The sequence below is a fragment of the Streptomyces filipinensis genome (genome assembly GCF_014649495.1).
Taxonomy (GTDB): domain Bacteria; phylum Actinomycetota; class Actinomycetes; order Streptomycetales; family Streptomycetaceae; genus Streptomyces; species Streptomyces filipinensis.
On record NZ_BMTD01000028.1, the window covers coordinates 1 to 56,787 of the forward strand.

Sequence of the window (56,787 nt, forward strand, 5' to 3'; positions counted from 1 at the left end):
CTTGATGCCGCTGCGGCCGAAGGTGTTCTTGTAGAAGTCCCAGGTCTCCTGCGCGCCGTAGTGGGCGTCCGCGCCCGCGGTGGCGGCGTTGGAGTTGGTGCCGTTGCCCCAGGTGTCGTTGCTCTGCGAGAACAGGGTGCCGGTACCCGAGGTGCCGTGGTTCAGGTTGTACGTCTTGTGGTTCCCGCGCGCGCCGTCGGTCAGTGTGTACGTCGACCCCGAGTGGGTCGTGGTCAGGTTCACCTGGCCGCTGTACCGGGTGTTGCCGACGCCGGTCTCGATGCCCTGGTACTCGTAGAGCTTCTTGCCGGTGGCCGCGTCGGTGATGACGTGCAGCTGGTTCGGGGTGCCGTCGTCCTGCAGGCCGCCGACGACCGTCTCGTAGGCCAGGACGGGCTTTCCGCTCGCCGCCCAGATCACCTTGCGGACGGAGTCGGCCGCCGGCCTGCTGCCGCCGAGGGCACGGGCCCGCTGCACGGCCTGCTTCTCGGCCGCGGCCTTCGGCACGGCCGGGGTGAGACCGGCGACCTTCAGCGTGGCGTCGGTGGCCTTGACGACGTCCATGGTCTTGCCCGACCTGGACTCCACGACGAGGTCGCCGCCGAGCACCGGAAGGCCGGCGTAGGTGCGCTCGTAGCGGGTGTGCAGGGTGCCGTCGGCGTCCTTGACGACGTCCTTGACGACCAGCTTCTCCTTGGCGCCGAGGCCGAGGTTCCGGGCGGTGGCGGCCGTCGTCGCGCCGGCGTGGCGTATCAGCTCGACGCGCTGCGAGGGCGTGAGCTTGACCGCGACATGGGCCGGATTCATCCTGCCCGGCTGCGGCTTCGACGGTGCGGCACTGGCGGCGCCGGACTGGACGGCGGCCGCGATCAGGGCGGCGACGCCGGCGAGGGCGACGGTGGCGGTGCGGCGTTGCGCTGCGTGGGAGGTGCGTCTGCGAGAGGAGGAACTGCTGCTCAACACTGACTCCTTCTGCGTGACCGCGGGTCGCGCGGCCAGGGGAGACCGGACGGTGGGTTGGGACGTCCGGGCAGAACAGGGCGTTACGCGGAACCACGTGCAGGCCGATCGTGCACAGCAGGGGTGGCACTGTGGGGTTGCTGTGAGTCGGCCTGGGAAGAGTGACAGGGGATCAGTGCACCTGTCAGGACCGCGTCACAAACTTGGCCGGAAATGGTTCGTTGTCCGGATGTTCATGTTCGTTATGCGAACCGTTGGTTGATCGGTGCGGGCGCCCCTTCGGTGCCCCTTCCGGTCCCTCCGTCTCCTCTGTCCCTTCACCGCCCCGCGGTGTCGCCGTGCCAGGTCCGCCACAGTGCCGCGTAGGCACCGCCGGCGGCCACCAGGTCCTCGTGCGTGCCCAGTTCCGTCAGACGGCCGTCCTCCATGACCGCCACCCGGTCGGCGTCGTGGGCCGTGTGCAGACGGTGCGCGATGGCGATGACCGTACGGCCCTGCAGGACGGCGGCGAGCGCGCGTTCGGCGTGCCGGGCCGTCGCGGGGTCCAGCAGGGCGGTGGCCTCGTCCAGGATCAGGGTGTGCGGGTCGGCCAGCACCACCCGGGCCAGGGCGAGCTGCTGGGCCTGGGAGCCGTCGGTGGAGCGGCCGCCCGCGCCCAGCCGGGTGTCGAGGCCGTCCGGCAGCTCCCGCACCCAGTCGGCGCCGACCGCGGCGAGCGCCGCCCACAGGTCGGCGTCCGAGGCGTCGGGCCCGGCGATCAGGAGGTTGTCGCGGACCGTGCCGAGGAACACGTGGTGCTCCTGCGTCACCAGCACCACCTGGCGGCGCAGCAGCTCCGGTGCCAGGTCGGCGACCGGCACCCCGCCCACCGTCACCGCGCCGGCCCCCGGCCGGTCGACGCCCGCGAGCAGTCGGCTCAGTGTCGTCTTCCCGGCGCCGGACGGACCCACCACCGCGAGCCGTTCCCCGGGCCGTACCGTCAGGTCCACCCCGCGCAGCACCTCGCCGCCGCGCTCGTAGGCGTACCGGACCGCGCGCACGTCGATGCGGTCGTCCGCCGGGACCGGCGAGCCGTCCGCGCCGTCCCCGCGCGGCGGCGCCTGCGCCAGCCCCTCCACCCGGGCGAACGAGGCGCCGCTGCTCTGCAGTTGCTCCACACGCATCAGGATCTGGTCCAGCGGCTCGGTGAACTGCCGCAGATACAGCGCCGCGGCCACCACCGCGCCCACCCCGACCGCACCCCGCTGGTGCAGCCAGCCGCCGAGCAGCAGCACGCCCGCCACGGGCACGGTGTACGTCACCTCGACCGCCGGGAAGAACACCGTCCGCAGGAACAGCGTGTACAGGCGGGTGCGGCGGGACTCCTCCAGCGCGTCCCGGCTCGCCGTGATCCGCCGGTGCCGCAGCCCGAACGCCTCGACGGTCCGGGCCCCGGCCGCCGTGGCGGCGACGATCTCCGCGACCTGGGAGGTGGCCGCGCCCTCGGCGAGATAGCCGTCCCGGGCCCGGCGCAGATACCACCGCAGCGCCAGCCGGATCGGGGTCAGCCCGAGCAGCCCGAACGCCCCGAGCAGCGGGTCCAGCGCGAAGACCGCACCCAGCACGAACAGCGCCTGCACGGTGTTGACCAGCAGCTCCGGGCCCACGTCCCGGAGCGTGGTGCCGACGATCGCCACGTCCGCCGTGCCGCGCGCCGTCAGATCGCCGGTGCCGGCCCGCTCCACCACGGACGCGGGCAGCGCCAGCACCCGGTCGACGTACTCCTCGCGCACCCGGGCCAGTGTCCGCTCCCCGAACCGGTATCCCACATACCGCGCCCAGCGGGCGAGCAGCAGCTGGGCCAGCGCGCACAGCAGGATCCACAGCGCGAGCCGGTCCACCACACCGACCCCGTGCCCGGCCCGCACCTCGTCGACGATCCGCCCGACCAGCCACGGCCCCACCAGCCCAGCCCCCGCCGCCAGTGCGTTCAGCAGCAGCGCGGCGGTGAACGCTCGCGCGTCGGCCCGGATCAGCCGTAGCGCGGCCCGCCGCACCCGGCCACGGTCGGCAACCGGCAAAAGCCCCTCGCCCGCCGTCACCGTCCGCCCCCCGTCCGCCTGTCCGCGGCCGGTGCGGTGCTGAAGGTCCGCTTGTCGGCCCGGGCCGGCCGTAGCGCGGCCCGGCGTGCGGCGACCGGCAGCAGTCCTGCGCTCGCCGTCACCGGCCGGCCCCGGTCCGCCCGGCCGGCCGTGGCCGCCGGCAGCAGCCCCTCGTCCGCCCTCACCGGACGGCCCCTTCCGTGTCCCGGGCCACGAGTGATCGGTAGCCCGGTTCCGTGGTCAGCAGGTGCTGGTGCGTGCCGGTCGCCGCGACCTTGCCGTCGACGAGGAAGACGACCGTGTCCGCCCGGTCCAGCATCAGCGGCGAGGTGGACGTCACCAGCGTCGTACGGCCCTCCCGCGCCTCGCGCAGCCGCCGGGCGACCGTCGCCTCGGTGTGCGCGTCCAGTGCCGAGGTCGGTTCCACCGCGAGCAGCACCTCGGGGTCGGCCGACAACGCCCGGACCAGCCTCATCCGCTGCCGCTGCCCGCCCGAGAGGCTGCGGCCCCCTCCCGCCACCGGTGAGTCCGGCCCGTCGGGCAGTGCGCGCACGACGTCCTCGGCGGCGGCCGCGTACAGCGCGCGCTCCAACTCCGCCTCGGTCACCGGGCGTTCGGTGGCCACGACCTCCCGCAGCGGCCCGGCGAACAGGTCGGCCTCGTTGTCCGCGACCAGGATCCGGCGCCGTACCTCGGCGAGCGGGACCGCGTCGAGCCGTACCCCACCCCAGGTGGCGTCGGTCGCCCCGAAGCGGCCGAGCCGGTCGACCACGGCGGCGGCCTCGGCGGGCCGGGCGGCGGCCAGCGCGGTCAGCCGGCCCGGCGCCACCCGTACCCCGGACGCCGGGTCGTGCAGCTCGGCCGGTTCCCCGGGCGCGGCCAGTGTGCCCTCGTCCGGCTCCGACTCCAGTCGCAGCAGCCGTACGACCCGGCGCGCGGCCACCACGCCCCGGTTGAGGTCGTAGGTCATCTGCACGAGGAAGGCCACCGGCCCGATCAGCACCGCGACATAGCCGTACACGGCCACCAACTGGCCGATACTGAGCTGCCCCTGTGCGGTGAGCCGGGCCGCGAGCCAGGTCACCACGGCCAGGAACAGGGTGGGCAGACCGACCCCGAGCGCCTGCACCCAGCTGGCCACCGCACCCACCCGGTACCCCTGCGCCCGCAGCCGCCGGGAGTCGGCCCGGAAGGCGTCCGAGACCAGTCCCTTCCCGCCCAGCCCGTTGAGCACCCGCAGCCCGCCCGCGAGGTCGCCGATGCGCGCGGTGAGCACGCCCTGCCGTTCCCGGTAGACGCTCTCCGCGCCCTGCATGCGCAGCGTCAGCGGCCCGGTGACCAGCGCGATCACCGGCAGCCCGAGCAGTACGACGGCGGCCAGCGGCGTCGAGACCGTGAGCAGCAGCCCGGCCACCACCGCGTACACCACGGCGGAGCCGACGCCCGGTCCGACCACGGTCAGGGCCTGTGCGACGGTCTGCACGTCGCCGACCCCGATCGTCACCACCTCGCCGGCCCCGGCCCGGCGCCCCAGCGCGGCCCCGAGCCGGACCACATGGCCCACGACCACCTTCACGGTGCGGAAGTTGGCGTCCATCCGGACCCGGGTCATCGTGCGGTGCCGCATGATGCTCAGCCAGGCGTTCACCGCCCCGACCGCGAACATCACCGCGGTCCAGGCGGCCAGCACCCCCAGCCGCCCCGGCACCAGCCCGTCGTCCACGGCCCGCGCCATCAGATACGGCTGCGCGGCCAGCAGCACCATCCACACACTGCCCAGCACCGCCCCGGCCACGGCCCGCCCCGGCTGCCGTCGCACCAGCCACCACAGGTACCACCAGCCACCGCGGGTGTCGGGCCTGCCCGGATCCTCGTACGCGTCGATCATCCATCCCCCGCTCGGCTCGGCGTCGCCGGGAAACCTCGAAGGTATCCAGGGTGGGACGGGTGCTCCAACGAATAAAGGGCCGCTCGGGGGCGGCCGGTTGCGGGGCCGGCGCCCGCCGGAGGAGGGCGGCCGGCCCCGCGGGGGAGTACGGGCTCAGCTCAGGCCGAGGCTGGAGAGGGCCGTCGTCCAGTCGGTCATGATGGCGTCCTGGGCGTCGGCGAGGCTGACGTCACCGGCGCAGACGGCCTTCTTGAGCTTGTTCTCGACGGTGTCCTTGTCCGAGGAGGCCTCGTCGCCGTAGTGCGGCTCGGGCCAGAGGTTCTGCTCGCTCCTCGGGGCGCCCCCGAGTTCGAGCGGGACGAAGTGGTCCTCCTCGTAGTCCGAGAGGCTGGTGTCGGAGTAGCCGTACTCGACGATCTGCTTCTTCTTCAGCGCGGTCGTGTAGGAGCTGGGCGGCCGTACGGTCGCGGTCCAGCCGGAGACACAGATGGTGGAGTCGATGGTGTCCTGGGTGACGTCGGGGTTGAGGGCCCCGGGCGTACAGGCGGAGTCGGGCAGGGGGAGGTAGTCCTGGCTGCAGCTCGCGGCGTGGGCGGTGCCGGTGGTGACGCTGAGGCCCGCGGCGGCGAGGGCGAGGGTGGAGAGGGTGGTCACCAGGGGGCGCGGTATTCGGGACAAGTGGGGTCTCCCGGTGCGGTGCCCGGCAGAGGTTCCGGGCGGTCGTGAGCATGACAGCACCGGGATTGTCTATGCGAGTAGACCCCTTTGCCCGACCGAGGGCTCCTTTGGTTGAACGTTTATTCGCGCGAGTGCGACGGAAGGCGCGGCCTTGGCCTGGCCTTGACGTGAGGGGGCGCGGCGTGGCCGACGGGCCCCGCGAGGGCTCGTGAGCCGGTCCGCCGCAGGACGTGACGGCTCGTCAACTACATGCCGTGGCCCGGGTGAACAGCCGTTGAACCGGCAGTGCCCGGATCAGTTCGGGCCGGACTCGCCCGCCATGCCCTGGGGAGGCCGGCCCAGGATCCCGCGGTCGTACCCCACCGCCACCGCCGCCGCCCGGTCGTTGACGCCGAGCTTGGCGTACAGGTGGGTGAGGTGGGTCTTGACCGTGGCCTCGCTGATGAACAGTTCGCGGGCGATCTCCCGGTTCGAGGTGCCCCTGGCGACCAGGGCCAGGACCTCGCGCTCGCGGGCGGACAGGGGCTCGGCGTCGGGCCGGCGGGGGGTGCGGACGGCCTGGACCAGGCGGGAGGCGACGGCGGGGGAGAGGACCGTACGGCCCTCGGCGGCGGCCCGGACGGCGGTGAACAGCTCGTCGCGCGGGGCGTCCTTGAGGAGATAGCCGGTCGCGCCCGCCTCGATCGCGGGCAGGGTGTCCGAGTCGGTGTCGTAGGTGGTGAGGACCAGGACCTTGGCGCGGGCGCCGCGCCGGGTCAGTTCGCGGATGGCGTCCACCCCGGAGCCGCCGGGCATCCGCAGGTCCATCAGGATCACGTCCGGGTCCAGGGCCGCGGCCCGGGCCACCGCCTCGACGCCGCTCGCGGCCTCGCCGAGCACGGTGAAACCGGCGGCGGAGTCGAACATGCCGCGCAGGCCGTCGCGGACGACCGGGTGGTCGTCGACGATCAGCAGGGAGACGGGAGATTCAGCGGTCATCACCCACCAACGGTACGCGAGCCGACACCGCCGTACCGTGCCCCGGCTCCGACTCCAGCGTGAGGGAGCCCGCGATGCGTTCGGCGCGGGCCCGCATGCCGCCCAGGCCGAAGCCGCCGCCGCGCGTCCGCTCCGGTACGGCGGCTGGGTCGAAGCCGGTGCCGTCGTCGCGGATGTCGAGGGTGACCTCGTCGCCCATGAAGGACAGGGTCACCCCGGCCCGGCTCGCGCGGGCGTGCCGGGCCGTGTTGGACAGGGCCTCCTGGGCGATGCGCAGCAGCGTCGCCGAGACCTCGTCGTGGAGGTGTTCGGTGGTGCCGGTGACCGTGAAGTCGGCCCGTACACCCGTGCGTTCGCCCCACTCGGCGACCGTCTTCTTCAGCGCCTCCGGCAGGCCGTCCGCGGCCAGGGCGACCGGGGCCAGGTTGTGCACCGAGCGACGGGCCTCGCCCAGGCTGTGCCGGGCGAGCGCCGAGGCCCGCTCCAGATGGGTGCGGGCGGTGGTCAGATCGGGGGCGTTCGCCACCACCTGCAGCTGGGCGATGATCCCGGTCAGGCCCTGCGCGATGGTGTCGTGGATCTCGGCGGCGAGCCGGCGGCGCTCGTCGGCCACCCCCGCCTCCCGCGCCTGCACGAGCAGCTGGGCGTGCAGCGCGGCGTTCTCGTCCAGCGCCTGCTGCAACGCGGTGTTGGTGCGCTCCAGTTCTTCGATGGTTTCGGCCTGGACCACGGAACGGGTCTGCTCCTGCAGGGCGTACCGCGTGAACACGCTGACCATGCCCATGTTGACGGCCAGGACCAGGAAGAAGCCGACCCACAGGAACAGCCCGTGCGGCGGCCAGCCGCCGATCTCGCTGCCGGCCATGGTGACGGCGGTCAGGAAGAGACCGGGCAGCACCAGCCGGTTCGGCAGGTCCCGGGTCGCGGTGTAGTAGCCGGTCACGGCGTAGAAGGCGAAGAACGGGTTGGCCCAGGTCAGTACGAAGGCGATGGCCCAACGCAGCAGGTAGAGGAAGACACCGATCCGGCTCGGGTCCGGCCGCTTCCGCCTCACCCGTCCCCAGTACAGCTGCAGCAGGACAGCCGCGGGCACGAGGACGGCGCAGACGACCATACCGGGCCGGTCCATGCGGACCGCGCGGGCGGAGAGCGCTGTCGCGACGGCACCGACGGCCAGCAGCGCCCAGGGCCCCCACGTGTCGAACGAGGCTCGGTACTGCTGGAGCGGGGTGTTCGTCATGCTCCCAGTCTCCGGCATGACTCGCTCACTCCCAGCGGAACCAGCGCGCCGCCCCCGCCGTCAGCAGCACCGTCCAGCCCGCGAGCACGCCCAGGTGCCCCCAGCCGGGCCAGTCACCGGAGGCCGCCTCGCCCAGCGCGCGGGCCGCCGCACCGAACGGGGTGAGCTGCACCACCCGGGCCAGCGTGTGCGGCATCTCCTGGACCGGCAGCCACACGCCCGCGCAGAACATCATCGGGAAGAACACCGCCGAGCCGATCGCGCTCGCCATCTTCGTGGTGCGGGACAGCGCCGAGACGACGGAGCCGAGGGCCAGGGCCGCCCCGGTCGTGAGCAGCAGCGCCAGCAGGTACCCGGCCGGCTGCTCGGGCAGCCGCACGTCGAAGGCCAGCCGGCCGACGACGAGCGCGAGCAGCGCCGAGCCCAGCGCCACCGTGCCCAGCACGACCATCGGCGCGGACAGCAGGGCGGAGGGCCGTACCGGGGTGAGCCGCATCCGGCGCAGGATGCCCCGCTCCCGGTGGCCGGTCAGGACCTGGGGCAGCGACTGCACCCCGGACATGATCAGGGCGACCAGGACGGTGATGGGCACGTAGGCGTCGACCGGCCGCAGGCCGCCCAGGGACTTGTCGGCCTCCCGGAACGACGGGATCGAGCCGAGGATCACCAGCAGCAGCGTCGGGAACAGGAAGATCCAGAACACGGCCGCGGGTTCGCGGCGGAACAGGCGGAACTCGGTGCGCAGGACGGCGGTGTTCATGCCGCGGCCTCCTTCGTCAGGTCCAGGAAAGCGTCGTCGAGGGTGGCGTCGAGGACACGGAGCTGATGGGCGGTGATGTGGTGCCGGGCGAGCAGGGTGATGACCGCGTTGACGGTCTCGTCGGTACCGGAGAGCGTGATCCGGCCGTCCTTGTGCTCGACGGAGGCGATGGCCGGGAGGGCGGCGAGCTCATGCTCGTCCAGCGGCGCGGACGGGGTGAAGCTGATGACGGTGGCGCCCGCCGAGCGGCGGATGAGCCCGGCCGGTGTGTCCAGCGCCGCGACCCGCCCCTTGTCGATGACCGCGATCCGGTCGCACAGCCGCTGCGCCTCCTCCATGAAGTGGGTGACCAGCAGCACGGTGACCCCGCTCGCGCGCACGTCCTCGATGAGCTGCCAGGTGTCGCGGCGGGCGCGCGGGTCCAGGCCGGTGGTCAGCTCGTCCAGTACGACCACCCGCGGACCGCCGACGAGGGCCAGCGCGATGAACAGCCGCTGCTGCTGCCCGCCGGACAGCTTGCCGAACCGGGTGCCCAGCCTCGCCGTCAGTCCCAGGCGTTCGGCGAGCGGCCGCCAGTCGGCCGGGCGCGGGTAGAAGGACGCGTACAGTTCCAGCGCCTCGCGTACGGTCAACTTGGGCTGGAGTTCGCTCTGCTGGAGCTGGGCGCCGAGGATCCTGACGACCTCGTCGTGGTCGGCCACGGGATCCAGGCCCGCGACCCGGACCCGGCCCGCGTCGGGCACCCGCAGCCCCTCGACGCACTCCACGGTGGTCGTCTTGCCGGCGCCGTTGGGGCCGAGGATCCCGAAGATCTCGCCCTCCTCCACGGCGAACGAGACGCCGTCGACCACGGCCCGGCCGCCGTAGGACTTGCGCAGATCGGTGACTTCGATGACGGATGGCATGGCTTGAGCATCCCGGGCGGGCCGGGTCCGGCACATCGGCCGGCCCGCTCGGGACGGCATCGTCCGATCGGTTGACCCCGCCCTACGACCCTCGTTGGCACCGCCCTACGACCCCCCTGTGCGGATGCTCGAACAGGCAGGTCGCGGGACCGGCGGGTGGCCTGGTCCGGCCGAAACTCGGTGGGCGATGTCCGTGCCGGTCCGTACGCTCGCGGTGATGCCCACGACACGTGCAACCACCGAGGACCGCTCCGCCGTCCGCACCCTGCTGCGGCTGTGGCCGTACGTCCGGCCCGTACGGGCGCGGCTGTTCACGGCCGCGTTCGTCGCGATCGTCGCCTCCTGTACCGGGCTGGTGATCCCGCTCGTGCTGAAGTGGATGGTGGACGGGCCGGTCGCCGACCGGGACCCGGCGGGAGTCTGGTTCGGGGCGCTGTGTCTGCTCCTCCTCGGCATCGCCGAGGCCGTCCTGTTCGGCATACGGCGCTGGCTGGTGGCCCGTCCGCTGTCGCACGTCGAAGCGGAGATGCGGGCCGGGCTGTACCGGCATCTGCAGCGGCTGCCCGTCGCCTTCCACGACCGCTGGGCCTCGGGCCAGCTGCTGTCGCGGGGCACGACCGACCTGATGCTGCTGCGGATGTTCCTCGCCTTCCCGCTGACGTTCCTGCTGGTCAACGGGATCACGATCCTCGCCGGCATGGTGATCATGCTGATGCAGGACTGGGTGCTGGGGCTGGTCATCCTCGCTCCCGTCATCCCCGTGATGTGGACCTGCGCGGCCTTCGAGCGGCGGTACGCCCAGGTGGCGCGGCGCGCGCAGGACCAGGTCGGTGATCTGACGACGGTGGTCGAGGAGAGCGTGCTCGGCATCCGCATCATCAAGGGCTTCGGCCGGCACCGCAGCCAGGCCCGGGCGTTCGGCGAGCTCTCGCTCTCCCTGCGTGGCACCGAGCTGCGCAAGGCGCGGCTGCTGGCCGCCATCTGGGGTGTCATCGTGACGCTGCCGGAGCTGGCGATCGGGGCCGCGCTGGTGCTGGGCGCCGTCCGGGTGGCCGACGGCGAGCTGTCGGCGGGCACGCTGGTGGCCTTTCTGAGCACGGCGCTCGCCCTGCGCTGGCCCGTCGACTCGATCGGCTTCCTGCTGGCGATGAGCCAGGAGGCGGCGACGGCCACGGAGCGGTACTTCGAGGTGCTGGACGAGGCGCCGGAATCCGCTGGGGAGGCACCCGCCGGCGCGGCGGGCGGCAGCCCGCGCCCGGCCGGCCGGCCCACCGGGCTCCGCTTCGAGAACGTCCGCTTCCGCTACCCCGACGCACCCCCCGACTCCGCACCCCTCCTCGCCCGGATAGACCTCCACATCCGTCCCGGCGAGTCCATGGCCCTCGTCGGAGCGACCGGCAGCGGCAAGACCACGCTCACCGCCCTCGTCCCCCGCCTGCACGAGGTCACCTCCGGCCGCATCACCCTCAACGGCGTCGACATCGCCGCCATGCCCCGCGAGGAACTGCGCGCCAAGGTCGCCGTCGCCTTCGAGGAACCCACCCTCTTCTCCACGAGCGTCGGCGAGAACGTCCTGATGGGAGCCCCGGACGGCGCCGGAGAGGCGGACCTCGAGCGCGCGCTCGCCGTCGCGCAGGCCGACTTCGCGCACGCCCTCCCCCAGGGCACCGACACCCGCGTCGGCGAGCAGGGCCTCAGCCTCTCCGGCGGCCAGCGCCAACGCCTCGCGCTGGCCCGCGCGGTGGTCGCCCGACCGGAGTTCCTGGTGTTGGACGACCCGCTGTCCGCGCTGGACGTGCACACGGAGGCCGCCGTGGAGGCCGCGCTGCGGCGGGTCCTCGCCGACACCACCGCGCTGATCGTGGCCCACCGCCCGTCCACCGTGCTGCTCGCCGACCGCGTCGCCCTGCTCTCGGGCGGCCGGATCGCTGCCGTCGGCACCCACCAGGAACTCCTGCGCCACAACGCCGAGTACGCGCGTCTGATGTCCGCAGACGCCGGGTACGCCGGGGAAACGGAGGACTCCCGTTGACCACCACGACCGCCTCCACGCCCACCGCGGAGGACGACGAACTCCCCGGCGCACGCCGGGAGGACGGCGGCGGCGACGGCGACGCCTTCGACCGGGACGTGCTGCCCGCCCCGCCCGGCGCCACGGCCGCCCTGCTGCGCTCCCTGCTCGCGCCCCTGAAGGGCAGGGCCGCCGTGACCACCCTCCTGCTGCTGTTCCAGCAGGCGGTGGCGCAGGCGGGCCCGCTGCTGGTGGCGTACACCATCGACAACGCCGTACCGGCCTTCCGGGACCACCGCCACGGCCCGCTGATCGCGGTGGCCGTCGGCTATCTGCTGTGCGCGCTGCTCTCCGGCGCGCTGCAGTTCGCGTTCATCGAGGCCTCCGCCCGGGTCAGCCAGGACGTGCTGCTCGACCTGCGGAGCCGGATCTTCCGGCACGCGCAGGCACTGAGCATCGACTTCCACGAGCGGTACACGTCCGGACGGCTGATCTCCCGCTCCACCACCGACGTCGAGTCGCTGCGCGAACTCCTCAACGAGGGGCTGCAGGAGCTGGTGACCGTCGTGCTGTCCTTCGTCTACATCGCGGCGCTGCTGCTCTGGCTGGACCTCGGCCTGGGCGCCGTCGCGGTGGCCTCCTTCGTGCCGCTGTACCTGCTCGTCCGGCTCTACCAGCGGCGGGCGGGCCGGGTGTACCGGGCGCGCTCGACGGCGATCGCGGCCGTGATCGTGAAGTTCGTGGAGACCATGAACGGCATCCGCCCGGTGCGCGCCTTCCGCCGGGAGGCCGCGAACGACGGCGAGTTCGCCGCTCTCAACCGGCGGCACGAGCGGACGAACGGCGACGCGCTGCTGGAGATGGCCCGCTATGTGGTCGGATCGCGGCTGGTGGCCAACACGGCGGTCGCGGGAATCGTGCTGTGGGGCGCCTACCGGGTGGCGTCCGGCTCGCTGGAGCTGGGCGTGCTGGCGGCGGCGGTGCTGTATCTGCGCCGGCTGTACGACCCGATCGACCGGCTGGGGATGTTCCTGAACTCCTACCAGTCGGCGGCGGCCTCCCTGGAGAAGATCGCCGGGCTGCTGGCGCAGACCCCGTCCGTGCCCGAGCCGTCCGAGCCGCGCGGACTCCCGCCCGCGCGGGGGGACTTCCCCGGCCGCGAGGTCGTCTTCGACGGCGTCCGGTTCGCCTACCGCACCGGCGGTGAGGTGCTGCCCCGCTTCACGCTGACCCTTCCGGCGGGACAGACGGTCGCCGTGGTCGGCTCCACGGGCGCCGGCAAGTCCACCCTCGCCAAGCTCCTCGCCCGCTTCTACGACCCCTCCGACGGCCGCGTCCTGCTGGACGGGGTGGATCTGCGCGAGCTGTCCGTGCCGGAGCTGCGGCGCGGGGTGGTCATGGTGACCCAGGAGGCGTTCCTGTTCTCCGGCACGGTCGCGGACAACATCGCCATCGGCCGGCCCGACGCCACCCGCGAGGAGATCGAGCGCGCGGCGAAGGCGATCGGCGCGCACGAGTTCATCAGCGCGCTGCCCGACGGCTACGACACCGACGTCCGCAAGCGCGGCGGGCGCATCTCCGCGGGGCAGCGCCAACTGGTCGCCTTCGCCCGGGCGCTGCTCGCCGATCCGGCGGTGCTGATCCTGGACGAGGCGACCAGCTCGCTGGACATCCCGGGCGAGCGGGCCGTGCAGCGGGCGATGTCGACGGTCCTGCACGGCCGCACAGCCGTCGTCATCGCCCACCGGCTGTCCACGGTGGAGATCGCGGACCGGGTGCTGGTGATGGAGCACGGCCGGATCGTCGAGGACGGCAGGCCCGCCGAACTCATCGCCGGCACGGGCCGGTTCGCGGACCTCCACAAGGCCTGGCGGGAAAGCCTGGCCTAGCGGATCGCCCTGGGGCCGGGGGGCAGCCGACCGCTCGCGACCGGGATCACGGCACCCCCAGCTCGAAGAGGGCGTAGCCGGCGTACGACCCGGAGGCGAGCGCCGCGATGCCGAGCAGGGTGCACTGCAGGGGCAGGTTCAGCCGGCGCATGGCCACCGCGAGCGGCAGGAACAGCGGGAAGCAGGGCAGCAGGTAGCGGGAGATGTTGGCGACGATCTGCTGGCTGCCGAGGACCAGGGCGAGCGTGAGGACGGTGTACACGACCAGCACCGCCGGCGGGCGCAGCCGCAGCAGCAGCGGCAGCAGTGCGGCGGCGAGCAGGATGACGCCGACCGCGATGACGTCGGCGAAGGGATACGCGAAGAGGTAGTCGAACTTGCCGACCGGCACGGACGTCAGCACGTCCAGGGTCTGTTTCCCGTAGTCGAAGCTGTGCGCCCAGGCGCCCGACTGGAGCTTGAAGTAACCGCCCAGGTCACCCATCCGGTTCCCGACCCAGAGCAGATAGCCGAACAGTCCGAGCGGGGCCACGGCCGCCGCGAGCAGCGGGCGCAGGGCGCCTTCCTCGCGGCGGCGCAGCGCGAGCAGCGCGGCCACACCCAGCCCGGCGATCAGCGCGGCGGCGGTGGGCCGGTTCAGGCCCGCCGCGAAGGCGAGGACTCCGGCGGTCAGCCAGCGCCGGGTCATGACGGCGTAGCAGGTCCAGACGGCCAGCGCCACGTAGAGGGAGTCGGAGTAGACGGCCCACTCCACGCCGGAGCCCGGCCACACCGCCCACAGTCCCGCCGCGGCGAGTCCGGCCCGCCGCCCGCCGAACCGCTCGGCGACCGCGTAGACGCCGAGGGCGGCGGCGAAGGAGGCGAGGACCGACACCACCAGCCCGGCGCCGTACGAGCCGAGGCCGGTGACGGCCATGACCATTCGGATCAGGGCCGGATACAGCGGGAAGAACGCCGCCGAGTTGCCCTCCAGCGTGATCAGTCCGGTGGCGCCGGGGACCGGGACGAGCCGCGGGTCGTAGCCGTGCAGGGCGATCTGCTGGTACCACCAGCCGTCCCAGGTGGCCAGCACGTCCCAGGCGTGCGCCCCGCCGCCGAACCGGGGGTTCTTGGTGCGGTAGTCCCCGGCGGAGGACAGCAGGTACATGAAGGAGCAGAAGCCGGCCAGCTTCAGCGCGCCGAACAGGGCGAGCACGGGGCCGTGCCGGCGGGCGGCGGTCCGCAGCCGGGAGCCGGCCGCGGGCGCTGCGGCGGGGGTCTGGGCGCGGGGCAGCGTCCCGGTCACGGGGTGACCGGCCCGGTGCCGGGGCGGCGGGTGGGCGTGCGCCGCATCCGTACGATCCCGCGCAGGTCGGCCAGTGCGGTGGCGACGATGTCGACACTGCTGTCGGGGTCGTCGACCCAGTCCACCGGGACCTCGTGGATCCGCAGGCCCGCCCGCTCGGCCAGCACCAGCAACTCGGTGTCGAAGAACCACTCCCCGTCGCGCACCAGCGGCAGCAGCCGCTCGGCGACCTCGCGGCGCACCGCCTTGAAGCCGCACTGCGCGTCGGAGAAGCCGACGGCGAGCGTGCAGCGCAGCAGGATGTTGTAGCAGCGGGAGATGACCTCGCGCTTGGCGCCGCGCACCACGCGTGCGCCGGGCGCGAGCCGGGTTCCGATGGCCAGGTCGGAGTGGCCGGATATCAGCGGCGCGACCAGGGGCAGCAGCGCCGCCAGCCCGGTCGACAGGTCCACGTCGAGGTACGCCAGCACGGGTGCCCGCGATCCCGACCAGACCGCCCTGAGCGCCCGGCCGCGGCCCTTCTCCGGCAGCCGCACCGAGACCACCTCGGGCAGCTCCTCGGCGAGCCGGGCGGCGATGCCCGGGGTGCCGTCGGTGCTCGCGTTGTCCGCGATGGTGATCCGGAACGAGTAGGGGAAGGTGTCCCGAAGATGCGCGTGCAGCCGCCGGACGTTCGGCTCCAGGTCCTTCTCCTCGTTGAACACGGGCACGGCCAGGTCCAGGACGGGCTCCCCGGCCTCGGTCGGCAGGGCCGCGTGCCGGGGTGCGGGCGTCAGGGCCGGCAGTCGGCTCGGTCGGAGTTTCATCACGTTGTTCCCCGTTTGTTCGTGTTGGTCGGGCATGCCGAAGGCACGCGGGTGGGATGCGAGCCGGTGATCAGCCGGACGGGCTGACCACCGAGGAGGGGTCGTCGGACGGTCCGGCCGGTGTGTTCTCCGTCGCGGTGACCGGCGGTGTGGTGGTGGCGGTGTCCCGGGCGGTGGCCGTGGCGGACGGCTGTCCGTACGTGGGGGTGGACGAACTCCCGTCCGCCCCGGGCGCGTTTGAGGCCGTCGCGGTCGACTCCGGGGGAGCGGAGTCCGTCGTGAGGGACGACGGCGGCCCGCTCGGCGGCTCCGACGTGCTCGGCGGCGGGCTCGGGGTGGTGGTCGTCGAGGCGCTCGGGACGGGTGCCGGGCTGACGGCGGGGCGGGGGTGCGGTGCGCTGGGCCGGTCGTCGGTGTGGCCGTGCGGCCACAGGAACAGACCGAGGCCCAGCCCGGCCACCGCCAGCACGGAACCGGCCGCCCGGCGCGCCGCGCGCACCCGGCGCCGGGTCCGCACACCCGCGTGCAGCCGGTGCCGGTGCCGGGCGTCGAAGGCCACCTGTTCCTGGGGGCTGTGCATGAGCCGCGTCAGCTGCCGTTCGAAGTGGTCCATGCCGTCCACGCGATCCGTGTGACCCCGCTCCTGCATGTGCTTCATGTGCTCCATGGGTCCCCCTCACCCCACCGGCTCGATGACGTCGGCCAGCAGCCCGCGCAGCCGGGCCACCCCGCGCGCGGCATGGGACCGGGCGGTGCCCACCGGGCAGCCCAGGACCTCCGCGACCTGCCGGTCGGGCAGGTCCTGGTAGTAGCGCAGGACCACGGCGGCCCGCTGCTGCGGGCTCAGGCGCGCGAGCGCCTCCTCCAGCCGGGACCGCTCGGCCACGGTCGCCGACATGTCGCCGGCCGCAGCCACCTCGGGCAGTTCCTCCACGGGCCGCTCGCCCCACCAGCGCCGCCGGGCCGAGCGGGCCGCGGCGCGCGCCAGCACCGTGCGCACATACGCCTCCGGCGCCTCGTCGGCGACCTTCGGCCAGACGAACCACAGCTTGACCAAGGACTCCTGCAACAGGTCCTCGGCCCGGTGCCGATCCCCTCCGGTGAGCAGACGGGCCAGATGGAACAACACCGACCAGCGGGCCGCCACGAACGCGTCGTACTCACCGGCCCGAGTCTGCTCCATCCTCACGGTCCCCGTTCTCGCCGGCTGTCTACACCAGGAGAAAGTCCCTGGACCCCCCGGGACGCTGCACTCGGCGGGCGTGATCCGCGTCACGCACAGCTCTCACACAGGCTCAGAACACCCTCAGCAGCAGCACCGCGCGCTCCGGCACCGTGACCTCCGTGCCCGCCGGATGGACCGTCCCCGGTGCCTGCGCCTGCTCCTCGCGGGAGGTGTCCACGACCACCTCGTAGCGTTCCGCCCACGGCGGTCCCGGCAGGACGAAGCCGGTCGGAGCGTCGCCCGCGTGCAGGACCGCGAGGAAGCTGTCGTCCACGACCGGCGCACCGCGCTCGTCCCGGCCCGGGATGTCCCGGCCGGAGAGGTACATGCCGAGCGTGGCCGCGGGGGCGTACCAGTCGCCCTCGGTCATCTCCGCACCCCGCGCCGTGAACCAGGCCAGGTCGCGCAGCCCGTCCGCCGAGTGGGCGCGGCCGGAGAAGAAGGCGCGGCGGCGCAGCACCGGGTGGCGGTGGCGCAGCGCGATCAGGCGGGAGGTCAGTTCCAGCAGGGGCCGCCAGGCCGGGTCGTCCCGCAGGGACCAGTCCAGCCAGCTGATCTCGTTGTCCTGACAGTAGGCGTTGTTGTTGCCGCGCTGCGTGCGCCCGAGTTCGTCGCCGGCCACCAGCATGGGCACACCGGTGGACAGCAGGAGTGTCGTGAGCAGGTTCCGCAGCTGGCGGCGGCGCAGGGCCCGGACCCGCTCGTCGTCCGTCTCGCCCTCCGCCCCGCAGTTCCAGGAGCGGTTGTCGTCGGTGCCGTCGCGGTTGCCCTCGCCGTTGGCCTCGTTGTGCTTGCGCTCGTACGACACGAGGTCGCGCAGGGTGAACCCGTCGTGCGCGGTGACGAAGTTGACCGAGGCGTACGGGCGGCGGCCACCCCAGGCGTACAGGTCGCTGGAGCCGGACAGCCGGTAGCCGATCTCCCGGACGTCCGGCAGGGCGTGCCGCCAGAAGTCCCGGACCGCGTTGCGGTAGCGGTCGTTCCACTCGGTCCACAGCGGGGGGAAGGCGCCCACCTGGTAGCCGCCGGAGCCGATGTCCCACGGTTCGGCGATCAGCTTGACGCGCCTGAGCACCGGGTCCTGGGCGATCACCGCCAGGAACGGGGAGAGCATGTCGACGTCGTGCATCGAACGGGCCAGCGCCGCCGCGAGGTCGAAGCGGAAGCCGTCCACGCCCATCTCCGTCACCCAGTAGCGCAGCGAGTCGGTGATCAGACGCAGCACCTGGGGCTGGACGACGTGCAGGGTGTTGCCGCAGCCGGTGTAGTCGGCGTAGCGGCGGGCGTCCTCCTGCAGACGGTAGTAGCCGCGGTTGTCGATGCCCTTCAGGGACAGGGTGGGGCCCAGTTCGCCCGCCTCGGCCGTGTGGTTGTAGACCACGTCGAGGATGACCTCGATGCCGGCCGCGTGCAGTGCGCGCACCATGCGCTTGAACTCGCCGACCTGCTGCCCCGTCGTACCGGAGGCCGCGTAGGCGGCGTGCGGGGCGAAGTAGCCGATGGAGTTGTAGCCCCAGTGGTTCCTGAGGTCCCGGCACAGCAGGTGGTCCTCGTGCGCGAACTGGTGGACCGGGAGCAGTTCGACGGCCGTGACACCCAGCCCCACCAGGTGCTCGATCGCCGCCGGGTGCGCCAGGCCGGCGTAGGTGCCGCGCAGGTCCTCGGGTATGCCCGGGTGCAGTTTCGTGAAGCCGCGCACATGCAGCTCGTAGATCACCGAGTCCGCCCAGGGTGTCTTGGGCCGCCGGTCGTCGGACCAGTCGTCGTCATCGTGCACGACGACGCCCTTCGGGACGTACGGCGCCGAGTCCCGGTCGTCGCGCACGGTGTCGGCGATGTACTGCTCGGGCCAGTCCCGTACATGCCCGTACACCTCCGGCGGCAGCGCGAACTCGCCGTCCACCGCCCGCGCGTACGGGTCAAGCAGCAGCTTGGCCGGGTTCCAGCGGGCGCCGGTCCACGGGTCCCAGCGGCCGTCCACGCGGTAGCCGTACCGCTGCCCCGGCATCACGCCGGGCACGAAGCCGTGCCAGATCTCGTGCGTCAGTTCGGTCAGCGGGACCCGGGTCTCCCGGCCCCGCTCGTCGAACAGACAGACCTGGACCGCCTCGGCCCCGCCCGCCCACAGCGCGAAGTTGGTGCCCGCGACCCCGTCCGGGCCGACCCGGAACCGGGCGCCCAGCGGCGTCGGGGCGCCCGGCCACACCGCCGGGGCCGGCACCGCGGCGCGCCGGGCGCCGTTCACCACGGCAGGCTGCTGCCCGGTCCCGGTGGCCGGCTCCCCGGCCGGTGCCCGCTGCTCGGCTGCGCTCGTCACGTGTCGGCCCCTCTTTCAGTGGCTCGCTCCCGGGGCGGCGCGGTCGGCCGGGCCGACGAGCCGAGGGTGCCCCGCGGAACCCTCGGCCGGCCGGTACGGCTGCGCCCCGACGGTAGGGGGCGCCCTCCGGCTCAAGTCGGCGTCGGCCGTCCGGTTCCGTCCCTTCTCGCAGCCGACCTGATCCGGAGGGCGCCCTCTCCGGCGCGGGCGCGGCGGCTCCCCAGCGTGTCGTCCTTCCCTCTGTTCTGCCCAGTGCGTGCGTCGCACTCACGTTTCCCCGGAGCAGGCCCCGTCGTTGAGTCCCGCGTGAGGCACGTACAAGGACGCGCGCGGCGCGCGTGGGTCGCGCTTGCCGCCGTAGTGACATCGGCGGCACTGCTGGCAGGCTGCTCTTTCGGGGGCTCCGGCCCCCTCGGGCTGGGCGGAGCGCTCGGCAGACCCCCGGCACCCGAGGACGTCATCCATGTCACCCCCGACGACGACAGCAAGGCCGTCCGCCCCGATCAGCGGCTGCTGGTCCGGGTGCCCGACGGGCGCCTGGAGAAGGTGACCGTCGTGCGGTCGCAGGACGCCCAGGACTTCCCGGTCCCCGGGCACATCGGCGAGGACGGCATGACCTGGCGGCCGGACCAGGACCGGCTGGCGCTCGCCGCCAAGTACACCGTCGACGTGGTGGCGCGGGACGCGGGCGGCCGCCGCTCGGCCCGGCACACCACCTTCACCACACTCGTCCCGGATGAACGGTTCATCGCCTACGTCACTCCCGAGAACCGCGCCACCGTCGGCACCGGCATGATCGTCTCCCTCACCTTCAGCCGGGAGATCACCGACCGCGCCGCCGTGGAACGCGCCGTCCGGGTCAGCGCCCGCCCGGCCGTGGAGACCCGCCCGCACTGGTTCGGCAGGAACCGCCTGGACTTCCGCCCCGAGCAGTACTGGAAACCCGGCACCGAGGTCACGGTCGACCTGAACCTGCGGGACGTCCAGGGAGCACCCGGCGTCTACGGGCTGCAGGACAAGTCCTTCTCCTTCACCGTCGGCCGCAGCCAGGTCTCGGTGGTGGACGCGGAGGAGCACACCATGCAGGTGCGCCGGGACGGCCGGCTCCTCGCCACCGTGCCGGTCACCGCGGGCGCCCCGAAGCACCCCACCTACAACGGCAAGATGGTGGTGATGGACATGCTGGAGGTCACCCGCATGAACAGCCAGACGGTCGGCCTCGGCGCCGAGTACGACATCCCCGACGTCCCGCACGCCATGCGGCTCACCGACTCCGGCACCTTCCTGCACGGCAACTACTGGAATCCGGACGCTCCCGGCGTCGTCAACGTCAGCCACGGCTGCGTGGGGCTGAGGGACGTCAAGGGCGGCAGTTCGGACACCCCGGCGGGCTGGTTCTTCGACCGCAGCCTCATCGGTGACGTCATCGAAGTCGTCAACAGCAAGGACAAGACGGTCGCTCCCGACAACGGCCTCGGCGGATGGAACCTGTCATGGCAGGAGTGGAAAGCGGGCAGCGCGGTGAAGTAACCAGGTGAGGGGCCGGGTTCGGGCGGCGGTGGCAGGCGGAAGTTGCGACGCAATGGTGACATTCGCCTGACACCCAGCTCAAAACCGGCCGGTTAATATGCGCGCACACCAATGTGGTGGGGGAGCGTGCCGGACCAGGTCCGGCGAGGGGAGAACGCGTTGAACGTGCGGCCTATATCGGGGGCGTCGGTGGCGGGGCGGCGAGGCCGTAGGGGGCCGGCTCTCATAGCCGGCGCCCTGGTGCTCTCCCTCGCGGCGTGCGGCGGGGGCGGCGACAAGGGCTCGGGCAAGGGCCACGACGGCGGGACGCAGCAGGCGAAGCAGCAGTCCACCGCCGCCGTCACCATAGCGCCCAAGTCGGGCGCCACCGACGTCGACACCAGCGGCGCGCTCAAGGTGGACGTCGCCAAGGGCAAGCTGACCGAGGTCACCGTCAAGGACGCCAAGGGCCGGGCGGTCGCCGGCACCGTCGCCGGCGGGGGCGCGTCCTGGACGCCGTCGACGCATCTGGCCGCGTCGACCAAGTACACCGTGCACGCGGTCGCCAAGGACTCCGAGGGCCGCGAGTCCGCCGAGGACTCCTCCTTCACCACCCTGACCCCGAAGAACACCTTCCTCGGCTCCTTCACCCCCGAGGACGGCTCCACCGTCGGCGTCGGCATGCCGTTCTCGGTCAACTTCACCCGGGGCATCACGCACCCGGACGCCGTCGAGAAGGCCATCAGGATCAGGACCGAGCCGGCCGTCGACGTCGAGGGCCACTGGTTCGGCAACGACCGCCTGGACTTCCGGCCGGAGAAGTACTGGAAGGAAGGCACGAAGGTCACCGTCGACCTCGACCTGGACGGCGTCGAGGGCCGCGACGGCGTCTACGGCAAGCAGCACCGGACCGTGAAGTTCACCATCGGCCGCAACCAGGTCTCCGTCGTGGACGCCAAGAAGCACACGATGAAGGTCACCCAGGACGGCAAGGTCATCAAGACCGTCCCGGTCACCACCGGCAAGCCCGGCTACGACACCTGGAACGGCCAGATGGTCATCAGCGAGAAGCTCGCGGTGACCCGGATGAACGGCGAGACCGTCGGCTACGGCGGCGAGTACGACATCAAGGACGTCCCGCACGCCATGCGCCTGACCACCTCCGGCACCTTCCTGCACGGCAACTACTGGGGCGGCGACGCGTTCGGCAACTACAACGCCAGCCACGGCTGCGTCGGCCTGCGCGACGTGCGCGGCGGCTACGACGGATCCACCCCGGCCGCCTGGATGTTCAACCACTCCCTCATCGGCGACGTGGTGATCGTGAAGAACTCCCACGACCGCACGGTGGACCCGGCCAACGGGTTCAACGGGTGGAACCTGTCCTGGGCGGACTGGACGAAGTAGATCCCTGAGCGACGCGGGGCCCGGTGCTGTGAGGTACGGCACCGGGCCCGTCGTCGTTAATCCCCGTTAACCTGCCTCCATGACCGTGAATCTCGAAGTCGCCGAAGGCGTCGGAACCCTGCGCCTGGACCGGCCGCCGATGAACGCGCTGGACGTCGCCACCCAGGACCGGCTGAAGGAGCTCGCCGAGGAGGCCACACGCCGTGACGACGTGCGCGCCGTGGTGATCTACGGCGGCGAGCGGGTGTTCGCGGCGGGCGCGGACATCAAGGAGATGCAGAACATGGACCACACCGCGATGGTCCTGCGCGCCCGAGCCCTGCAGGACTCCTTCACGGCCGTGGCCCGCATCCCCAAGCCCGTCGTCGCCGCCATCACCGGCTACGCCCTCGGCGGTGGCTGCGAACTGGCGCTGTGCGCCGACTACCGCATCGCCGCCGACAACGCCAAGCTCGGCCAGCCCGAGATCCTGCTCGGCCTGATCCCGGGCGCCGGCGGCACCCAGCGGCTGCCCCGGCTGGTCGGCCCCTCCAAGGCCAAGGACCTCATCTTCACCGGCCGTCAGGTGAGGGCCGACGAGGCCCTGGCGATCGGCCTGGTGGACCGCGTCGTCCCGGCCGCCGAGGTGTACGAACAGGCGCACGCCTGGGCCGCGAAGCTCGCCCAGGGCCCGTCGATCGCCCTGCGCGCGGCGAAGGAGTCGGTCGACACCGGCCTGGAGACCGACATCGACACCGGCCTCGCCGTCGAACGGAACTGGTTCGCGGGCCTGTTCGCCACCGAGGACCGCGAGCGGGGCATGCGCAGCTTCGTGGAGGAGGGGCCGGGCAAGGCGAAGTTCCTCTGAGGGCCCCTCGGGCCCTCGCCGGTCCACCGCGGTTTCACCGGTCGTCAGCGGTGTGAACTTTCCCGTAACTCCTGCAAGTCCTCCTGTCCTTGACGCCTCGTCTCATCCGGGTACCTCGATGGGGCGGTTTATGGGAGCCTTAAGGCGGCCTTAAGCCTGCCCTGTCGAGGGAGCCTGTCGATTGCCCGGAAGTGAGCCGTCTTCGCAGGTCAATCGGGATGTACTGGCGAGCAACATGCCGTCGGCATATGTCGGCAGACCGGCGGAGAGCGGGGGCGCACAGAGGGCGTATTCCTCCGGAACGGCCCCCGAGGCGGCTCCGGGCCGCCATGATGGGGGCATGGCGGGGCTGGAGGGCATCGAACAGCCGCGGGGACACAGCCGTGCGGCCGCGGCGCGCTGGTCGCCCGCGGTCGAGGACGAACAGGCGCTCAAGGCGCTCGAACTGTTCGGCAACCCGGCGGAGGCGGAAGTACCGCTGCCGTCCCGCCCCGAGTCCGCGGCCACCGCCCGCCGGCTCGCCCAGGTCGTCGTCCTGCGCACCTGGCGGCTGTCCCCCAGACTGGCGGAAGACGCCGTCTTGCTCGTGTCGGAACTGGTCGGCAACGCCGTACGGCACACCGGGGCCCGGGTCTTCGGCCTCCGGATGCGCCGCCGCACCGGCTGGATCCGCGTCGAGGTCCGCGATCCCTCCCGCGGCCTGCCCTGTCTGATGCCGGTCCAGGAACTGGACGTCAGCGGCCGCGGACTGTTCCTCGTGGACAAGCTCTCCGACCGCTGGGGCGTGGACCTGCTGCCGCGCGGCAAGACCACCTGGTTCGAGATGCGGGTCGCCGACCGGTAGCACCGATCAGGCGACTACGACCCGAAATCGTCCCCCTTTCGGGGCAATCAGACGTTTTCTTACCTACCGCCCCTTAAATGGTGCGGGTGACCACCACCAACCGCCGCGACGTGCTGCGCGCGGGCGCCGGGCTCGCCGCCGGCGGCGCGCTCGCCGCCGGTTGCGGCGCGGGCCACGCCGCCCCGTCCCCCACCCCGGCCGCCCCGTCCCCCTCCGGCCGGCCCGCGGCCAGCGCCAAGGCCGCCCCCGCCCCCCATGCGTACCCCGGACAGCCCGCCCAGATCACCCACGGCCCGCGCACCCGGTCCCAGGTCGCCCTCACCTTCCACGGCCAGGGCGACCCCGTCATCGCCCACTCCCTGCTCACCACGGCGGAGCAGCACGGCGCCCGGCTCACCGTGCTCGCCGTCGGCACCTGGCTCGACGAACACCCCGACATCGCCCGCCGGATCCTCGACGGCGGTCACGACCTCGGCAACCACACCCAGCGGCACATCTCCGTCAACGACCTGCCCGAGGCGGGCGCCCGCAAGGAGATCACCGACTGCGCGGACCGGCTGAAGCGGCTCACCGGTTCCATCGGCACCTGGTTCCGCCCCTCCCGCTCGCCGACCGCCTCCCCGCTGGTCGCCCGGCTCGCCCGCACCGCCGGCTACCCGCACGTGCTGTCGTACGACGTGGACTCGCTCGACTACACCCGCCCCGGAGCGGCCGCCGTCACCCGCAACGTCCTCGCCGACGTGCGCGGCGGGTCGGTGGTGAGCCTGCACTTCGGATACCCGGACACGGTCGCCGCCCTGCCCGCCCTCCTCCACGAACTCGACCGCCGTGGACTGCGCGCGGTCACCACCACGGAGCTGCTGAGCTGATGCGAACCTTGAAAGCCGCCCGCCTGCTGGCCGCCGGTGCCGCCCTCACCGCCCTGGCGCTGCTGTCCGCATGCGATTCCGCCTCCCCGCACCACGCCAACGAGGCCGGCAGCAAGGCTCCGGTCCAGCCCCGGGTGGACCAGCCGCGGGTGAACGTGCTGCCCGGGATGCCGCCGGTCGAGGACCCGAAGGACCTCTACTCCGCCGACCGCCCTGGCCGGCTCTCACCGGTCGTCAGGGACTTCCCGTCCCGCGTGTACGTCCCCAACACCAACTCGGACACCGTCACCGTCATCGACCCGGAGACCTACAAGGCCATCGACACGATCCCGGTCGGCCGCCAGCCCCAGCACGTGGTGCCGTCCTGGGACCTGAAGACCCTCTGGGTCAACAACGACCTCGGCAACAGCCTCACCCCGATCGACCCGCGGACCGGCCGGGCCGGCAAGGCCGTCGACGTGCACGATCCCTACAACCTGTACTTCACGCCCGACGGCAGATACGCCGTCGTCATGGCCTCCATGGACCGCGAGCTCGTCTTCCGCGACGCCCACACCATGAAGACCGTCAAGGCCCTGCCGGTCAGCTGCTACGGCGTCAACCACGCCGACTTCTCGCCGGACGGGCGCTACTTCATCGTCTCCTGCGAGTTCAGCGGCGAGGTCCTCAAGGTCGACACCGCGAAGATGAAGGTCATCGAGCAGGAGAAGCTCCCGTACCACGGGGCGATGCCGCAGGACGTCAAGATCTCCCCGGACGGCAAGCTGTTCTACATCGCCGACATGATGGCCAACGGCCTGTGGATCCTCGACGGCGACAAGTTCACCCGGCCCCGCTTCCTCTACACCGGCAAGGGCGCCCACGGTCTCTACGTCAGCCGTGACTCCCGCGAGATGTACGTCTCCAACCGCGGCGAGGGCACCATCTCCGTCTTCGACTTCGCCCAGAACCGGCTGACCAGGAAGTGGCACCTGCCCGGCGGCGGCAGCCCCGACATGGGCGGCGTCTCCGCCGACGGCAAGGTGCTGTGGCTGTCCGGCCGCTACAACTCCGAGGTGTACGCCATCGACACCCGCACGGGGACGGAACTGGCCCGCATCAGGGTCGGCAGCGGCCCGCACGGCCTGGCCGTCTATCCGCAGCCGGGCCGCTACTCGCTCGGACACACCGGCATCTTCCGCTGACCCCGTTCCGGCCGGGCACACCGCGAGGGCCGGCCGGGTCGAGGCCGCCTTCCACCGGCCGTGGCACCGAGGGGTCGTCCCGGGCCGTTAATCTGACCAGCGTCAGTACGCCAGCACGGCATGAGAAACACGAACAAAAGGGGCGGATCGGTGGCGGACATCGAGGAAGCACGCAAGCAGTTCCAGCGGATCGACGCGGACGGTGACGGATTCATCACCGCCGCCGAGTTCAAGTCCGCCCTGGCCCAGGAGGGTGACTGGAACGTCACCGAGACGGTCGCGGCGGCCATCATCAAGACCCGCGACCTCAACGGCGACAAGGTCCTGTCCTTCGACGAGTTCTGGGCCTACCTGAACAAGTGACGTGCGCGAAGGGGGCCCTCGCAGAGGAGGGCCCCCTTCGTCATGCCCGCCGGATCCTCACGCTCCAGCGCCCCTCGTGCCGCTCCAGCGCCAGCGGCAGGTCGAAGCACTTGCCGACCTGGTCGCCGGTGAGGACCTTCTCGGCGCGCCCCTGCGCGATCACCCGGCCGTCCCGCAGCAGCACGGCGTGCGTGGTGCCGGCCGGCAGCTCCTCCAGGTGGTGGGTGACGAGCACGGTCGCCAGCGCCGGATGGGCGAGCCGCAGCTCCTCCAGCGCATCGATCAGCTGCTCCCGGCCCTGCAGGTCGAGTCCGGTCGCGGGCTCGTCCAGGAGCAGCAGCCGCGGCTCCGGCATCAGCGCCCGCGCGATCAGGGTCCGGGCGCGCTGGCCCTGCGAGAGCGTCGGCCAGCGGGCGTCCCGGAGCGCGCCGAGCCCCAGCGTGGCCATGAGTGCCTCGGCCCGTTCCCGCTGCTTCGGGGACGGCCGCCACCGCGGCACCGGCTCCACGGAGTTCGTCACCCCGGTGAGCACCACGTCCCGCACGGCCAGCGGAGAGGTCAGCGGATGCCGCGGATTGACATGCCCGACGTGCGCCCGCAGCTCCCGCAGGTCCACCCGGCCCAGCCGCCGCCCGAGCACCTCGACCGCGCCCCGGGTCGGATGGACGACCGCACCGAGCAGCCCCAGCAGCGTGGACTTGCCCGCGCCGTTCGCGCCGAGCAGCGCCCAGTGCTCACCGGCCCGGACGGTGAGGGACACCTCCTGGAGGATGGGCCGCCCGTCCCGGACGAAGTCGACGCCGTCCGCGCGCAGCACCTCGCTCACCGGGCCACCGCCCGGTTCCGGCACGCCCGCCGCACGCACCGGTGCGTCCGTGTGCCCCGGAAGGCCGCCATGTCAGCGATGTCAGTGATGTCAGCCATCGGGCCGGCCTCTTGCGCGAAGAGATTCAGAACGAGGGTCACCGGAGCGACGTTACCGGTCCGCTCCCCGTCGGCACACCGACATCACGGCCACGTCCACGGGACCGGCCGGACCGGCCCGCTCCCGTAACTCGGCCGCGACGCCGCGCAGTTCGGGGGGAGAGCGGCCGGCCGGCCTACGCCGCGTCCCTGCGGTACCGGCCCGGTGCCACCCCGTACTCCCGCTTGAAGGCCTTGGCGAAGGCGAACTCCGAGGTGTAGCCGACGCGTCCGGCGATCTCGCGCAGCGAGAGGTCGTCGTGGCGCAGCAGCCGGCCCGCCGTCGTCATCCGCCACCAGGTCAGATACGCCAGCGGCGGCTCGCCCACCAGCGCCGCGAACCGGCGCGCGAAGGCCGCGCGGGACAGCCCGCCGACGGCGCCGAGCTCCGCCACCGTCCAGGCACGCGCCGGCTCGCCGTGGATCGCGCGGAGCGCCGCCGCGACCGCCGGATCGCCCAGCGCCGCCGCCCAGCCCCGCGCCCGGCCCGCCGCGCGCTCGCTCTCCCACCAGGCCCGCAGGATGTACAGCAGCAGTGTGTCCAGCAACGAGGTGACGATCGCGTCGGTGCCCGGCCGCTGCTCCTCCAGCTCCATCCCGAGCAGCTCCACCGCGGCCCGCAGCGAGCGGTGGCTGCCGACCCGGGCGGGCAGGTGCACGACCTCCGGCAGCTCGGCCAGCAGCCGGTGCGCCCGGTCCCGGTCCAGCCGGTAGGTCCCGCACAGGGTGACGGTGTCCGGGCAGCCCTCCCGCGGTTCCTCGGGCGGCACCCCGCTCCAGGTGCCGTCCGGCAGCAGCCGTATCTCCTGCGTGGTGACGCCGGGCGCGCTGACCAGCGAGTGTCCGAGCCCGTGCGCGAGGAAGACGACGTCGCCCGGGGCCAGCGCCACCGGCTCCCCGTCGTGCGGGACCAGCCAGGCCGAGCCGCGCAGCACCACATGGAACCCGGCCTCGTCCGCGGCGGCGAACCTGAGCCCCCAGGGTGCGTACTTGTACCGGCGCGAGGAGTGCGGCCGGCCGATGCGCATGGCCGCGACGACATCGCTGAGTACGTCCATGCCCCGTACCCTAGCGGGGCCGCCACACGGAAGACGTACGGACAGGAAACGAAGACCAGGGGACATGGAACGTCTTCCCCGCCGGACTTAGCGTCGACGGCATGACAACTTCCGCACACACTGTGCTCTTTCACGAGACCGGCGGCCCCGACGTCCTCACGGTCGAGGAGGTCGCCCTGCCGGACCCCGGGCCGGGCGAGGTGCTGGTGAAGGTCGAGGCGCTCGGGCTGAACCGGGCCGAGGCGATGCTGCGCGCCGGGACCTACTGGTACCAGCCGGCCCTGCCGGGCTCCCGCAACGGCTACGAAGCCGCCGGCGCGGTGGCCGCCGTCGGCGAGGGCGTGACGGCGATCGTCGCCGGCGACCCCGTCCTCGCCGCGGCGAACTTCAACCTCAGCTCCCACGGCGTCTACGGCGACCTGGTGCTGCTGCCCGAGACGTCGATCGTGCCGCGCCCGGCCGGCATCGACGCGGTCACCGCAGCCGCCGTCTGGCTCACCTACACGACGGCCTACGGGGCCCTGATCGAGCGGGCGGGCCTGGCGGCCGGGGACCATGTGCTGATCACCGGGGCGTCCAGCGGGGCCGGCACCGCGGCGATCCAGGTGGCCCGGCGGGCCGGTGCGGTGCCGATCGCCACCACACGCACCGAGGCCAAGCGCAAGGCGCTGCTCGACCTGGGTGCCGAGCATGTGATCGTCACCGACGAGGAGGACCCGGTCGAGGAGACTCGACGGCTGACCGGCGGCCGTGGCGCCGAGGTCATCATGGACGCGATCGGCGGTCCGGTCTTCCGGGAACTGGGCGGAGCCGCCGCCGACGACTCCACCATGATCAGCTACGGGTGGCTGTCGGAGCGGCCCATCGAACTGCCCCGGAACTGGCCCGTCACCGTCCACGGCTACAGCAACTTCACCGTGACCGGCACCGCCGAGGGCCGGCGCCGCGCCGCCCACTACCTCGGCTCCGGCCTCACCGACGGCACCCTGCGCCCGGTGATCGCCGAGGTGTTCGACGGACTCGGCACGATGGCGGACGCGCACCGCCTGATGGAGTCCAACCGGCACACGGGCAAGATCGTCGTACGCCCCTGAGCCCGTCCGTCCGATCGCCGCGGCGCGGAATAGCGCCCGCGCCGACGGGGTTGTCGCCGACAACAGACGCATGCACATGCATGGAAGAACCCTGGAGGGCCTGTCATGAAGATCGGCATCATCGGCGCGGGGAACATCGGCGGCAACCTCACCCGGCGGCTCACCGCCCTCGGCCACGACGTCTTCGTGGCCAACTCCCGCGGCCCCGAGACACTCAGGGAACTGGCCGAGGAGACCGGCGCGACCGCGGTCCGGGCCGAGGAAGCGGCCCGCGGGGCCCAGGTCGTGGTCGTCACCGTGCCGCTCAAGGCGGTCCCGGACCTGCCCTCCGGTCTGCTGGACGGCGCCGCCGAGGGCGTGGCGGTGATCGACACCGGCAACTACTACCCGCAGCAGCGCGACGGCCGTATCGCGGCCATCGAGGACGAGGGCGTGACCGAGAGCCGCTGGACCGAACGGCACCTCGGCCACCCGGTGATCAAGGCCTTCAACGGCACCTACGCCCAGGACATCCTGGACCGCCCGCGCCCCGCGGGCGACCCCGAGCGCATCGCCCTCCCGGTCGCCGGCGACGACGAACGGGCCAAGCGCACCGTCCGCGCCCTCATCGACGAACTCGGCTTCGACACGGTCGACGCGGGCCCCCTCGACACCTCCTGGCGCCAACAGCCCGGCACCCCGGTCTACGGCCTCCGCGCCGGTGTGGAGGCGGTGCGCAAGGCCCTGGCGGAAGCCTCCCCGGAACGCCCGGCGGACTTCCGGGGCTGAGCCCTCCCCGCCTCAGGGCGTGGCCCACTCCTTCAGTGCGGCCTTGCTGGCGAAGTCGGCCACGTCCTTGTCGTGCGGCTCGCTGCCGTACTGGTGGAACCGCCACTTCGCCTTGATGCGGGGCTTGCCGGCGGTGACGTAGTCGGCGATCCAGAGGCCGTCGCCCGCGTAGGAGGTGGTGTCGATGTTCAGCCAGAAATCACGATTGCAGTAGAGCACGACCCGGTTGTGCGGCCGTAACTCCTTCAGCGTGCGGATGAAGCGGTCCTTCTCCGCGTTGCTCGCGTGCGTCCCGTCGCCCGTGGTCTCCCAGTCGACCGCGAGGACGTCGCCCGCGCGGTCCGGGGCGTGCCGGACGAAGTACTCGGCCTGGGCGGTGAGGTCGCCAGGCCACAGGAAGTGGTAGAAGCCGACGACCAGTCCGGCGTCACGGCCCCTCTTGGTCTGGGCGGTGAGCCGGGGATTGACGTACGAGCGGCCCTCCGTCGCCTTGATGAAGACGAAGGAGAGGCCGTCCGTGTCGTACGCGGAGGACTGATACGCGCTGACGTCGATGCCGTGGAGCATGCAGGAGTTGTGCCCGTCCCGGCGTCGGCGGAATCCTCAGCTCCGAGTTGTCGTCAGCTCCGGGGAGCGGTCGAACTCAGCACCGATGACGGCTTCGCCGACCAGTCGGACGTGATGATGCTCGCGTGGCCCTTGGCCAGCAGGGCCAGCCGGGCGGCGACTTCGGCGTCCGTCGGGTCGGTGGAGGAGATGGCGGGGGACACCCCGTCGGCGCCGGTCATGATCGAGATGTAGTGGTTGGCCGAGTAGAACGAGGTGTCGTAGCCGTTGTTGACGTACGTCGCCGCGTCACCGTCGAAGAACACGAACCAGGGCCGGATCGAGGTGTCGGAACCCCAGCGGCTCGCCCGCGGGTCGCCGTTCGCCGCGCCGAGCACCGCGGGGAAGGCCTGGGCCTGTGCGATGTTCCCGGCCGCGTACAGGTCGCGCAGGTGGTCGCCGTACTCCTGGTCCGTCCAGTAGTGGTCGAACGGGTTGGCCTGCTCCACCGTGCCCGGGATCAGGTCGAAGAGGAACTTGCCCCTCAGGGAGTCGCGGGAGGGCCAGGCGTTCGCCCTGGCCGCCGCGTCGAGCGAGGAGTACGTCCCGCCGAGCAGGTCGGCCGGCCTGTAGACGCTGCCGCCGAGCTTCTGGGACACGAGCGTGTCGAACGCGTCGGGCCCCATCCCCGCCTTGTTGTTGAAGCCCACCTTCATCTCGACCTTGATGAGGACCGGCGGGTGGTCGGGGTGGAGCTGGTTCCAGGCGGCCATGTTGTCCAGGCAGCTGCCGAGGTCCTGGTTGCGGCTCTTGCTGTACAGCTCGCCCGGGGTCTTCGCGGCCTCGCAGTTGTTGTCGTCGCCCAGCGGATTGCTGTGGCTGACCCGCCACCGGTGCGTGATGCTGTCCACGTACACGTCGAGCTCCAGCAGCGAGGCGCCGGAGTCCAGCGCCTGGGCGAAGTACGTGTACTTGGCCTTGTCGTAGGCGTTGTGCGTGCCGATGGCCGTCGTCTCGGAGAACTTCGGCGCCGCCGCGTGGGCGTTGCCCGGAACCGCCAGTAACAGCGCGGCGGCCCCTGCGGCCGCCGCCAGCCGTCTCACCAACCGCATGTGTGAACTCCCCTTCGCCGATGCCGAGTTGGCGGCAGCGTAGGGGTATGCGGTTACTTGACGGTAGCCCCTGGAGGAACACCGGTCGTGCACCCGGGCACCGGGTCACGACCGGAGTTCACCGCGACAGGGAGGAGGAAGAGGTTCTTCCGGGGCGGTGGAAGGGGCTCAGCACTCGATGATGTTCACGGCGAGCCCGCCCCGGGCCGTCTCCTTGTACTTCACGGACATGTCCGCGCCGGTGTCCTTCATCGTCTTGATGACCTTGTCCAGGGACACCTTGTGGGAGCCGTCGCCGCGCATGGCCATCCTGGCCGCGGTGACCGCCTTGACCGCGGCCATGCCGTTGCGCTCGATGCACGGGATCTGGACCAGGCCGCCGACCGGGTCGCAGGTCAGGCCGAGGTTGTGCTCCATGCCGATCTCGGCGGCGTTCTCGACCTGCTCGGGCGAGCCGCCGAGGACCTCGGCGAGGGCACCCGCGGCCATGGAGCAGGCGGAGCCGACCTCGCCCTGGCAGCCGACCTCGGCGCCGGAGATGGAGGCGTTCTCCTTGAAGAGCATGCCGATCGCGCCGGCGGCCAGAAGGAACCGCACCACGCCGTCCTCGTCGGCGCCGGGGACGAAGTTGATGTAGTAGTGCAGCACCGCCGGGATGATGCCGGCCGCGCCGTTCGTGGGGGCCGTCACCACGCGCCCGCCCGCCGCGTTCTCCTCGTTCACCGCCATCGCGTAGAGCGTGATCCACTCCATCGCGTGCGCCAGCGCTTCTCCCTCGGCGCGCAGCTGGCGCGCGGAGACGGCCGCGCGGCGGCGGACCTTCAGACCGCCGGGCAGGATGCCCTCCCGGGACATGCCGCGCCCGACGCACTCGCGCATCACCCGCCAGATCTCCAGCAGGCCCGCCCGGATCTCCTCCTCGGTGCGCCAGGCCCGCTCGTTCTCCAGCATCAGGGAGGAGATCGACAGACCCGTCTCCTTCGTCAGGCGCAGCAGCTCGTCGCCCGTGCGGAAGGGGTACTTCAGGACCGTGTCGTCCAGCTTGATCCGGTCCGCGCCGACCGCGTCCTCGTCCACGACGAAGCCGCCGCCGACCGAGTAGTACGTCTTCGACAGCAGCTCGGCGCCCGAGCCGTCGTACGCCCATATCGTCATGCCGTTGGCGTGGTACGGCAGGGTCTTGCGGCGGTGCAGGACCAGGTCGTCGTCGAAGGAGAACGGGATCTCGTGCGCGTCGAGGAGGCGGATGCGGCCCGCCTCCTTGATCTTCTCCACCCGCTCGTCCGCGGTCTCCACGTCGACCGTGCGCGGGGAGGCGCCCTCCAGGCCGAGCAGGACCGCCTTCGGGGTGCCGTGACCGTGGCCGGTCGCGCCGAGGGAGCCGTACAGCTCGCAGCGGACGGAGGCCACGGAGGCCAGCAGGTCCTCGTTGCGCAGCCGGTGGGCGAACATCCGCGCCGCGCGCATCGGACCCACCGTGTGGGAGCTGGACGGGCCGATGCCGATCGAGAACAGGTCGAAGACCGAGATGGCCACGGTCACTCCTCAAGACAGGGGGGTGGTGGGGCACCCTTCCTCCGGGTACCCCACCGGGGACTTACTTGTTCAGACCCGGGTACAGCGGGTGCTTGTCGGCGAGCGCCTTCACGCGCGCCTTGAGTGCCTCGGCGTCGTAGGACGGCTTCAGCGTCTCGGCGATCACGTCCGCGACCTCGGCGAAGTCCTCGGCCGTGAAGCCGCGGGTGGCGAGGGCGGGCGTACCGATGCGCAGACCCGAGGTGACCATCGGCGGGCGAGGGTCGTTCGGGACCGCGTTGCGGTTGACCGTGATGCCGACCTCGTGGAGGCGGTCCTCGGCCTGCTGACCGTCCAGCTCGGACGCGCGCAGGTCGACCAGGATCAGGTGCACGTCCGTGCCGCCGGACAGCACGTTCACCCCGGCCTCACGCGCGTCCGCCGCCGTCAGGCGCTCGGCGAGGATGCGGGCACCGTCCACGGTACGCCGCTGGCGCTCCTTGAACTCCTCCGAGGCCGCGACCTTGAAGGAGACCGCCTTCGCCGCGATCACGTGCTCCAGGGGACCGCCCTGGAAGCCCGGGAAGACGGAGGAGTTCAGCTTCTTCGCGAAGTCCTTCTTCGCGAGGATGATGCCGCCGCGCGGGCCGCCGAGGGTCTTGTGCGTGGTGGAGGTCACCACGTCCGCGTACGGAACCGGGTTCGGGTGCAGGCCCGCGGCGACCAGACCGGCGAAGTGCGCCATGTCGACCCACAGGTGGGCCTCGGTCTCGTCGGCGATCCGGCGGAACTCGGCGAAGTCCAGCTGCCGCGGGTACGCCGACCAGCCGGCGATGATCACCTTCGGGCGGTGCTCCTTGGCGAGCCGCTCGACCTCGGCCATGTCGACCAGGCCGGTCTCGGCGTCCACGTGGTAAGCGACCACGTCGAACTGCTTGCCGGAGAAGTTCAGGCGCATGCCGTGGGTCAGGTGGCCGCCGTGGGCGAGGTCCAGGCCGAGGATGGTGTCCCCGGGCTGGGCCAGCGCGAACAGGGCCGCCTGGTTGGCGGAGGCACCGGAGTGGGGCTGGACGTTGGCGTACTCGGCGCCGAACAGCTCCTTGATCCGGTCGATGGCGATCTGCTCGGCGACGTCGACGTGCTCGCAGCCGCCGTAGTAGCGGCGGCCCGGGTAGCCCTCGGCGTACTTGTTCGTCAGCACCGAGCCCTGCGCCTCCATCACCGCGAGCGGCGCGAAGTTCTCGGAGGCGATCATCTCCAGCGTGGACTGCTGGCGGTGGAGCTCGGCGTCGACCGCGGCGGCGATCTCCGGGTCCAGCTCGTGCAGGGACGTGTTCAGGACGGTCATACGGCTACGACTCCTCAGCCGGCGTTCTGGGCGGTGTACTCGTCGGCGGAGAGCAGGTCGGCCGGCTCCTCCGTGACGCGCACCTTGAACAGCCAGCCGCCCTCGAAGGGAGCGGAGTTCACCAGCGACGGGTCGTTGACGACGTCCTCGTTGATCTCGGTGATCTCACCGGTGACCGGCGAGTACAGGTCGGAGACCGACTTGGTGGACTCCAGCTCGCCGCAGGTCTCGCCCGCGGCCACGGTGGAGCCCACGTCGGGGAGCTGGGCGTAGACCACATCGCCGAGCGCGTTCGCCGCGAACTCGGTGATGCCGACCGTCGAGACGCCGTCCTCGGCGGCCGACAGCCACTCGTGCTCCTTGCTGTAGCGCAGGTGGTGGGGGTTGCTCATGGCCTGAATTCTCCTGTACGCGCGGGAGTGCTGGTGAAGGGGGGACTGCTGGACCTGCTCGTGAGCAGGGGAGATGTGCGCAGGGTCACGTCACGCGACGCCGTGCGCCCAGTGTCTACTTCTGTCGCTTGTAGAACGGCAGGGCCACGACCTCGTACGGCTCATGGCTGCCGCGGATGTCCACGCCGACGCCCTCGGTTCCCGGCGCCGCGTGCGCCGCGTCGACGTAGGCCATGGCGATCGGCTTGCCCAGGGTGGGGGAGGGGGCGCCGGAGGTGACCTCGCCGATCACCTCGCCGCCCGCGACGACGGTGTACCCGGAGCGCGGGACGCGCCGGCCCTCGGCGATCAGGCCGACGAGGACCCGCGGCGGGTTCTCCTGGGCCTTCGCGGCGGCCGCGGCGAGCGCCTCGCGTCCCACGAAGTCGCCCTCCTTCTCGAACTTCACCACCCGGCCGAGCCCGGCGTCGAAGGGGGTGAGCGAAGTGGTCAGCTCGTGCCCGTACAGCGGCATGCCCGCCTCCAGGCGCAGGGTGTCCCGGCAGGACAGGCCGCAGGGGACCAGACCGACGCCCTCGCCGGCCTCGGTCAGCGCCTGCCACAGCTCCACGGCGTGCTCCGGCTTCACGAACAGTTCGAAGCCGTCCTCGCCGGTGTAACCGGTGCGGGCGATGAGGGCCGGGACCCCGGCGACCGTGCCGGGCAGGCCGGCGTAGTACTTCAGGCCGTCGAGGTCGGCGTCGGTCACCGACTTCAGGATGCCGGGGGACTCCGGGCCCTGCACGGCGATCAGCGCGTAGGCGTCCCGGTCGTCACGGACCTCGGCGTCGAAGCCGGCGGCGCGCTCGGTCAGCGCGTCCAGCACCACCTGGGCGTTGGAGGCGTTGGCGACCACCATGTACTCGGTCTCGGCGAGGCGGTAGACGATCAGGTCGTCCAGGATGCCGCCGTCGGCCTGGCAGATCATGGTGTAGCGGGCCCGGCCGACGCCCACGGAGGCGATGTTGCCGACCAGGGCGAAGTTCAGCAGGGCGGCGGCCTGCGGGCCGGTCACGGTGATCTCGCCCATGTGGGAGAGGTCGAACAGACCCGCCTTGGTGCGCACGGCCACGTGCTCGTCGCGCTCGGAGCCGTAGCGCAGGGGCATGTCCCAGCCGGCGAAGTCGGTCATCGTCGCGCCGAGCGAGCGATGCAGGGCATCGAGCGCGGTACGACGGATTTCGGTACTGCTCATCGGACGGTCGTCTCCCAGGGCGAAGGCATGACGGGCGAGGTCGTTCCTCCCCATCTGTCATCGGAACCTGAGAGGTTCGCCAGGACCGCCACAGGGGCGATCACGGCTTGCACCTTGGGTGGAGCCACTGTCGCAGCGGCCCGCTTTTCAGATGTGCCTCGCCCGCGCGGTAACGGGGCCTGAGAGATTCAAGGGAGGGACTTGCTCCTTCGGCGCCCCAGCGAAGACTGCTGGGAACTCTCCCGCGCGGATTCAAGCGGCCGGTATGCAGTTGGCGGCCACATCATTGCACGCCGCACCCCCGCCCGTCAGGGCCCGCATCTGTAACCGGGCTGTGGCACTACGCGCACCGAACCGCCGACGACCGTCCATTACCTTCTCTTTACATTGGATGGGCACGGGATGACCGAGCCGACAGGGGAGGACGATCACGGTGAACAGCACCCCGGCGTACGCCACCGCCACCACCGGCGTCACGGTGCCGAAGCAGCCCTCCGCCCCGGCCCGCGAGCGCTGCGCCGACCACCCGGCCCCGGTCGTCCGTGACCTGCGCGAGGGTGCCGGCCGCAGCCCGCACGCCCTGCGCTTCGGCCCCGCGGACCTGGTGGTGATCACCGGCCTGCCCGGCAGCGGCAAGTCCACCCTGATGCGGCGCGCGGTCGCCGGCCGCCGCATCGACTCCCAGGACACCCGCGACCGCTTCGCGACCCGCCTGCCCCGCGCCCTCCCGTACGCCCTCTACCGCCCCCTGGTCCGCCTCGCCCACTACGCCGGCCTGCGCCGCGCCCTGCGCGCCGGCGAGGGCGTCGTCGTCCACGACTGCGGCACCCAGCCCTGGGTGCGCGCCTGGCTCGCCCGCGAGGCGCGCCGGCGCGGCGGCACCCTCCGTCTGCTCCTGCTCGACGTCCCGCCGCAGACCGCCCGCGACGGCCAGCGGACCCGCGGCCGGGGCGTCTCGCGCTACGCCTTCCGCCGCCACCGCCGCACGACCGCCCGGCTGCTCGACGCGGTCGAGCGGGGCGAGCTGCCCGCGGGCTGCGGCTCGGCGGTGCTGCTGGACCGCGCCGCGGCGGACGTCCTGCAGCGGATCGAGTTCAGCGGGTGAGGGGCCTCGTGCGCGGCGGGTGGGGGGAGGGCGCGCGGAGGGTGAGGGGCTGTCACGGGCACCCGCTAGCCTTCATGGTCACAGCAGTGGTTTCCAGCAGGCGGTAGGCAGATGGACTTCCCGGCGGACATTCCCGCGGACTTCCCGGCACAGGCGCACCCCCAGCCGCACGGCGGCTGGCCCGGCAACGAGCTGGAGGAGGTGCTCTCGGCCTCCCTCGGCGTACCCGCCGCGGCCGGCCGGATCATCGAGGTGCTGGGCCGCAGCCTGCTGTGGATCCCGCTGCCGAGCGGCGGCGGCCCGGACAGCGGCCCGCTGGACCTGCCCACGCTGGACCTCGGCGGCCAGGTGTACGTCCCGGTGTTCAGCTCCGAGGAGCAGCTGCGCCAGGCGGCCGGCCCGCACATGGCGTACACCATCGCGCCCGCCGTGGAGTTCGCCCGCGGTCTGCCCCCGCAGATCGGCATCGCGGTCAACCCCGACGCCCTGGTCGGCATCCCGCTGCCGCCCGAGGCGGTGGCCGAGCTGTGCCGGGCCGGCCGCACCCCGCTCGACGGCCCCGGCACCGGCGGCCGGGTCCGCCTCTTCGAGCCCGACTGGCAGGACGACCCGGTCGACTTCCTCTCCGCCGCGTCCGCCGAGTTCGCCGAGACCGGTGTGGTCCTCACCGCCCGCCGCTGCCTGGCCGCCGTCGAGACGGCCGACCCGGTGATGTTCGTGGGCGTGGAACTCTCCCAGTGGGAGGGCGACCTGCGCGCCCTTCCCCTGCAGGCCCTCGGTAAAGCCCTCGGAAAGATCCCGGTGCGGTGGCCGGTCAACCTCGTCCTCCTGGACGTGACGGACGACCCGGTGGCCGCATGGCTGAAGGCCAACGTCCGCCCCTTCTATCAGTACGGTCACTGATCAGCGGGCCAGGGGGCGGCGGAGCTCGGGGGCGCGGGGAAGCGCGCGCGTACCCACCGCGTCCCCGCGCCCGCGTACGAACAGAAGGCCCCGAGCCGCCGGGCCCTTAAGCTGTCTCCGAACGCGGGGCACCAAACAGAGAAGGGCACGACAGGTGAGCGCGAGCCACAGCGGCAGCGTCGAGCACATGCTGCGCCAGGTCACGCCCGGACGCTACGACGCCTACGAGGCCCTGTTGCGTGCCCTCGCCGCCCCGTCCTCCGGTCAGATCTGGATGCTCCTGTGGCACGGCCAGTCCGGCTCCCCGGACGCCCAGTACGGGAACATGGAGATCGACGGCTTCCAGTACGCCCCCTGTGTCACCTCCGCCCAGGAGCTCTCGGCCAGCGGCTGGAACCGGTCGTACGAGGTCGTCGACGGTCTCGACGTGGCCCGCACCCTGTATCCCGACCACTACGGTCTCTGGCTCAACCCGCACAGCCCGGGCGGCGGCGTCGGCATCCCCTGGCTGGACCTGCGCCGCATCGCCACGGGCCTGGACCGTCAGCCCGCCGGTCCCCTCCGGCTGAGCGAACCCGGCATCGAGATCCCGCAGTTCTACGCCCTGCTCGCGCAGAACGCCCACCGCACCCCGGCCCTGCGCTCCCTGCGCCGCGCCTGGGTACAGCCGGCGCTCGGCGCGCCGTACCTCGCCATCGGTCTGGACGTGTACGACACCTCGCCCGCCGCGGTCGACTCGGTGCGCGCGATGATGCAGCAGTCCGTCGGCGCGGTCCCGGAGGGCCTGCCGGTGTCGACCGTCGCGATGACCGACGAATACGACCCCGTCGTGATGTGGATGCGGGCCAGCGCCCGCCCGTTCTACGACCGTGAGGCCCACGCGGCCCCCCAGCCCCAGGCCCAGGCCTCCGCGCGGCCGCAGGCGCCCGCCGCCGGGTACGGCTACCCACCGGTGCACGGCGGCTACTGACCTGGGCTTATGGCCCATACGTACCTTTTGGTCCCCCTGGCTCTTCCGTCAGACCTCGTCCGTTCGCCGTGACTTCCTGTCCGCATAACAGGAAACGCCAGCTTGCATCACGGTTGCGCATCCATTCCCCGCCAAGGCTGGCGGCTGATCGCGCAAGCGTTGAAGACTCCCCCTTCAAGGGGTTCGCCCCTGTGTACGACGGACTGTTTGATGCCGCTACCAGCGGCAAGTGCGGGCCGGCTACCGCCGGTTGAGAGGGGTCCCAGCCTGATGACGGCACCATTGCACGAGCCGACCGCGGAAGCGGCCCCGGGTGCGGCAGAGGAAGCGGCTGTCGCGGCCACCGACGCGAAGGCCGTTCAGGGCCGGTCACTGGGCCGGATCGCCTGGGAACGCCTGAAGCGGGACAAACTCGCCCTGTCGGGCGGCATAGTCGTGCTCCTCCTCATCGTGGTCGCGCTGCTCGCACCCGTGATCACGGACCTCGTCGGGCAGGACCCGGACGCCTACCACCAGGGTCTGATCGACCCGCTGTTCAGCACCCCCAAGGGCTCGCTGGGCGGTCTGAGCGGTGACCACCTGCTCGGTGTCGAACCGGTCAACGGCCGCGACATCTTCGCCCGCATCCTCTACGGCGCCCAGATCTCGCTGCTCGTCGGCTTCCTGTCCGCGGTGGTCGCCGTCGTCCTCGGCACCGTCCTCGGCATCCTGGCGGGCTTCTTCGGTGGCTGGGTGGACTCGGTCATCAGCCGGGTCATGGACGGCCTGCTCGCCTTCCCGCAGCTGCTCTTCATCATCGCCCTGGTCTCCGTCATGCCCAACCAGATGCTGGGGCTCACCGGCACGGGCGTGCGCGTCTTCGTGATGATCCTGGTCATCGGCTTCTTCGGCTGGCCCTACATCGGCCGCGTGGTGCGCGGCCAGACGCTCTCGCTGCGCGAACGCGAATACGTCGAGGCGGCCCGGTCGCTCGGCGCCGGGCAGTTCTACATCCTCTTCAAGGAGCTGCTGCCCAACCTCGTCGCGCCCATCATCGTGTACACGACGATGATGATCCCCACCAACATCCTGACCGAAGCGGCGCTCAGCTTCCTGGGTGTGGGCGTCAAGCCGCCCACCTCCTCCTGGGGACAGATGCTCTCGAGCGCGATCGACTACTACGACTCGGACCCCATGTACATGGTGATCCCAGGCGTGGCGATCTTCATCACGGTTCTGGCCTTCAACCTCTTCGGCGACGGCGTGCGGGACGCGCTCGACCCGAAGGGCTCCCGCTGAAGTGCCGTACCCCAAGCGTCCCGTGAGCTCACCCACGGGGTCTCTCATCAAATCCGGAGGATCCGAGATCGTGAACACCCAACGCACCTCAGGGCGGCGCAAGCAGGCCCTTGCCGCTGCCGCAGTGGTCGCCGGGCTGCTGACCACGGCGGCGTGCGGCGGAGGCAACGGCGGCTCGAAGGACGGGGCGGCCGGCTTCGACGCGGCGAACAACAAGGTCGCCCAGGCCGACCAGGTCAAGAAGGGCGGCACGCTGAAGTTCGTGAGCACGCAGGACGCCGACTCGTGGGACACCACGCGCGGCTACTACGGGTTCATGTGGGACTTCTCGCGCTACTACAGCCGCCAGCTGCTCACCTACAAGACCGAGCCGGGTGCCGAGGGCGCGAAGCTCACCCCGGACCTCGCCACGGACATGGGCAAGGTCACGGACGGCGGCAAGACGTACACGTTCACGCTGCGTGACGGCGTCACGTGGGAGGACGGCAAGCCGATCACCTCCCAGGACATCAAGTACGGCATCGAGCGCGTCTGGGCGCAGGACGTCCTGTCCGGCGGTCCGATCTACCTGCAGCAGATGCTGGACCCGAAGAACACCTACAAGGGTCCCTACAAGGACTCCGCGAAGGACCACCTGGGCCTGAAGGCGATCGACACGCCGGACGCCAAGACGATCGTCTTCCACCTGCCGTCGCCCAACTCGGACTTCCTCCAGGCGGTGGCGATGACCTCGGGCTCGCCGGTCCGCCAGGACATGGACACCAAGTCCAAGTACGGCCTGCACCCCTTCTCCTCGGGTCCGTACAAGTTCCAGTCGTACGCCCCGGGCAAGAACCTGGTCCTGGTCCGCAACACCAACTGGAAGGCGTCCTCGGACCCGGTCCGCAAGGCGTACCCGGACAAGATCACCCTGGACATCTCCACCAACCAGGCCGACTCGGACCAGCGCCTCATCAACGGCGACTACGACCTCGACGCCTCGCAGACCGGCCTCGGCGCCCAGGGCCGTCAGATCGCCCTGAAGGAGCACAAGGACAACCTGGACAACCCGGTTTCCGGCTTCATCCGGTACGCGGTCTTCCCGCAGAGCGTCAAGCCGTTCGACAACCTGCACTGCCGCAAGGCCGTGATCTACGCCGCCGACCACGTGTCGCTGCAGACCGCCCGCGGTGGCCCGGTCGCCGGTGGTGACATCGGCACCAACATGCTCCCGCCGTCGGTCGCCGGTGGCGAGGGCCAGAAGTACGACCCGTACAAGATCGCGACGAAGAACAAGAACGGCAACGTCAACCTGGCCAAGCAGGAGCTCAAGGCCTGCGGTCAGCCGAACGGCTTCAAGACCACCATCGCGGTCCGCAACAACAAGCAGCAGGAAGTGGCCACGGCCGAGTCCCTGCAGGCCGCGCTGAAGAAGGTCGGCATCGACGCCGACATCTACCAGTACGACGGTTCGCAGAGCCCGGGCATCATCGGCTCCCCCTCGAACGTCGCGAAGAAGAAGCTCGGCATCATCATCATGGGCTGGGGTCCGGACTTCCCGACCGTCCAGGGCTACGGCATCCCGCTGTGGAGCAGCAAGTACATCCTGCAGAGCGGTAACAACAACTACGCCCTGATCAAGGACAAGGCGATCGACGGTCTGTTCGACCAGTACACCAGCACGCTGGACGAGTCGAAGAAGACCCAGATCGCCACGCAGATCAACCACAAGGTGATGGAGGGCGGCTACTACCTGCCCTTCGTCTTCGAGCGGCTGCTCAACATCCGCTCCTCGCGTCTGGCCAACGTGTACACGACGAACGCGTACAGCGGTTACTACGACTTCGTCAACCTCGGCCTGAAGTCCACGAAGTAAACCCCGGCACACCCGCCGAACGGCACGAAAGGCAGGTGAAGGCCGGCGCGGCGAGATCGCGGGCCCCCCGGACGACCTCCGGGGGCCCGCGGTCCGCGGCGGGCCGTAAGCTGTGCTCGCTTACCTCATCAGGCGGCTGTTCGCCGCCGCAGTGATGCTGGTGGTCATCATCCTGGTGGTCTTCAGCATCTTCTTCCTCGTCCCCAAGTGGGCGGGCGTGGACATCGCCACGAGCTTCGTGGGCAAGCAGGCAGACCCGCACGCCGTCGAGGCGGTGCGCGAGAAGCTGGGTCTCGGCGACCCGATCTACGTGCAGGTCTGGCACTTCTTCAAGGGCATCTTCGTGGGCCGCACCTACGCGGCCGGCGGCGATGTCACCCACTGTGCCGCGCCGTGCTTCGGCTACTCCTTCCGCAGTGAGCAGGCTGTCTGGCCGGTGCTGACCGACCGCTTCCCGGTGACCCTGGGTCTCGCGCTCGGTGCCGCCGTGCTGTGGCTCATCTTCGGTGTCGCGGCGGGTGTGCTCTCGGCCCTCAAGCGGGGCAGCCTGTGGGACCGCGGCGCGATGGTCGTCGCCCTGAGCGGCGTCTCCCTGCCGATCTACTTCACCGGCCTGCTCTCACTGGCGATCTTCAGCTACGGACTGCACTGGATCGACGGCAAGTACGTCTCGGTCGGGGACAGCTTCGGCGGGTGGTTCAGCGGCATGCTCCTTCCCTGGATCACGCTCGCCTTCCTCTACGCGGCGATGTACGCCCGTATCACCCGCGCCACGATGCTGGAGATCCTCGGCGAGGACTACATCCGCACCGCCCGCGCCAAGGGCCTCACGGAGCCGGTCGTCATCGGAAAGCACGCCATGCGCTCCACGATGACCCCCATCCTGACCATGCTCGGCATGGACCTCGGCGCCCTGATCGGCGGCGCGATCCTCACCGAGACCACGTTCAGCATCCCCGGCCTCGGCCAGGCCGTGCTGACCGCCATCAAGAACCAGGACCTGCCCATCATCCTGGGCGTCACCCTGATCACCTCCCTCGCGGTGCTCATCGCCAACCTTGCGGTGGACGTCCTGTACGCCGTGATCGACCCCCGAGTGAGGCTCGCATGACCGAACTCAGCAAGACCGGAGCGGCCGTGGGCGAGCCCACCAGCTCCTCGCCCGCGCCGTCCTCCTTCCTGGAAGTGCGCGACCTGAAGGTGCACTTCCCGACCGACGACGGCCTCGTGAAGTCCGTCGACGGGCTCAGCTTCCAGCTGGAGAAGGGCAAGACCCTCGGCATCGTGGGCGAGTCGGGCTCCGGCAAGTCCGTGACCTCGCTCGGCATCATGGGCCTGCACACCGCCGGCCAGTACGGCAAGCGCAAGGCGCAGATCTCCGGCGAGATCTGGCTGAACGGCACCGAACTGCTGTCCGCCGACCCCGACCACGTGCGCAAGCTGCGTGGCCGCGAGATGGCGATGATCTTCCAGGATCCGCTGTCGGCGCTGCACCCGTACTACACGATCGGCGCGCAGATCGTGGAGGCCTACCGGATCCACCACGACGTCGACAAGAAGACCGCCAAGCGCCGTGCGGTCGAGATGCTCGACCGCGTGGGCATCCCGCAGCCGGACAAGCGGGTCGACAGCTACCCGCACGAGTTCTCCGGCGGTATGCGTCAGCGCGCCATGATCGCCATGTCGCTCGTGAACAACCCCGAGCTGCTGATCGCGGACGAGCCGACCACCGCGCTCGACGTGACGGTCCAGGCGCAGATCCTGGACCTGATCCGCGACCTGCAGAAGGAGTTCGGCTCCGCGGTCATCATCATCACCCACGACCTGGGCGTCGTCGCCGAACTCGCCGACGACATCCTGGTGATGTACGGCGGTCGCTGCGTCGAGCGCGGCCCGGCCGAGAAGGTGTTCTACGAGCCCCGCCACCCCTACACCTGGGGTCTGCTCGGCTCGATGCCGCGCCTGGACCGCGACCAGCAGGAGCGCCTGATCCCGGTCAAGGGCTCCCCGCCCTCGCTGATCAACATCCCGTCCGGCTGCGCCTTCAACCCGCGCTGCCCGTACGCCGACGTCCCGAAGGACAACCTGACCCGCACGGTCCGCCCGGAACTGACCGGGGTCGGCGACAAGCACTGGGCCGCCTGCCACATGTCGCAGGAGCAGCGGGAACGGATCTGGACCGAAGAGATTGCGCCGAAGCTGTGAGTGAGAACGCAGAGGACAAAGCAGGGAGCATTCCCGCACAGAGCGACGGCGCGGAGGCCGGGCCCGCGGGCGAGACCTCCGGTACGGCCACCCTCACCAAGGACGCCGCGCCCGGCGAGATCCTGCTGAAGGTGACGGGGCTGCAGAAGCACTTCCCCATCAAGAAGGGCCTCTTCCAGCGCCAGGTCGGCGCCGTGCGCGCCGTCGACGGGATCGACTTCGAGGTCCGCTCCGGTGAAACCCTCGGTGTCGTGGGCGAGTCGGGCTGCGGCAAGTCGACGATGGGCCGGCTGATCACCCGGCTGCTCGAACCGACCGCCGGCGCCATCGAGTTCGAGGGCAAGGACATCACGCACCTCGGCGTGAGCGGCATGCGTCCCATGCGCCGCGACGTGCAGATGATCTTCCAGGACCCGTACTCGTCGCTGAACCCGCGCCACACCATCGGCACGATCGTCGGGGCCCCCTTCCGGCTCCAGGGCGTGGAGCCCGAGGGCGGCGTCAAGAAGGAAGTGCAGCGGCTGCTGTCGGTGGTCGGCCTCAACCCCGAGCACTACAACCGCTACCCGCACGAGTTCTCCGGCGGTCAGCGCCAGCGCATCGGCATCGCCCGCGCGCTCGCCCTGAAGCCGAAGCTGGTCGTCGCGGACGAACCCGTCTCCGCGCTGGACGTGTCGATCCAGGCGCAGGTCGTGAACCTCATGGACGACCTCCAGGAGGAACTGGGCCTGACCTACGTGATCATCGCGCACGACCTCTCGGTCGTCCGGCACGTCTCGGACCGCATCGCGGTGATGTACCTCGGCAAGATCGTCGAACTGGCCGACCGGGAGTCGCTGTACAAGGCGCCGATGCACCCGTACACCAAGGCGTTGATGTCGGCGGTGCCGATCCCGGACCCGGCGCGCAAGAACGCCAAGAGCGAGCGCATCCTGCTCAAGGGCGACGTGCCCTCGCCGATCTCGCCGCCCTCGGGCTGCCGCTTCCACACTCGCTGCTGGAAGGCGACGGAGATCTGCCGGACCACCGAGCCGGCGCTGCTGGAGCTCAGGCCCGGTCAGCGCGTCGCCTGCCACCACCCGGAGAACTTCGAGGACCAGGCCCCGCAGGACACGGTGCTGCTGACCGCCGCGAAGGAGGCGGCGGAGCTGGTCGCCGACGAGGTCCTCGCGGAGTCGGCGGAGACGTCGGCGGCGGTGGCGGCGGAACTGGCCGAAGAGGCCGCAGCCGAGGAGCCGGCCTCTGAGGAGCCGGCCTCTGAGGAGACGGCTTCTGAGGAAGTGGCTGCTTCTGAGGAGACGCCCTCCGAGGAGGCGGCTTCCGCGGAGACCGCCGAGGCCTCCGCCCCCGAGTCCGGATCCCAGGAGTCAACCGACAAGTAGCGCATGACAACTGGGCAAAGTCATGCACATGCCCAAACGGGAGAGTGCACAGTCGTCCGTGTCCGACCACTGATCGGTACACGCTCGAAAGGGACGACTCATGGCACTCTCCCGTTCGGCACGCCTGGGGGCCGTCGCGACCGCGGCGGCCTCCTTCCTCGTCATCGGCGCTTCCGCCGCCCCCACCCCGGGCGCACCCGGCACCGGCGACCCCTACTTCCCGAACCTCGGCAACGGCGGCTTCGACGCGCTCCACTACGACCTCGACGTCGCCTATGCCCCCGACACCGGCCGCCTGGACGGCCGTACCACCCTCACCGCCCGCGCCACCCAGAACCTCTCCTCCTTCGACCTGGACCTGCAGCAGCTGAGCATCACCCGGGTCGACGTGAACGGCAGACGCACCCCGTTCACGCGCGAGGGCGACGAGGTCACCGTCACCCCGCGCCAAAGCCTGCCGCACGGGCGGACGTTCAAGGTCACCGTCACCTACGGCGGCATACCCCAGCCGCTCGGCGGGCCCATCGTGTTCGGCTCCAAGTACGGCTGGATGAAGACCGCCGACGGCGTCTTCGTCGCCTGTGAACCCAACGCCGCCTCCACCTGGTTCCCGTCCAGCGACCACCCCTCCGACAAGGCCACCTACGACATCCGGATCAGGGCGCCGAAGGGCCTGACCGGTGTCTCCAACGGCCGGCTCCTGTCGACGTACGACGAGGGAGACTCGACGTACACCCACTGGCGCGAGTCGAGGCCGATGGCGACCTACCTCGCGACCGCCACCATCGGGAAGTTCGACGTGCGCACCGGCCGCACCCCCGGCGGCATCCCCGTCTACGTCGCGGTCGACCCGGTCCTGAAGAACAGCAACAGCGTCGACGTGTACGCCGTCACCGCCGCCGCGACCGACTACTGGTCGCAGGTCTTCGGGCCGTACCCGTTCGAGGAGACCGGCGCGATCGTGGACGACATGCCCGAGGCCGGGTTCTCGCTGGAGGTGCAGAGCAAGCCCGCCTACTCGGCCGTGCGCAGCGAGACGACCATCGTGCACGAGCTGGCCCACCAGTGGTTCGGCGACTCGGTCAGCGTGCGGCAGTGGAAGGACATCTGGCTCAACGAGGGCTTCGCCTCCTACGCCCAGTGGCTGTGGGCCGAACACCAGGGCACCCGTTCGGCGCACGACTCCTTCCTCGCCGCCTACGACGCCCGCCCGGCCGACTCCGCCTTCTGGCAGATCAAGGTCGCCGACCCGCAGCGGGACACGATGTTCGCCTCCGCCGTCTACCAGCGCGGCGCGATGACGCTCCAGATGCTCCGCGAGCGCATCGGCGACAAGGCGTTCTTCAGGCTGCTGCCCGCCTGGACCCGCCTCCACCGGTACGGCAACGCGGACACCGCCGACTTCATCCGCCTCGCCGAGCGCGTCAGCGGGCAGAAGCTGGACGACCTGTTCGACACCTGGCTCTTCACCACGGGTAAGCCCGCCCTGTGAGCCTGGCTTTGTAAGGTTCACGCCCCGCGACAGGTGAGAATACCTGGGTGCAACTGCAGCAACTCTTCAGTCCCTCCGTCCAGCACACGCTCGATGTCGTCGGCATCTTCGTGTTCGCGATCTCCGGCGCCCTGCTGGCCGTCCGGAAGAACTTCGACGTGTTCGGCATCGCCGTGCTCGCCGAGGTCACCGCGCTGGGCGGGGGGCTGTTCCGCGACCTGGTCATCGGCGCCGTGCCCCCGGCCGCCTTCACCGACCTCGGGTACTTCCTGACCCCGCTGCTCGCCGCGCTCGTCGTCTTCTTCCTGCACCCGCACGTGGAACGCATCCAGACGGGGGTGCTGGTCTTCGACGCGGCCGGCCTCGGCCTGTTCTGCGTCAGCGGTACGACGAAGGCGTACAGCTACGGCCTCAATCTGACCGCGTCGGCGACGCTGGGCCTCGCCACCGCGGTCGGCGGCGGTGTGCTGCGCGACGTGCTGGCCAACGAGGTGCCCTCACTGCTGCGCTGGGACCGCGATCTGTACGCGGTCCCAGCGATCGTCGGCGCCACGATGGTCGTGCTGTGCCTCCACTACGCCGTCCTGACCCCCCTCACCAGTGGACTCGCCGCCGTCACGGCTTTTGTGCTGCGCCTGCTCGCGATGCGGTTCCACTGGCGAGCTCCGCGCGCGTGGAACCGCCGGTCGACGGTGACCGAGGAGTAGTCCCGGTGGTTCCGGCGGCACTCCCGGTAAGAGAACCCGTGGTTCCGGTAAGAGAACGGTCCTGGCCCTTGGCGTGGTTCTGGCCCATCTGCAGGGTCAGCCAGCGGAACACCGTGTCGACCTGGGGCCGCCACAGCGCCATGTTGTGGCCGCCCGCGCTGCGCGGCAGGAACACCACGTGCACGGTCGTCGGTGCCTTGGCGATGGACTCCAGCGCCACGCCCGCCTGATAGCCGTCGCCGGACTCGCCGGAGACGTAGAGCGCGATCCGGGGCGGTACGGCGGACTTCTTCAGCAGCAGGTAGGGGTTGTTCTCGGCGCGCAGGGCGGGGCTCTGCGCGGCGAGGGAGTTGCGCTCGCCGATCGGGTCGTTGTAGCCGGACAGGCTCACCGCGGCCCGGTACCGGTCCGGGTGCGCCACGGCCAGCTTGACCGCGCAGTGGGCGCCCGCCGAGTACCCGGCGACGGCCCAGCCCTGTGGCGCCGGCTGGGCACGGAAGTTGTCCGTGACCATCTTCGGCACGTCGATGCTGAGCCAGGTGTCGGCGTTGACCTGGCCGGGGATGTTGGCGCAGCCGGTGTCCACGCCGGCCAGCAGGTTGGTGCGCGGGGCGACCAGGATGAAGGGCGCCACCTGGCCGCTGCGCATCAGCGGCAGCAGCTGCTCGTGCGTCTTCATGGAGCCGAACCAGGCCTTCGCCGAACCGGGGTAGCCCGGCAGCAGCTCCACCACCGGGAACTTCTTGTTGCGGTAGGCCGGATCGTTGTACTGCGGCGGCAGCCAGACGTAGACCTCGGCGTTCACACCCGATACCCGGCCCTTGAGCTGTGTGACGCGCACTCCGCCGGCCGCCTGCATGCCGGGGCCGCCGGCCGCCGTGAAGGTCTGCTTGACCTTGGGCAACCGTTTCACCGCTATGCCGCCGGTGCCGTCCCGGCCCAGGTCCTGGGCCTGCTGGACGTGGTTGCCGGTGCCGAGCAGGTCGGCCCAGTTGTCGTACAGGTTGTTCTGGTTGTTGACCAGAACGAAGATCAGCGTGACGGCGGTGCCCTGGGCGAACAGCAGCATCAGTACTCGGGCCGCGGCACGCAGGGGCTTGGGCCCGCGCACTCGCGACCAGAGCACGAGTGGCAGTATCAGTGCAACCACGGCCAGCACGATGGTCGTGTAGAGGAACGGAGTCCCGGTGAGGCTCATGTCCCCATAGAGGGGAATCCGGGGTCCGAGGTTGTGGACGAGTCGGGACACTTACCGAGAAATTGCCGGAACCTCACCCGGCAGAGGGATCCGATGCCGACCCCGCGGCCGCTGTTCACGCGTGCGCAACAGAAAAAGCTACCGCTTAGTAATTTCCTGTTGTACCGTTCACCCATGCCAGAAGCAGCTTCCGCCCCCTCCCCGTCGCGGGCCGTGATCGGCGACAGCGAGTTCGACCGCGACACCGCGGTCGTCCGGCGCGGGCCCGGTGTCTACGGCATCGACCTCTCGGCCGGCTGGACCATCATCAGCGCCGTCAACGGCGGCTACCTGCTGGCCGTGCTGGGCCGCGCCCTCGCGGACGCCCTCCCGCACCCGGACCCCTTCACCGTCTCCGCGTACTACCTGACCGCCTCGCAGCCCGGCCCGGCGGTCGTCCGCACCGAGACGATCCGCACCGGCCGCACCCTCTCCACCGGCCAGGCCTCGCTCTTCCAGTACGACGACCAGGGCAACGAGGTCGAACGCATCCGCGTCCTCGCCTCCTACGGCGACCTCGCGGGCCTTCCCGACGACGTCCGCACGACGGCGACGCCGCCCGCCATCCCGCCGCTGGACCAGTGCTTCGGCCCGGCGGACGGACCCGCCCCGATCGAGGGCAGCAACGCCATCGCCGACCGGCTGATGCTCAAGCTGGACCCGGCGACCCTCGGCTGGGCCCTGGGCGCTCCCTCGGGCAAGGGCGAGATGCGCGCCTGGTTCGGCCTGGCCGACGGCCGTGACCCCGACCCGCTCTCCCTCCTGCTCGCGGTGGACGCGCTGCCGCCCACCGCCTTCGAGATCGGCCTCAAGGGCTGGGTCCCCACGGTGGAGCTCACCGCCCACGTCCGCCGCCGCCCGGCCCCCGGCCCCCTGCGGGTCTCCATCACCACCCGCAACCTGGCCGGCGGCTTCCTGGAGGAGGACGCCGAGGTCTGGGACAGCGAGAACCACCTGGTCGCCCAGTCCCGCCAACTGGCCCGGGCCAGGCTCGCCTGATCCGGCCGGACCGGGCCGTCGTCGGTTTGCCGGCGGGGGTCAGGGCCGGTCGAGCGGGGTGCGGCCGAGCCAGGCGGCGAGTTCGGTGTAGGGGTCGGCGCCTTCGGGGGCTTCGCGGCGGGTGTCGAAGGGGGTGTCCTCGTCGCGGGGGCGGGAGTCCGGCAGTACCTCGCGGGCGTTGGCGAGGGCGAACTCGGCGAGTTCCGCGTCGAGCCGGTGCGGATGTCCGACGGCCTCGGAGAGGTCCCAGGTGTGCGTCACGATCTCCATGACGTAACCCGAAAGCGCCGCATGGCCCGGTACCTCGCCCCACGGCACGCGCACCGACGTCGTCATCCGCTCGTCGCTCTCCCACGCCTTCAGGACGCGGACACGCACCTCGTCGTAGGCCGCCGCCCAGCCGTCGTCCTCGACGCCATCGGCGACGGGCCGCACGGCCAGTCCGTCGCCGCCTTCGCCCACCACGGCGATCCGCCGGGTGCCGCCGACGATGTGGCTCAACAGGGCCCGCACGTCGAACTCCGTACAGGGCGTGGGGCCGTCGAGCTGGTCCGGCCGTACGGTCTTGATGAGGGCCGCGGCCTGCTCCGTGGCGCGGGTGTAGAGGGGGCGGGGGTCGACGAACTCGCTGGTGGTCATGGTGTGCCTCTCGCTAGGTCGGTGCCCTGAGCATGGCGCGATAACCTGACATCCGCCGTCAACATTTGCGCGGGGATCCGTGCCGGCGCGATCCTGGGCGCGTGAAGTCCGACCGGCTGCTGTCGATCCTGCTGCTCCTGCAGACCCGGGGCCGTGTCCCCGCGCACGAACTCGCCGACCGGCTGGAGGTGTCGGTCCGCACCATCTACCGGGACGTCGAGGCGCTGTCGGCCTCCGGTGTCCCGGTCTACGCCGAGCGCGGCCGGCACGGCGGCATCGAACTCCTCGCCGGTTTCCGCACCGACGTCACCGGACTGACCGCCGACGAGTCCCGCGCCCTGTTCATCCTGGCCGCACAGGGCGCGCACGCCGCGCTGGGTCTCGACGCGGCCCTCGGCTCGGCCCTGCGCAAGGTGATGGCCGCGCTGCCGGCGCCGTACCGGCCCGCCGCCGAGGTGACCAGCCGCCGCATCCTGGTCGACGCCACCCGCTGGAAGAGCGGCCCCCAGCAGTCCGTCGACCTGGAGGTGCTGCAGGACGCCGTCTTCTGTGACCGGCGCCTCGGGCTCCGCTACCGGCACAGCGGGGAGCGGGAGCCGCGGACGTACACCGTGGATCCGTACGGCCTGGTCGCCAAGGCCGGGGTCTGGTACCTGGTCGCCGACCGGCGGGGCGTGCCGCGGCTGTTCCGGGCCGACCGGATCCACTCGGCCCGCCCGCTGGACGAGCCGGTACGGCGTCGGCCCGGGGTCGAACTCGCCGACGCCTGGGAGGTGTTGCGGCGTCAGGTGGAGGAGCGGCAGGGCGGCGTCGAGGTCACCGTGCGGGTCCGGCGCGAGCGGCTCGACATGTTCCAGCGGATGATGGCCGCCGAGCTGACCGCCCCGCCCGACGACGACGGCGAGAGCGACTGGGTCACCGCCCGGCTGGCCTTCCCGGTGCTGCGCGCGGTGCGCCAACTCCTCGGGTTCTCCGACCAGGTGCGGCTGCTGGGTCCGCCCGAGGCCCGCGCGGAACTGCTGGCGGGGGCTCGTTCCGTCACGGCCCTGTACCGGCAAGCGGACCAGGAAGAAGTCTGAAACCGCAGGTCACATACGGTGCTTGGGGCGGGCTTCACCCGCCCGACAGCTCGGCGACAGGGCACGCCCAAGGACGCCCTGACCGCCGTTGATCGAGTGCGCCCCTCAGAAAGTCCCTCATCGTTTTCGGAGCTGACTCTCATGAAGCGTGCCCGTCTCGTCCCCGCCGTCGCCCTGCTGGCGCTGTCCCCGCTGCTGCTGACCGCGTGCGGCTCGGGCGACTCGTCCACCTCCGGCAGCGGCAACTCCGGTCAGCGACAGGGCTGCCAGTCGCCGTCCGGCATACCCACGGGCGGCGCCCAGGGCCGCCGTCCGAGCGGGGCGTCGTCCGGGGCGCCGTCGGGTGCGTCGACCGCGAAGCCGGCCGGCGCGCCCAGCGGTCTGCCCACGGGGATGCCGAGTGGCGCACCCGACGGCCAGGGCCAGGGTGGGCCCGGTGGCGGCTGCGGCGCTGGGCGGCGGCCGGGCCGGGGGACAGGTCCAGCAGGGCGGACAGGCCCGGCAGGGCTGACGGACGGGCCGCGGGCACTGCGACCGCGCGGGGCGGCGCGCACCGGACGCGCGCCGCTCCCGGCGCGTCTTCGGGCGCGGCTCAGCCCAGCCAGTGACTGCGGCCGATGCTGATCAGCCACAACTGCCGGGTGGCGAGCTGTGTGACGCGCTCCCGCTCCTCGGCGGGGGACTCCAGTGCCTCCAGGAACAGCGAGGCGGTGATGAGCATCTGGTCGACGTAGAGGTGCGCGAGCATCAGCAGGTCGTCGTCGCTCCAGCCCGCTGCCTCGGGGTCCTTGGCCAGCTCGGCCTTCACCTCCTCGGCGAACCGGACAAGTTGCGCCCGGATGGCCTCCCGCACCGGCTGCACCCCGCCATGCCGTTCCCGGGCGATGAACCGGACATGCGCGGGGTACGTGTCCACGTGGTGGGCGATCAACTCGATGGCACGCGCGATGCGTTCCCCGCTGTCGCCCGCGGTGGACACCGTGGTCCGCACCATCGGGTGCAGGCTGCCCAGCGCCTCGTCGACCAGCGCGACGCCGAGGTCGGCGGTCGAGCGGAAGTGCCGGTAGAAGGCGGTCGGAGCGACGCCGACGGCCCGGGTGACCTCGCGCAGGCCCAGGCTGCTCAGGCTCTGATCCTCCAGCAGCGCGAGCGCCGCGTCGAGGAACGCCTGCCGGGTCTTCTGCTTCTGGGCCTGCCGGATGCCGAGGGTGTGACTCATGTCATCCAGTTAACAACTGTTCTCTGGAATTGAAAAGCCGTGGAGCGCGCTAGAGTAGAAGTCAGTGAACAACTGTTACTACAACTGTTCACCGAAACTTCACACCGGCCCGATACGAGGTATCCCGGAGGGGGGATTCGATCCCATGCTGTTCCTCGTCGCCGCACTCATGCTGCTCGGTGTCGTGCTGGGCACCGTCGCCCACGCGCCGCTGACCGTCACCGCCGTCGTGGCCGCCGTCATCGCCGTGTGGCTGGGCGTCTTCGCGATCCGCGAGCGCCACGGCCGCCGGCGCCGTACGCCGGCCAACTGACCGTCCGCCACGACTTCCAGCACCACGACTTCCAGGAGCTGAGCACCATGCAACTCACCGCACCGGTCACCAGCCGCAACGACGCCCGGCCGACCGCCCGCGACGCCGACGGCATGGCTGTGGCGTCCTTCATCCTCGGCCTTCTCGGCCTGCTCGTCCTCAACATCTTCCTCGGTCCGATCGCCATCGTCCTGGCCGCGGTCTCCCTCTGGCGCGGCACCGCCCGCCGCGGCCGCGCCCTCCTGGGCCTGACGCTGGGTGTCGCCGACCTGGCCGTCCTGGCCGTCGCGATGGAGGTCTCCCACACACTGTCGTGGAGCCTGTGACGCCCGGCGACACCGCCTGACCCAGCCGGACCCCGAGGACGACGGGGCAGCCGGCCGACGGCCGAGCGCAGGCGACCCCACCGCCTCCGCCTCCGCCGCCACGGCCCCGACGCCGTCGTCGCCCACGCCCCCGTCACCACCGCCGTGCGGCAGCCGGACCGCCACGTCGTGAGGCGGCGCCGGGCACCTCGCCGGCAGGCCGAAGTGCGGCCCGAGCAGGGCGCTCCCGGCCAAAGGGACCTCGCAGCCGAGGCGAGCGGGAGAGGCGCCGTAGAATCGGCGTCACCATGGCTTACCTCGACCACGCCGCGACAACCCCGATGCTCCCGGAGGCGGCAGAGGCCCTGACCGCCCGGTTGAGCATCACGGGCAACGCATCCTCCCTCCACGCATCCGGCCGCCAGGCACGCCGCACGGTCGAGGAATCCCGCGAATCCCTCGCGGAAGCGCTCGGCGCCCGCCCCAGCGAGGTCGTCTTCACCTCGGGCGGCACCGAAGCGGACAACCTCGCCGTCAAGGGCCTGTACTGGTCCCGCCGCGCCGCCGACCCGGCCCGCACCCGCGTCCTGGCCAGCCCCGTCGAGCACCACGCCGTCCTCGACGCCGTCCACTGGCTCGGCGAACACGAGGGCGCGACGGTCGAGTACCTCCCCGTCGACTCCTACGGCCGCGTCCACCCCGAGACGCTGCGCGAGGCCGTCGCCCGCAACCCCCACGACGTCGCCCTGGTCACCGTGATGTGGGCCAACAACGAGATCGGCACCATCCTGCCGGTCCGTGAACTCGCCGACGTGGCCGCCGAGTTCGGCATCCCGATGCACGCCGACGCGGTCCAGGCCCTCGGTCAGGTCCCGGTCGACTTCGCTGCCTCCGGCCTCGCCGCGATGACCGTCTCCGGCCACAAGATCGGTGGCCCGTACGGCATCGGCGCGCTGCTGCTCGGCCGTGACCACACCCCCGTGCCGGTCCTGCACGGCGGCGGCCAGGAGCGGCACGTCCGCTCGGGCACCCTCGACGTCCCGGCGGTCGCCTCCTTCGCCGTCGCGGCCAGGCTCGCCACCGAGCGCCGCGCGTGGTTCGCCCGGGAGGTCGGCGCCCTGCGCGACCGGTTGATCGACGCCGTCCGTACGGCCGTACCGGACGCCATACTCGGCGGCGACCCCGCGTCCGAGGGCCGGCTGCCCGCCAACGCGCACTTCACCTTCCCCGGCTGCGAGGGCGACTCCCTGCTGCTCCTGCTGGACGCCCAGGGCATCGAGTGCTCGACCGGATCCGCCTGCACCGCGGGCGTGGCCCAGCCCAGCCATGTGCTGCTCGCCACCGGCGCCGACCCGGACCTGGCCCGCGGCACCCTGCGCTTCTCCCTCGGTCACACCTCCACGGAGGCGGACGTCGAAGCGGTCGCCGAGGCGATCGGCCCGGCGGTGGAGCGGGCGCGGGTGGCGGGGCTCAGCTGAGACCGGGGCGCGAACGGACGCCCGGGCGCACGAAAACGACCTACGAGGCGGGTTCCCTTCGCCGGTATTGTCCGGATCAGGTGATGGGGGTCGCCGTCTGGTCCAGTCCTTGCGACCTTTCGGCCTCTCAGCCCGAGCGTCGATGTCGGCACCAGCGGAGAAGGTGTACCTCTCGTTGAAGAGATCATGTATCTCTCGCTGACGTCGGCTACTCCGCTTGAACTCCCTCACTCGTCCCGTAGGTCTTCTCACAGGATAAATCCGCCTCTGCCGGACAAAAAGGGGCTAGACCTTGATTTTTTTCAGATATCGCTCCCAGTCCCAGTGCGGCCCCGGATCGGTGTGGTCCGTCCCCGGCACCTCCACGTGCCCGATGATGTGCTCGCGGTCCACGGGTATGCCGTAACGCCCGCATATCGCCGCCGTCAGGCGCGCCGAGGACGCGTACATGGCGTCCGTGAAGGAGGACGCGTCGTCCACGAAGCCCTCGTGCTCGATGCCGACACTGCGTTCGTTGTACGCGCGGTTGCCCGCGTGGAAGGCCACGTCCAGCTCCCGGATCAGCTGGGTGATCCGGCCGTCCCTGCGCACGATGTAGTGCGCCGCCGCACCGTGCGCCGGGTCCTGGAACACCTTCACCGCGCTCGCGTAGCCGCCCTGGGTGACATGGATGACGACCCGGTCCACGGAGTAGTCGTCCGGCCGGTCCGCGCGCCGGTAGTTGGCCGGGGAGGCCGGCACCCAGCGCGCCCCCCGGAAGTCCACGGCCCCCGCCACCCGGGGCTTCTCCACCCCCGGCAGCCGCCACCACAGGTGCTTGAGCTCGTCACGGGCCAGCGCGGCCGTGCCCACGGCGGCCGCCACGCCGCCGACGAGCAGGGCCCGCCGCCCCAGCCGCCGATCCGCGTCGCTCATGTCCTCCCCTTCCGCCTCCGGCCGCCCGCGTCGCGCCCCCTGTGATCGTCAACGGACATCCGGCGGTCCCGGTTCCCGCGGCCCCGTACCCTGGAAGGGCTATGACTGAGACCCCGCAGCGCCCCCTCCGCGTCCTCGCCGCCATGTCCGGTGGAGTCGACTCCGCCGTCGCCGCCGCGCGCGCCGCGGAAGCCGGCCACGACGTCACCGGCGTCCACCTCGCGCTCTCCGCGAACCCGCAGTCCTTCCGGACCGGCGCGCGGGGCTGTTGCACCATCGAGGACTCGCGTGACGCCCGCCGCGCGGCCGACGTCATCGGCATCCCCTTCTACGTCTGGGACCTCGCCGACCGCTTCCGCGAGGACGTCGTCGAGGACTTCGTCGCCGAGTACGAGGCCGGCCGCACCCCCAACCCCTGCCTGCGCTGCAACGAGAAGATCAAGTTCGCCGCGCTGCTCGACAAGGCCCTCGCCCTCGGCTTCGACGCGGTGTGCACCGGCCACTACGCCAAGGTGCTCGTCCGCGAGGACGGCTCCCGCGAGCTGCACCGCGCCTCCGACATGGCCAAGGACCAGTCGTACGTGCTCGGCGTGCTGGACGAGAGGCAGCTCGCCCACGCCCTGTTCCCGC

The 56,787-nt window shown here is 71.6% G+C and carries 51 protein-coding genes, 2 pseudogenes and 2 riboswitches (1 of these 55 only partly in view); of the genes and pseudogenes, 27 read left to right on the forward strand and 26 right to left on the reverse strand.

Translation table 11 applies throughout. The annotated features are described in order from the left end of the window. The 9 genes and pseudogenes from IE244_RS37670 to IE244_RS37710 all read right to left on the reverse strand — a co-directional run. Positions 1-960, reverse strand: a pseudogene (locus IE244_RS37670) (M4 family metallopeptidase); the annotation flags it as partial. Positions 961-1,277: 317 nt separating this feature from the next. Then, positions 1,278-3,041, reverse strand: coding sequence for an ABC transporter ATP-binding protein (locus IE244_RS37675; protein ID WP_191878083.1), 1,764 nt, complete (start codon positions 3,039-3,041; stop codon positions 1,278-1,280). Beyond that, the gene (locus IE244_RS37680; protein WP_191878084.1) at positions 3,038-3,226 is read right to left on the reverse strand and encodes a hypothetical protein; all 189 of its coding nucleotides are present in this window, start codon (positions 3,224-3,226) and stop codon (positions 3,038-3,040) included. The genes IE244_RS37675 and IE244_RS37680 overlap by 4 nt, the downstream gene beginning before the upstream one ends. Next, positions 3,223-4,929, reverse strand: coding sequence for an ABC transporter ATP-binding protein (locus IE244_RS37685; protein WP_191878085.1), 1,707 nt, complete (start codon positions 4,927-4,929; stop codon positions 3,223-3,225). Before IE244_RS37685 ends, IE244_RS37680 begins: the two co-directional genes overlap by 4 nt. 153 nt (positions 4,930-5,082) lie before the next feature. Continuing rightward, positions 5,083-5,607: a hypothetical protein gene (locus tag IE244_RS37690; protein ID WP_191878086.1), complete on the reverse strand. Its 525-nt coding sequence runs from the start codon at positions 5,605-5,607 to the stop codon at positions 5,083-5,085. Positions 5,608-5,901: 294 nt separating this feature from the next. Continuing rightward, positions 5,902-6,585: a response regulator gene (locus IE244_RS37695; RefSeq protein ID WP_191878087.1), complete on the reverse strand. Its 684-nt coding sequence runs from the start codon at positions 6,583-6,585 to the stop codon at positions 5,902-5,904. Then, the gene (locus tag IE244_RS37700) at positions 6,575-7,825 is read right to left on the reverse strand and encodes a sensor histidine kinase (RefSeq protein WP_191878088.1); all 1,251 of its coding nucleotides are present in this window, start codon (positions 7,823-7,825) and stop codon (positions 6,575-6,577) included. The genes IE244_RS37695 and IE244_RS37700 overlap by 11 nt, the downstream gene beginning before the upstream one ends. A 25-nt stretch (positions 7,826-7,850) precedes the next feature. Beyond that, a complete protein-coding gene (locus IE244_RS37705) occupies positions 7,851-8,585 on the reverse strand; it encodes an ABC transporter permease (protein ID WP_031172912.1) in 735 nt (244 codons plus the stop codon). Next, the gene (locus IE244_RS37710; RefSeq protein ID WP_191878089.1) at positions 8,582-9,490 is read right to left on the reverse strand and encodes an ABC transporter ATP-binding protein; all 909 of its coding nucleotides are present in this window, start codon (positions 9,488-9,490) and stop codon (positions 8,582-8,584) included. The genes IE244_RS37705 and IE244_RS37710 overlap by 4 nt, the downstream gene beginning before the upstream one ends. A gap of 217 nt (positions 9,491-9,707) precedes the next feature. Here IE244_RS37710 and IE244_RS37715 point away from each other — a divergent pair, with 217 nt between their 5' ends. Together IE244_RS37715 and IE244_RS37720 are read left to right on the forward strand one after the other, a co-directional pair. Further along, the gene (locus IE244_RS37715) at positions 9,708-11,522 is read left to right on the forward strand and encodes an ABC transporter ATP-binding protein (protein WP_191878090.1); all 1,815 of its coding nucleotides are present in this window, start codon (positions 9,708-9,710) and stop codon (positions 11,520-11,522) included. Continuing rightward, entirely contained in the window at positions 11,519-13,390 is a 1,872-nt protein-coding gene (locus IE244_RS37720; RefSeq protein ID WP_191878091.1) for an ABC transporter ATP-binding protein, read from the forward strand. The genes IE244_RS37715 and IE244_RS37720 overlap by 4 nt, the downstream gene beginning before the upstream one ends. Before the next feature lie 46 nt (positions 13,391-13,436). Here IE244_RS37720 and IE244_RS37725 read toward each other — a convergent pair whose 3' ends face one another. The 5 genes and pseudogenes from IE244_RS37725 to glgX all read right to left on the reverse strand — a co-directional run bounded on the left by IE244_RS37725 (position 13,437) and on the right by glgX (position 19,023). Further along, the gene (locus IE244_RS37725; RefSeq protein ID WP_191878092.1) at positions 13,437-14,675 is read right to left on the reverse strand and encodes a putative hexosyltransferase; all 1,239 of its coding nucleotides are present in this window, start codon (positions 14,673-14,675) and stop codon (positions 13,437-13,439) included. 38 nt (positions 14,676-14,713) lie between these two features. Continuing rightward, positions 14,714-15,481, reverse strand: a pseudogene (locus IE244_RS37730) (dolichyl-phosphate beta-glucosyltransferase); the annotation flags it as partial. A 70-nt stretch (positions 15,482-15,551) separates the two neighbouring features. After that, positions 15,552-16,148 carry a hypothetical protein gene (locus IE244_RS37735; RefSeq protein WP_191878093.1) on the reverse strand — a complete coding sequence of 199 codons (597 nt, stop codon included), beginning with the start codon at positions 16,146-16,148 and terminating at the stop codon, positions 15,552-15,554. A 9-nt stretch (positions 16,149-16,157) separates the two neighbouring features. Further along, complete coding sequence (locus IE244_RS37740) at positions 16,158-16,664, reverse strand: SigE family RNA polymerase sigma factor (RefSeq protein WP_191878094.1); 507 nt, start codon at positions 16,662-16,664, stop codon at positions 16,158-16,160. A gap of 112 nt (positions 16,665-16,776) precedes the next feature. Then, positions 16,777-19,023 carry a glycogen debranching protein GlgX gene (gene glgX, locus IE244_RS37745; protein ID WP_191878095.1) on the reverse strand — a complete coding sequence of 749 codons (2,247 nt, stop codon included), beginning with the start codon at positions 19,021-19,023 and terminating at the stop codon, positions 16,777-16,779. A gap of 306 nt (positions 19,024-19,329) precedes the next feature. Between glgX and IE244_RS37750 the strand changes: the two genes are divergently transcribed. The 7 genes from IE244_RS37750 to IE244_RS37780 all read left to right on the forward strand — a co-directional run bounded on the left by IE244_RS37750 (position 19,330) and on the right by IE244_RS37780 (position 26,046). Next, positions 19,330-20,553: a L,D-transpeptidase gene (locus IE244_RS37750; protein ID WP_191878096.1), complete on the forward strand. Its 1,224-nt coding sequence runs from the start codon at positions 19,330-19,332 to the stop codon at positions 20,551-20,553. Positions 20,554-20,712: 159 nt separating this feature from the next. Continuing rightward, complete coding sequence (locus IE244_RS37755; protein ID WP_229854679.1) at positions 20,713-21,939, forward strand: L,D-transpeptidase; 1,227 nt, start codon at positions 20,713-20,715, stop codon at positions 21,937-21,939. A 79-nt stretch (positions 21,940-22,018) separates the two neighbouring features. Then, positions 22,019-22,786: an enoyl-CoA hydratase/isomerase family protein gene (locus IE244_RS37760; RefSeq protein WP_031172892.1), complete on the forward strand. Its 768-nt coding sequence runs from the start codon at positions 22,019-22,021 to the stop codon at positions 22,784-22,786. Between the two features lie 340 nt (positions 22,787-23,126). Next, positions 23,127-23,630: an ATP-binding protein gene (locus IE244_RS37765; RefSeq protein ID WP_191878098.1), complete on the forward strand. Its 504-nt coding sequence runs from the start codon at positions 23,127-23,129 to the stop codon at positions 23,628-23,630. A 77-nt stretch (positions 23,631-23,707) separates the two neighbouring features. Beyond that, the gene (locus IE244_RS37770; protein WP_191878099.1) at positions 23,708-24,499 is read left to right on the forward strand and encodes a polysaccharide deacetylase family protein; all 792 of its coding nucleotides are present in this window, start codon (positions 23,708-23,710) and stop codon (positions 24,497-24,499) included. Continuing rightward, entirely contained in the window at positions 24,499-25,683 is a 1,185-nt protein-coding gene (locus IE244_RS37775; RefSeq protein WP_191878100.1) for a YncE family protein, read from the forward strand. The genes IE244_RS37770 and IE244_RS37775 overlap by 1 nt, the downstream gene beginning before the upstream one ends. 150 nt (positions 25,684-25,833) lie before the next feature. Continuing rightward, complete coding sequence (locus tag IE244_RS37780; RefSeq protein WP_031172885.1) at positions 25,834-26,046, forward strand: EF-hand domain-containing protein; 213 nt, start codon at positions 25,834-25,836, stop codon at positions 26,044-26,046. 40 nt (positions 26,047-26,086) lie between these two features. Here IE244_RS37780 and IE244_RS37785 read toward each other — a convergent pair whose 3' ends face one another. Both IE244_RS37785 and IE244_RS37790 read right to left on the reverse strand, forming a co-directional pair. Next, entirely contained in the window at positions 26,087-26,872 is a 786-nt protein-coding gene (locus tag IE244_RS37785) for an ABC transporter ATP-binding protein (protein ID WP_191878101.1), read from the reverse strand. A 274-nt stretch (positions 26,873-27,146) separates the two neighbouring features. Further along, positions 27,147-28,067 carry an AraC family transcriptional regulator gene (locus IE244_RS37790; RefSeq protein WP_191878102.1) on the reverse strand — a complete coding sequence of 307 codons (921 nt, stop codon included), beginning with the start codon at positions 28,065-28,067 and terminating at the stop codon, positions 27,147-27,149. A 101-nt stretch (positions 28,068-28,168) separates the two neighbouring features. Between IE244_RS37790 and IE244_RS37795 the strand changes: the two genes are divergently transcribed. Beyond that, positions 28,169-29,161 (forward strand): zinc-dependent alcohol dehydrogenase family protein, encoded by a 993-nt coding sequence (locus IE244_RS37795; RefSeq protein ID WP_191878103.1) that lies wholly within the window; start codon positions 28,169-28,171, stop codon positions 29,159-29,161. A 105-nt stretch (positions 29,162-29,266) separates the two neighbouring features. Further along, the gene (locus IE244_RS37800; protein ID WP_191878104.1) at positions 29,267-29,929 is read left to right on the forward strand and encodes an NADPH-dependent F420 reductase; all 663 of its coding nucleotides are present in this window, start codon (positions 29,267-29,269) and stop codon (positions 29,927-29,929) included. Between the two features lie 12 nt (positions 29,930-29,941). Here IE244_RS37800 and IE244_RS37805 read toward each other — a convergent pair whose 3' ends face one another. The 6 genes from IE244_RS37805 to gcvT form a co-directional block, all read right to left on the reverse strand. Then, complete coding sequence (locus IE244_RS37805; RefSeq protein WP_191878105.1) at positions 29,942-30,496, reverse strand: glycoside hydrolase family 25 protein; 555 nt, start codon at positions 30,494-30,496, stop codon at positions 29,942-29,944. A gap of 53 nt (positions 30,497-30,549) precedes the next feature. Next, complete coding sequence (locus IE244_RS37810; protein ID WP_191878106.1) at positions 30,550-31,587, reverse strand: phosphatidylinositol-specific phospholipase C domain-containing protein; 1,038 nt, start codon at positions 31,585-31,587, stop codon at positions 30,550-30,552. Positions 31,588-31,755: 168 nt separating this feature from the next. Further along, positions 31,756-33,123: an L-serine ammonia-lyase gene (locus IE244_RS37815; RefSeq protein ID WP_191878107.1), complete on the reverse strand. Its 1,368-nt coding sequence runs from the start codon at positions 33,121-33,123 to the stop codon at positions 31,756-31,758. A gap of 61 nt (positions 33,124-33,184) precedes the next feature. After that, a complete protein-coding gene (glyA, locus tag IE244_RS37820; protein ID WP_229854681.1) occupies positions 33,185-34,450 on the reverse strand; it encodes a serine hydroxymethyltransferase in 1,266 nt (421 codons plus the stop codon). Between the two features lie 14 nt (positions 34,451-34,464). Further along, complete coding sequence (gcvH, locus tag IE244_RS37825) at positions 34,465-34,842, reverse strand: glycine cleavage system protein GcvH (RefSeq protein WP_191878108.1); 378 nt, start codon at positions 34,840-34,842, stop codon at positions 34,465-34,467. A 115-nt stretch (positions 34,843-34,957) separates the two neighbouring features. Continuing rightward, positions 34,958-36,076, reverse strand: a complete 1,119-nt coding sequence (gene gcvT, locus IE244_RS37830) for a glycine cleavage system aminomethyltransferase GcvT (RefSeq protein ID WP_191878109.1) — start codon at positions 36,074-36,076, stop codon at positions 34,958-34,960. A gap of 44 nt (positions 36,077-36,120) precedes the next feature. Next, positions 36,121-36,233, reverse strand: a riboswitch (glycine riboswitch). Beyond that, a riboswitch (glycine riboswitch) is annotated at positions 36,234-36,331 on the reverse strand. It abuts the riboswitch before it with no gap. 178 nt (positions 36,332-36,509) lie between these two features. On the opposite strand from gcvT, the gene IE244_RS37835 reads away from it, so the two are divergent. The 10 genes from IE244_RS37835 (at position 36,510) to IE244_RS37880 (ending at position 47,973) form a co-directional block, all read left to right on the forward strand. After that, positions 36,510-37,181, forward strand: coding sequence for an AAA family ATPase (locus tag IE244_RS37835; RefSeq protein WP_191878110.1), 672 nt, complete (start codon positions 36,510-36,512; stop codon positions 37,179-37,181). Between the two features lie 111 nt (positions 37,182-37,292). Further along, positions 37,293-38,084: an enhanced serine sensitivity protein SseB gene (locus IE244_RS37840; RefSeq protein ID WP_191878111.1), complete on the forward strand. Its 792-nt coding sequence runs from the start codon at positions 37,293-37,295 to the stop codon at positions 38,082-38,084. A 187-nt stretch (positions 38,085-38,271) separates the two neighbouring features. After that, positions 38,272-39,054, forward strand: a complete 783-nt coding sequence (locus tag IE244_RS37845) for an enhanced serine sensitivity protein SseB C-terminal domain-containing protein (protein ID WP_373305826.1) — start codon at positions 38,272-38,274, stop codon at positions 39,052-39,054. A gap of 270 nt (positions 39,055-39,324) precedes the next feature. Further along, a complete protein-coding gene (locus IE244_RS37850; protein WP_191878113.1) occupies positions 39,325-40,332 on the forward strand; it encodes an ABC transporter permease in 1,008 nt (335 codons plus the stop codon). 70 nt (positions 40,333-40,402) lie between these two features. Next, on the forward strand, positions 40,403-42,187 hold the full coding sequence (locus tag IE244_RS37855) for an ABC transporter substrate-binding protein (RefSeq protein WP_191878114.1): 1,785 nt from the start codon (positions 40,403-40,405) through the stop codon (positions 42,185-42,187). Between the two features lie 112 nt (positions 42,188-42,299). Next, positions 42,300-43,298: an ABC transporter permease gene (locus IE244_RS37860; RefSeq protein WP_031172853.1), complete on the forward strand. Its 999-nt coding sequence runs from the start codon at positions 42,300-42,302 to the stop codon at positions 43,296-43,298. Next, positions 43,295-44,392, forward strand: a complete 1,098-nt coding sequence (locus IE244_RS37865) for an ABC transporter ATP-binding protein (RefSeq protein WP_191878115.1) — start codon at positions 43,295-43,297, stop codon at positions 44,390-44,392. Before IE244_RS37860 ends, IE244_RS37865 begins: the two co-directional genes overlap by 4 nt. Continuing rightward, a complete protein-coding gene (locus IE244_RS37870; RefSeq protein WP_191878116.1) occupies positions 44,389-45,774 on the forward strand; it encodes an ABC transporter ATP-binding protein in 1,386 nt (461 codons plus the stop codon). The genes IE244_RS37865 and IE244_RS37870 overlap by 4 nt, the downstream gene beginning before the upstream one ends. 100 nt (positions 45,775-45,874) lie before the next feature. After that, positions 45,875-47,266: a M1 family metallopeptidase gene (locus tag IE244_RS37875; protein WP_191878117.1), complete on the forward strand. Its 1,392-nt coding sequence runs from the start codon at positions 45,875-45,877 to the stop codon at positions 47,264-47,266. Positions 47,267-47,313: 47 nt separating this feature from the next. Next, the gene (locus IE244_RS37880) at positions 47,314-47,973 is read left to right on the forward strand and encodes a trimeric intracellular cation channel family protein (RefSeq protein ID WP_191878118.1); all 660 of its coding nucleotides are present in this window, start codon (positions 47,314-47,316) and stop codon (positions 47,971-47,973) included. Here IE244_RS37880 and IE244_RS37885 read toward each other — a convergent pair. After that, positions 47,882-49,171: an alpha/beta hydrolase gene (locus IE244_RS37885; RefSeq protein ID WP_191878119.1), complete on the reverse strand. Its 1,290-nt coding sequence runs from the start codon at positions 49,169-49,171 to the stop codon at positions 47,882-47,884. The genes IE244_RS37880 and IE244_RS37885 overlap by 92 nt on opposite strands. Before the next feature lie 174 nt (positions 49,172-49,345). Here IE244_RS37885 and IE244_RS37890 point away from each other — a divergent pair, with 174 nt between their 5' ends. Then, complete coding sequence (locus IE244_RS37890; RefSeq protein ID WP_191878120.1) at positions 49,346-50,209, forward strand: thioesterase family protein; 864 nt, start codon at positions 49,346-49,348, stop codon at positions 50,207-50,209. A gap of 39 nt (positions 50,210-50,248) precedes the next feature. Here IE244_RS37890 and IE244_RS37895 read toward each other — a convergent pair whose 3' ends face one another. Further along, entirely contained in the window at positions 50,249-50,848 is a 600-nt protein-coding gene (locus tag IE244_RS37895) for a TIGR03086 family metal-binding protein (RefSeq protein ID WP_191878121.1), read from the reverse strand. Between the two features lie 101 nt (positions 50,849-50,949). Between IE244_RS37895 and IE244_RS37900 the strand changes: the two genes are divergently transcribed. Beyond that, complete coding sequence (locus tag IE244_RS37900; RefSeq protein WP_191878122.1) at positions 50,950-51,927, forward strand: helix-turn-helix transcriptional regulator; 978 nt, start codon at positions 50,950-50,952, stop codon at positions 51,925-51,927. Between the two features lie 592 nt (positions 51,928-52,519). On the opposite strand, the gene IE244_RS37905 is transcribed toward IE244_RS37900, so the two are convergent. Further along, the gene (locus tag IE244_RS37905) at positions 52,520-53,146 is read right to left on the reverse strand and encodes a TetR family transcriptional regulator (protein WP_191878123.1); all 627 of its coding nucleotides are present in this window, start codon (positions 53,144-53,146) and stop codon (positions 52,520-52,522) included. A gap of 145 nt (positions 53,147-53,291) precedes the next feature. Here IE244_RS37905 and IE244_RS37910 point away from each other — a divergent pair, with 145 nt between their 5' ends. From IE244_RS37910 to IE244_RS37920, 3 genes are all read left to right on the forward strand, one after another. Continuing rightward, positions 53,292-53,459, forward strand: coding sequence for a hypothetical protein (locus tag IE244_RS37910; RefSeq protein WP_023546589.1), 168 nt, complete (start codon positions 53,292-53,294; stop codon positions 53,457-53,459). A gap of 47 nt (positions 53,460-53,506) precedes the next feature. Continuing rightward, a complete protein-coding gene (locus IE244_RS37915) occupies positions 53,507-53,785 on the forward strand; it encodes a hypothetical protein (RefSeq protein ID WP_031172830.1) in 279 nt (92 codons plus the stop codon). Positions 53,786-54,072: 287 nt separating this feature from the next. After that, positions 54,073-55,242, forward strand: a complete 1,170-nt coding sequence (locus IE244_RS37920) for a cysteine desulfurase family protein (RefSeq protein WP_191878124.1) — start codon at positions 54,073-54,075, stop codon at positions 55,240-55,242. Between the two features lie 285 nt (positions 55,243-55,527). Here the strand turns inward: IE244_RS37920 and IE244_RS37925 are convergent, their stop codons facing one another. Next, complete coding sequence (locus IE244_RS37925) at positions 55,528-56,157, reverse strand: N-acetylmuramoyl-L-alanine amidase (RefSeq protein ID WP_031172826.1); 630 nt, start codon at positions 56,155-56,157, stop codon at positions 55,528-55,530. Positions 56,158-56,258: 101 nt separating this feature from the next. Here IE244_RS37925 and mnmA point away from each other — a divergent pair, with 101 nt between their 5' ends. After that, a protein-coding gene (gene mnmA, locus IE244_RS37930; protein WP_191878125.1) for a tRNA 2-thiouridine(34) synthase MnmA crosses the window boundary here: on the forward strand, positions 56,259-56,787 show its beginning. 596 nt of this gene lie beyond the right edge of the window; only the first 529 of its 1,125 coding nucleotides appear in the window; its start codon is at positions 56,259-56,261; the stop codon falls past the right edge of the window.

Excerpts from the sequence above, each read along its gene's own strand:
- IE244_RS37685 (WP_191878085.1), bottom strand. The coding sequence starts at position 4,929 with ATGATCGACGCGTACGAGGATCCGGGCAGGCCCGACACCCGCGGTGGC.
- IE244_RS37695 (WP_191878087.1), bottom strand. The coding sequence starts at position 6,585 with ATGACCGCTGAATCTCCCGTCTCCCTGCTGATCGTCGACGACCACCCG.
- IE244_RS37700 (WP_191878088.1), bottom strand. The coding sequence starts at position 7,825 with ATGACGAACACCCCGCTCCAGCAGTACCGAGCCTCGTTCGACACGTGG.
- IE244_RS37705 (WP_031172912.1), bottom strand. The coding sequence starts at position 8,585 with ATGAACACCGCCGTCCTGCGCACCGAGTTCCGCCTGTTCCGCCGCGAA.
- IE244_RS37710 (WP_191878089.1), bottom strand. The coding sequence starts at position 9,490 with ATGCCATCCGTCATCGAAGTCACCGATCTGCGCAAGTCCTACGGCGGC.
- IE244_RS37715 (WP_191878090.1), top strand. The coding sequence starts at position 9,708 with ATGCCCACGACACGTGCAACCACCGAGGACCGCTCCGCCGTCCGCACC.
- IE244_RS37735 (WP_191878093.1), bottom strand. The coding sequence starts at position 16,148 with ATGGAGCACATGAAGCACATGCAGGAGCGGGGTCACACGGATCGCGTG.
- IE244_RS37740 (WP_191878094.1), bottom strand. The coding sequence starts at position 16,664 with ATGGAGCAGACTCGGGCCGGTGAGTACGACGCGTTCGTGGCGGCCCGC.
- IE244_RS37760 (WP_031172892.1), top strand. The coding sequence starts at position 22,019 with ATGACCGTGAATCTCGAAGTCGCCGAAGGCGTCGGAACCCTGCGCCTG.
- IE244_RS37765 (WP_191878098.1), top strand. The coding sequence starts at position 23,127 with ATGGCGGGGCTGGAGGGCATCGAACAGCCGCGGGGACACAGCCGTGCG.
- IE244_RS37770 (WP_191878099.1), top strand. The coding sequence starts at position 23,708 with ATGGTGCGGGTGACCACCACCAACCGCCGCGACGTGCTGCGCGCGGGC.
- IE244_RS37775 (WP_191878100.1), top strand. The coding sequence starts at position 24,499 with ATGCGAACCTTGAAAGCCGCCCGCCTGCTGGCCGCCGGTGCCGCCCTC.
- IE244_RS37790 (WP_191878102.1), bottom strand. The coding sequence starts at position 28,067 with ATGGACGTACTCAGCGATGTCGTCGCGGCCATGCGCATCGGCCGGCCG.
- IE244_RS37795 (WP_191878103.1), top strand. The coding sequence starts at position 28,169 with ATGACAACTTCCGCACACACTGTGCTCTTTCACGAGACCGGCGGCCCC.
- IE244_RS37800 (WP_191878104.1), top strand. The coding sequence starts at position 29,267 with ATGAAGATCGGCATCATCGGCGCGGGGAACATCGGCGGCAACCTCACC.
- IE244_RS37805 (WP_191878105.1), bottom strand. The coding sequence starts at position 30,496 with ATGCTCCACGGCATCGACGTCAGCGCGTATCAGTCCTCCGCGTACGAC.
- IE244_RS37810 (WP_191878106.1), bottom strand. The coding sequence starts at position 31,587 with ATGCGGTTGGTGAGACGGCTGGCGGCGGCCGCAGGGGCCGCCGCGCTG.
- glyA (WP_229854681.1), bottom strand. The coding sequence starts at position 34,450 with ATGACCGTCCTGAACACGTCCCTGCACGAGCTGGACCCGGAGATCGCC.
- gcvH (WP_191878108.1), bottom strand. The coding sequence starts at position 34,842 with ATGAGCAACCCCCACCACCTGCGCTACAGCAAGGAGCACGAGTGGCTG.
- gcvT (WP_191878109.1), bottom strand. The coding sequence starts at position 36,076 with ATGAGCAGTACCGAAATCCGTCGTACCGCGCTCGATGCCCTGCATCGC.
- IE244_RS37840 (WP_191878111.1), top strand. The coding sequence starts at position 37,293 with ATGGACTTCCCGGCGGACATTCCCGCGGACTTCCCGGCACAGGCGCAC.
- IE244_RS37845 (WP_373305826.1), top strand. The coding sequence starts at position 38,272 with ATGCTGCGCCAGGTCACGCCCGGACGCTACGACGCCTACGAGGCCCTG.
- IE244_RS37850 (WP_191878113.1), top strand. The coding sequence starts at position 39,325 with ATGACGGCACCATTGCACGAGCCGACCGCGGAAGCGGCCCCGGGTGCG.
- IE244_RS37865 (WP_191878115.1), top strand. The coding sequence starts at position 43,295 with ATGACCGAACTCAGCAAGACCGGAGCGGCCGTGGGCGAGCCCACCAGC.
- IE244_RS37875 (WP_191878117.1), top strand. The coding sequence starts at position 45,875 with ATGGCACTCTCCCGTTCGGCACGCCTGGGGGCCGTCGCGACCGCGGCG.
- IE244_RS37885 (WP_191878119.1), bottom strand. The coding sequence starts at position 49,171 with ATGAGCCTCACCGGGACTCCGTTCCTCTACACGACCATCGTGCTGGCC.
- IE244_RS37890 (WP_191878120.1), top strand. The coding sequence starts at position 49,346 with ATGCCAGAAGCAGCTTCCGCCCCCTCCCCGTCGCGGGCCGTGATCGGC.
- IE244_RS37895 (WP_191878121.1), bottom strand. The coding sequence starts at position 50,848 with ATGACCACCAGCGAGTTCGTCGACCCCCGCCCCCTCTACACCCGCGCC.
- IE244_RS37905 (WP_191878123.1), bottom strand. The coding sequence starts at position 53,146 with ATGAGTCACACCCTCGGCATCCGGCAGGCCCAGAAGCAGAAGACCCGG.
- IE244_RS37910 (WP_023546589.1), top strand. The coding sequence starts at position 53,292 with ATGCTGTTCCTCGTCGCCGCACTCATGCTGCTCGGTGTCGTGCTGGGC.
- IE244_RS37915 (WP_031172830.1), top strand. The coding sequence starts at position 53,507 with ATGCAACTCACCGCACCGGTCACCAGCCGCAACGACGCCCGGCCGACC.
- IE244_RS37920 (WP_191878124.1), top strand. The coding sequence starts at position 54,073 with ATGGCTTACCTCGACCACGCCGCGACAACCCCGATGCTCCCGGAGGCG.
- IE244_RS37925 (WP_031172826.1), bottom strand. The coding sequence starts at position 56,157 with ATGAGCGACGCGGATCGGCGGCTGGGGCGGCGGGCCCTGCTCGTCGGC.